General features: G+C 67.4%; 50 protein-coding genes and 2 pseudogenes (1 of these 52 only partly in view). 18 read left to right on the top strand and 34 right to left on the bottom strand.

Features of this window, described 5'->3' with window-relative positions:
* Nucleotides 1-62 precede the first annotated feature (62 nt).
* Entirely contained in the window at nucleotides 63-827 is a 765-nt protein-coding gene (locus OC373_RS00310; RefSeq protein ID WP_001389365.1) for an IS6-like element IS6100 family transposase, read from the top strand.
* A gap of 65 nt (nucleotides 828-892) precedes the next feature.
* Here OC373_RS00310 and OC373_RS00315 read toward each other — a convergent pair whose 3' ends face one another.
* Nucleotides 893-1378, bottom strand: a complete 486-nt coding sequence (locus OC373_RS00315) for a carboxymuconolactone decarboxylase family protein (RefSeq protein ID WP_046941321.1) — start codon at nucleotides 1376-1378, stop codon at nucleotides 893-895.
* Between the two features lie 238 nt (nucleotides 1379-1616).
* Between OC373_RS00315 and OC373_RS00320 the strand changes: the two genes are divergently transcribed.
* The gene (locus OC373_RS00320; protein ID WP_001389365.1) at nucleotides 1617-2381 is read left to right on the top strand and encodes an IS6-like element IS6100 family transposase; all 765 of its coding nucleotides are present in this window, start codon (nucleotides 1617-1619) and stop codon (nucleotides 2379-2381) included.
* An 18-nt stretch (nucleotides 2382-2399) separates the two neighbouring features.
* On the opposite strand, the gene OC373_RS00325 is transcribed toward OC373_RS00320, so the two are convergent.
* The 4 genes and pseudogenes from OC373_RS00325 to OC373_RS00340 form a co-directional block, all read right to left on the bottom strand.
* Nucleotides 2400-2522, bottom strand: a complete 123-nt coding sequence (locus OC373_RS00325) for a hypothetical protein (protein WP_261997340.1) — start codon at nucleotides 2520-2522, stop codon at nucleotides 2400-2402.
* A gap of 61 nt (nucleotides 2523-2583) precedes the next feature.
* Nucleotides 2584-2904 (bottom strand): annotated as a pseudogene (locus tag OC373_RS00330) (uracil-DNA glycosylase family protein); the annotation flags it as partial.
* A 28-nt stretch (nucleotides 2905-2932) separates the two neighbouring features.
* Entirely contained in the window at nucleotides 2933-3217 is a 285-nt protein-coding gene (locus OC373_RS00335) for a cytochrome P460 family protein (protein ID WP_229006821.1), read from the bottom strand.
* Between the two features lie 158 nt (nucleotides 3218-3375).
* Nucleotides 3376-3909 carry a carboxymuconolactone decarboxylase family protein gene (locus tag OC373_RS00340; protein ID WP_003830783.1) on the bottom strand — a complete coding sequence of 178 codons (534 nt, stop codon included), beginning with the start codon at nucleotides 3907-3909 and terminating at the stop codon, nucleotides 3376-3378.
* 117 nt (nucleotides 3910-4026) lie between these two features.
* Between OC373_RS00340 and OC373_RS00345 the strand changes: the two genes are divergently transcribed.
* The 4 genes from OC373_RS00345 to OC373_RS00360 all read left to right on the top strand — a co-directional run bounded on the left by OC373_RS00345 (nucleotide 4027) and on the right by OC373_RS00360 (nucleotide 9496).
* Nucleotides 4027-4869 carry an AraC family transcriptional regulator gene (locus tag OC373_RS00345; RefSeq protein ID WP_003830784.1) on the top strand — a complete coding sequence of 281 codons (843 nt, stop codon included), beginning with the start codon at nucleotides 4027-4029 and terminating at the stop codon, nucleotides 4867-4869.
* Nucleotides 4870-5354: 485 nt separating this feature from the next.
* Entirely contained in the window at nucleotides 5355-5963 is a 609-nt protein-coding gene (locus OC373_RS00350) for a hypothetical protein (protein WP_014003956.1), read from the top strand.
* Nucleotides 5964-5965: 2 nt separating this feature from the next.
* Nucleotides 5966-6526 carry a recombinase family protein gene (locus OC373_RS00355; RefSeq protein WP_014003957.1) on the top strand — a complete coding sequence of 187 codons (561 nt, stop codon included), beginning with the start codon at nucleotides 5966-5968 and terminating at the stop codon, nucleotides 6524-6526.
* Between the two features lie 3 nt (nucleotides 6527-6529).
* Nucleotides 6530-9496, top strand: coding sequence for a Tn3-like element TnAs1 family transposase (locus tag OC373_RS00360; protein WP_261996731.1), 2967 nt, complete (start codon nucleotides 6530-6532; stop codon nucleotides 9494-9496).
* Here OC373_RS00360 and OC373_RS00365 read toward each other — a convergent pair.
* The gene (locus tag OC373_RS00365) at nucleotides 9493-9720 is read right to left on the bottom strand and encodes an SDR family NAD(P)-dependent oxidoreductase (protein WP_261996732.1); all 228 of its coding nucleotides are present in this window, start codon (nucleotides 9718-9720) and stop codon (nucleotides 9493-9495) included. The genes OC373_RS00360 and OC373_RS00365 overlap by 4 nt on opposite strands.
* 104 nt (nucleotides 9721-9824) lie before the next feature.
* Here OC373_RS00365 and OC373_RS00370 point away from each other — a divergent pair, with 104 nt between their 5' ends.
* The gene (locus OC373_RS00370) at nucleotides 9825-10733 is read left to right on the top strand and encodes a LysR family transcriptional regulator (RefSeq protein WP_261996733.1); all 909 of its coding nucleotides are present in this window, start codon (nucleotides 9825-9827) and stop codon (nucleotides 10731-10733) included.
* A gap of 46 nt (nucleotides 10734-10779) precedes the next feature.
* Here the strand turns inward: OC373_RS00370 and glgX are convergent, their stop codons facing one another.
* Genes glgX through glgA form a run of 7 tightly spaced genes read right to left on the bottom strand, consistent with a single transcriptional unit; the run spans nucleotide 10780 to nucleotide 23053 of the window.
* Nucleotides 10780-12915, bottom strand: a complete 2136-nt coding sequence (gene glgX, locus OC373_RS00375; RefSeq protein WP_261996734.1) for a glycogen debranching protein GlgX — start codon at nucleotides 12913-12915, stop codon at nucleotides 10780-10782.
* Nucleotides 12912-13076, bottom strand: a complete 165-nt coding sequence (locus OC373_RS00380) for a DUF2934 domain-containing protein (RefSeq protein ID WP_019184616.1) — start codon at nucleotides 13074-13076, stop codon at nucleotides 12912-12914. Before OC373_RS00380 ends, glgX begins: the two co-directional genes overlap by 4 nt.
* A gap of 10 nt (nucleotides 13077-13086) precedes the next feature.
* The gene (gene treY / locus OC373_RS00385) at nucleotides 13087-15633 is read right to left on the bottom strand and encodes a malto-oligosyltrehalose synthase (protein ID WP_261996735.1); all 2547 of its coding nucleotides are present in this window, start codon (nucleotides 15631-15633) and stop codon (nucleotides 13087-13089) included.
* Between the two features lies 1 nt (nucleotide 15634).
* A complete protein-coding gene (locus tag OC373_RS00390) occupies nucleotides 15635-17527 on the bottom strand; it encodes a 4-alpha-glucanotransferase (protein WP_261996736.1) in 1893 nt (630 codons plus the stop codon).
* The gene (gene treZ, locus OC373_RS00395) at nucleotides 17524-19260 is read right to left on the bottom strand and encodes a malto-oligosyltrehalose trehalohydrolase (RefSeq protein WP_315985443.1); all 1737 of its coding nucleotides are present in this window, start codon (nucleotides 19258-19260) and stop codon (nucleotides 17524-17526) included. The genes OC373_RS00390 and treZ overlap by 4 nt, the downstream gene beginning before the upstream one ends.
* Nucleotides 19257-21497: a 1,4-alpha-glucan branching protein GlgB gene (gene glgB, locus OC373_RS00400; RefSeq protein ID WP_261996737.1), complete on the bottom strand. Its 2241-nt coding sequence runs from the start codon at nucleotides 21495-21497 to the stop codon at nucleotides 19257-19259. Before glgB ends, treZ begins: the two co-directional genes overlap by 4 nt.
* Nucleotides 21494-23053, bottom strand: coding sequence for a glycogen synthase GlgA (gene glgA, locus OC373_RS00405; RefSeq protein WP_261996738.1), 1560 nt, complete (start codon nucleotides 23051-23053; stop codon nucleotides 21494-21496). Before glgA ends, glgB begins: the two co-directional genes overlap by 4 nt.
* A gap of 607 nt (nucleotides 23054-23660) precedes the next feature.
* Here glgA and OC373_RS00410 point away from each other — a divergent pair.
* The 3 genes from OC373_RS00410 (at nucleotide 23661) to OC373_RS00420 (ending at nucleotide 26601) form a co-directional block, all read left to right on the top strand.
* A complete protein-coding gene (locus OC373_RS00410) occupies nucleotides 23661-24443 on the top strand; it encodes a DeoR/GlpR family DNA-binding transcription regulator (protein ID WP_261996739.1) in 783 nt (260 codons plus the stop codon).
* A 25-nt stretch (nucleotides 24444-24468) separates the two neighbouring features.
* A complete protein-coding gene (locus OC373_RS00415) occupies nucleotides 24469-25608 on the top strand; it encodes an MFS transporter (protein ID WP_261996740.1) in 1140 nt (379 codons plus the stop codon).
* A gap of 159 nt (nucleotides 25609-25767) precedes the next feature.
* The gene (locus tag OC373_RS00420; RefSeq protein WP_261996741.1) at nucleotides 25768-26601 is read left to right on the top strand and encodes an isocitrate lyase/phosphoenolpyruvate mutase family protein; all 834 of its coding nucleotides are present in this window, start codon (nucleotides 25768-25770) and stop codon (nucleotides 26599-26601) included.
* Nucleotides 26602-26607: 6 nt separating this feature from the next.
* On the opposite strand, the gene OC373_RS00425 is transcribed toward OC373_RS00420, so the two are convergent.
* Nucleotides 26608-26928: a multidrug efflux SMR transporter gene (locus OC373_RS00425; protein ID WP_019184628.1), complete on the bottom strand. Its 321-nt coding sequence runs from the start codon at nucleotides 26926-26928 to the stop codon at nucleotides 26608-26610.
* Nucleotides 26925-27296 (bottom strand): multidrug efflux SMR transporter, encoded by a 372-nt coding sequence (locus OC373_RS00430; protein WP_261996742.1) that lies wholly within the window; start codon nucleotides 27294-27296, stop codon nucleotides 26925-26927. Before OC373_RS00430 ends, OC373_RS00425 begins: the two co-directional genes overlap by 4 nt.
* Before the next feature lie 297 nt (nucleotides 27297-27593).
* On the opposite strand from OC373_RS00430, the gene OC373_RS00435 reads away from it, so the two are divergent.
* On the top strand, nucleotides 27594-28460 hold the full coding sequence (locus OC373_RS00435; protein WP_261996743.1) for a LysR family transcriptional regulator: 867 nt from the start codon (nucleotides 27594-27596) through the stop codon (nucleotides 28458-28460).
* On the opposite strand, the gene OC373_RS00440 is transcribed toward OC373_RS00435, so the two are convergent.
* The 3 genes and pseudogenes from OC373_RS00440 to OC373_RS00450 form a co-directional block, all read right to left on the bottom strand.
* Nucleotides 28433-29359, bottom strand: a complete 927-nt coding sequence (locus OC373_RS00440) for a M14 family metallocarboxypeptidase (protein ID WP_261996744.1) — start codon at nucleotides 29357-29359, stop codon at nucleotides 28433-28435. The genes OC373_RS00435 and OC373_RS00440 overlap by 28 nt on opposite strands.
* A 65-nt stretch (nucleotides 29360-29424) precedes the next feature.
* Nucleotides 29425-30081: an SDR family oxidoreductase gene (locus tag OC373_RS00445; protein WP_261996745.1), complete on the bottom strand. Its 657-nt coding sequence runs from the start codon at nucleotides 30079-30081 to the stop codon at nucleotides 29425-29427.
* Between the two features lie 78 nt (nucleotides 30082-30159).
* Nucleotides 30160-30622: pseudogene (locus tag OC373_RS00450) on the bottom strand (cupin domain-containing protein).
* Nucleotides 30623-30825: 203 nt separating this feature from the next.
* Between OC373_RS00450 and OC373_RS00455 the strand changes: the two are divergent.
* Nucleotides 30826-31719, top strand: coding sequence for a LysR family transcriptional regulator (locus OC373_RS00455; RefSeq protein ID WP_261996746.1), 894 nt, complete (start codon nucleotides 30826-30828; stop codon nucleotides 31717-31719).
* 159 nt (nucleotides 31720-31878) lie between these two features.
* On the opposite strand, the gene OC373_RS00460 is transcribed toward OC373_RS00455, so the two are convergent.
* Together OC373_RS00460 and OC373_RS00465 are read right to left on the bottom strand one after the other, a co-directional pair.
* Nucleotides 31879-32856 carry a zinc-binding dehydrogenase gene (locus OC373_RS00460; protein WP_261996747.1) on the bottom strand — a complete coding sequence of 326 codons (978 nt, stop codon included), beginning with the start codon at nucleotides 32854-32856 and terminating at the stop codon, nucleotides 31879-31881.
* A gap of 51 nt (nucleotides 32857-32907) precedes the next feature.
* On the bottom strand, nucleotides 32908-33678 hold the full coding sequence (locus OC373_RS00465) for a hypothetical protein (RefSeq protein WP_261996748.1): 771 nt from the start codon (nucleotides 33676-33678) through the stop codon (nucleotides 32908-32910).
* Nucleotides 33679-33794: 116 nt separating this feature from the next.
* Between OC373_RS00465 and OC373_RS00470 the strand changes: the two genes are divergently transcribed.
* Complete coding sequence (locus OC373_RS00470) at nucleotides 33795-35135, top strand: Nramp family divalent metal transporter (protein WP_261997323.1); 1341 nt, start codon at nucleotides 33795-33797, stop codon at nucleotides 35133-35135.
* Nucleotides 35136-35219: 84 nt separating this feature from the next.
* Entirely contained in the window at nucleotides 35220-36053 is an 834-nt protein-coding gene (locus tag OC373_RS00475) for a class I SAM-dependent methyltransferase (RefSeq protein ID WP_261996749.1), read from the top strand.
* A gap of 82 nt (nucleotides 36054-36135) precedes the next feature.
* Here the strand turns inward: OC373_RS00475 and OC373_RS00480 are convergent, their stop codons facing one another.
* Genes OC373_RS00480 through cyoA form a run of 6 tightly spaced genes read right to left on the bottom strand, consistent with a single transcriptional unit; the run spans nucleotide 36136 to nucleotide 41122 of the window.
* Nucleotides 36136-36705 carry an SCO family protein gene (locus tag OC373_RS00480; RefSeq protein WP_261996750.1) on the bottom strand — a complete coding sequence of 190 codons (570 nt, stop codon included), beginning with the start codon at nucleotides 36703-36705 and terminating at the stop codon, nucleotides 36136-36138.
* Nucleotides 36702-37184, bottom strand: coding sequence for a copper chaperone PCu(A)C (locus OC373_RS00485; protein WP_261996751.1), 483 nt, complete (start codon nucleotides 37182-37184; stop codon nucleotides 36702-36704). Before OC373_RS00485 ends, OC373_RS00480 begins: the two co-directional genes overlap by 4 nt.
* Nucleotides 37181-37534, bottom strand: coding sequence for a cytochrome o ubiquinol oxidase subunit IV (gene cyoD, locus OC373_RS00490; protein ID WP_019184641.1), 354 nt, complete (start codon nucleotides 37532-37534; stop codon nucleotides 37181-37183). Before cyoD ends, OC373_RS00485 begins: the two co-directional genes overlap by 4 nt.
* Nucleotides 37531-38169: a cytochrome o ubiquinol oxidase subunit III gene (cyoC, locus tag OC373_RS00495; protein WP_261996752.1), complete on the bottom strand. Its 639-nt coding sequence runs from the start codon at nucleotides 38167-38169 to the stop codon at nucleotides 37531-37533. The genes cyoD and cyoC overlap by 4 nt, the downstream gene beginning before the upstream one ends.
* Nucleotides 38166-40145, bottom strand: coding sequence for a cytochrome o ubiquinol oxidase subunit I (cyoB, locus tag OC373_RS00500; RefSeq protein WP_261996753.1), 1980 nt, complete (start codon nucleotides 40143-40145; stop codon nucleotides 38166-38168). Before cyoB ends, cyoC begins: the two co-directional genes overlap by 4 nt.
* Before the next feature lie 2 nt (nucleotides 40146-40147).
* Nucleotides 40148-41122 carry a ubiquinol oxidase subunit II gene (cyoA, locus tag OC373_RS00505; protein WP_261996754.1) on the bottom strand — a complete coding sequence of 325 codons (975 nt, stop codon included), beginning with the start codon at nucleotides 41120-41122 and terminating at the stop codon, nucleotides 40148-40150.
* A gap of 190 nt (nucleotides 41123-41312) precedes the next feature.
* Between cyoA and OC373_RS00510 the strand changes: the two genes are divergently transcribed.
* Complete coding sequence (locus tag OC373_RS00510; protein WP_261996755.1) at nucleotides 41313-42680, top strand: PLP-dependent aminotransferase family protein; 1368 nt, start codon at nucleotides 41313-41315, stop codon at nucleotides 42678-42680.
* Nucleotides 42681-42699: 19 nt separating this feature from the next.
* Here the strand turns inward: OC373_RS00510 and OC373_RS00515 are convergent, their stop codons facing one another.
* The gene (locus OC373_RS00515) at nucleotides 42700-42969 is read right to left on the bottom strand and encodes a hypothetical protein (RefSeq protein WP_261996756.1); all 270 of its coding nucleotides are present in this window, start codon (nucleotides 42967-42969) and stop codon (nucleotides 42700-42702) included.
* Between the two features lie 170 nt (nucleotides 42970-43139).
* Between OC373_RS00515 and OC373_RS00520 the strand changes: the two genes are divergently transcribed.
* Together OC373_RS00520 and OC373_RS00525 are read left to right on the top strand one after the other, a co-directional pair.
* The gene (locus tag OC373_RS00520) at nucleotides 43140-43751 is read left to right on the top strand and encodes a TetR/AcrR family transcriptional regulator (RefSeq protein WP_261996757.1); all 612 of its coding nucleotides are present in this window, start codon (nucleotides 43140-43142) and stop codon (nucleotides 43749-43751) included.
* Nucleotides 43752-43850: 99 nt separating this feature from the next.
* A complete protein-coding gene (locus OC373_RS00525; protein WP_261996758.1) occupies nucleotides 43851-44540 on the top strand; it encodes a type 1 glutamine amidotransferase domain-containing protein in 690 nt (229 codons plus the stop codon).
* Between the two features lie 16 nt (nucleotides 44541-44556).
* Here OC373_RS00525 and OC373_RS00530 read toward each other — a convergent pair whose 3' ends face one another.
* The 7 genes from OC373_RS00530 to OC373_RS00560 form a co-directional block, all read right to left on the bottom strand.
* The gene (locus OC373_RS00530) at nucleotides 44557-45963 is read right to left on the bottom strand and encodes a DUF1254 domain-containing protein (protein WP_261996759.1); all 1407 of its coding nucleotides are present in this window, start codon (nucleotides 45961-45963) and stop codon (nucleotides 44557-44559) included.
* A gap of 215 nt (nucleotides 45964-46178) precedes the next feature.
* A complete protein-coding gene (locus tag OC373_RS00535) occupies nucleotides 46179-46373 on the bottom strand; it encodes a heavy-metal-associated domain-containing protein (RefSeq protein WP_261997324.1) in 195 nt (64 codons plus the stop codon).
* A gap of 162 nt (nucleotides 46374-46535) precedes the next feature.
* A complete protein-coding gene (gene cueR, locus OC373_RS00540; protein ID WP_261996760.1) occupies nucleotides 46536-47036 on the bottom strand; it encodes a Cu(I)-responsive transcriptional regulator in 501 nt (166 codons plus the stop codon).
* Nucleotides 47033-49573, bottom strand: coding sequence for a heavy metal translocating P-type ATPase (locus OC373_RS00545; protein WP_261996761.1), 2541 nt, complete (start codon nucleotides 49571-49573; stop codon nucleotides 47033-47035). The genes cueR and OC373_RS00545 overlap by 4 nt, the downstream gene beginning before the upstream one ends.
* A 118-nt stretch (nucleotides 49574-49691) precedes the next feature.
* Nucleotides 49692-51008, bottom strand: coding sequence for a sorbosone dehydrogenase family protein (locus OC373_RS00550; RefSeq protein WP_261996762.1), 1317 nt, complete (start codon nucleotides 51006-51008; stop codon nucleotides 49692-49694).
* Nucleotides 51005-51421, bottom strand: a complete 417-nt coding sequence (locus OC373_RS00555) for a DUF2231 domain-containing protein (RefSeq protein ID WP_019184657.1) — start codon at nucleotides 51419-51421, stop codon at nucleotides 51005-51007. The genes OC373_RS00550 and OC373_RS00555 overlap by 4 nt, the downstream gene beginning before the upstream one ends.
* 248 nt (nucleotides 51422-51669) lie before the next feature.
* Nucleotides 51670-56418, bottom strand: coding sequence for an ATP-dependent helicase (locus OC373_RS00560; protein ID WP_261996763.1), 4749 nt, complete (start codon nucleotides 56416-56418; stop codon nucleotides 51670-51672).
* A 248-nt stretch (nucleotides 56419-56666) separates the two neighbouring features.
* Here OC373_RS00560 and OC373_RS00565 point away from each other — a divergent pair, with 248 nt between their 5' ends.
* On the top strand, nucleotides 56667-57032 hold the 5' portion of the coding sequence (locus tag OC373_RS00565; protein WP_261996764.1) for an FAD-binding protein. The gene runs 1422 nt beyond the window's last position; 366 of the gene's 1788 nt are visible here — the first part of the coding sequence; the start codon lies at nucleotides 56667-56669; its stop codon lies off the right edge, out of view.

A 57032-nucleotide genomic window follows, 5' to 3' on the forward strand; every position in this document is an offset into this window, starting at 1 on the left:
CGGCTCTGTTGCAAAAATCGTGAAGCTTGAGCATGCTTGGCGGAGATTGGACGGACGGAACGATGACGGATTTCAAGTGGCGCCATTTCCAGGGTGATGTGATCCTGTGGGCGGTGCGCTGGTATTGTCGCTATCCGATCAGCTATCGCGACCTTGAGGAAATGCTGGCGGAACGCGGCATTTCGGTCGACCATACGACGATCTATCGCTGGGTCCAGTGCTACGCCCCGGAGATGGAGAAGCGGCTGCGCTGGTTCTGGCGGCGTGGCTTTGATCCGAGCTGGCGCCTGGATGAAACCTACGTCAAGGTGCGGGGCAAGTGGACCTACCTGTACCGGGCAGTCGACAAGCGGGGCGACACGATCGATTTCTACCTGTCGCCGACCCGCAGCGCCAAGGCAGCGAAGCGGTTCCTGGGCAAGGCCCTGCGAGGCCTGAAGCACTGGGAAAAGCCTGCCACGCTCAATACCGACAAAGCGCCGAGCTATGGTGCAGCGATCACCGAATTGAAGCGCGAAGGAAAGCTGGACCGGGAGACGGCCCACCGGCAGGTGAAGTATCTCAATAACGTGATCGAGGCCGATCACGGAAAGCTCAAGATACTGATCAAGCCGGTGCGCGGTTTCAAATCGATCCCCACGGCCTATGCCACGATCAAGGGATTCGAAGTCATGCGAGCCCTGCGCAAAGGACAGGCTCGCCCCTGGTGCCTGCAGCCCGGCATCAGGGGCGAGGTGCGCCTTGTGGAGAGAGCTTTTGGCATTGGGCCCTCGGCGCTGACGGAGGCCATGGGCATGCTCAACCACCATTTCGCAGCAGCCGCCTGATCGGCGCAGAGCGACAGCCTACCTCTGACTGCCGCCAATCTTTGCAACAGAGCCCGCTGGCCGCCTCAGCCTGCCACCCCGTCCCGGATTAAGCCATCACGCAGCAGCCCGGTGAATAAGAGAGGATCAGCGACCTGAGAGTGTGGCTCCAAGACTTGTGCCGCCGCCGAAATTGCGGCGATTGCTGTGGGAACACCTGCAACAATCGCTACCTGGGTAAGAACGCCGAAAATCTGGTCTCGGGTTGCACCCGCGCGTACCGCAGTGGGGACATGAAATTTGATGACATCAATTCCCGTTGCGCCCAACGCCGCGCCGGCTGCGATGATAACGAGTTCCCGGGTTTTCAAATCCAAATCGGTGCGGCTGTATACATCGCCGAAGACCCACTCAATCACATAGCGACCAAAATCAGGCGAGCTATCCTTGAATCCATCAAGGTATGCCTCCGTGGGAATGCCGGTGACTGCGGCGAATGTAGCAGATCCCCTGGCGAAACGGTCCTTTGAGACCTCAGCAGGCAAAGCGACGCTGGAATTTACGACTGACATACCCTATCTCCTCGTTTGCACTGCACCGTGCAGTCTCCAAAACATACATTGCACAGTGCAGTGCAGTCAAGGAAGGTGATGATCATCGTGAACGAAATTAGCCCGTCTTATTCATGAGGGCGGTGGATCGAAGCTGGCGAGCGTAGCGTAAAGCATTGATCTGGCTTAGGGATTGGGGGCTCTGTTGCAAAAATCGTGAAGCTTGAGCATGCTTGGCGGAGATTGGACGGACGGAACGATGACGGATTTCAAGTGGCGCCATTTCCAGGGTGATGTGATCCTGTGGGCGGTGCGCTGGTATTGTCGCTATCCGATCAGCTATCGCGACCTTGAGGAAATGCTGGCGGAACGCGGCATTTCGGTCGACCATACGACGATCTATCGCTGGGTCCAGTGCTACGCCCCGGAGATGGAGAAGCGGCTGCGCTGGTTCTGGCGGCGTGGCTTTGATCCGAGCTGGCGCCTGGATGAAACCTACGTCAAGGTGCGGGGCAAGTGGACCTACCTGTACCGGGCAGTCGACAAGCGGGGCGACACGATCGATTTCTACCTGTCGCCGACCCGCAGCGCCAAGGCAGCGAAGCGGTTCCTGGGCAAGGCCCTGCGAGGCCTGAAGCACTGGGAAAAGCCTGCCACGCTCAATACCGACAAAGCGCCGAGCTATGGTGCAGCGATCACCGAATTGAAGCGCGAAGGAAAGCTGGACCGGGAGACGGCCCACCGGCAGGTGAAGTATCTCAATAACGTGATCGAGGCCGATCACGGAAAGCTCAAGATACTGATCAAGCCGGTGCGCGGTTTCAAATCGATCCCCACGGCCTATGCCACGATCAAGGGATTCGAAGTCATGCGAGCCCTGCGCAAAGGACAGGCTCGCCCCTGGTGCCTGCAGCCCGGCATCAGGGGCGAGGTGCGCCTTGTGGAGAGAGCTTTTGGCATTGGGCCCTCGGCGCTGACGGAGGCCATGGGCATGCTCAACCACCATTTCGCAGCAGCCGCCTGATCGGCGCAGAGCGACAGCCTACCTCTGACTGCCGCCAATCTTTGCAACAGAGCCGAGCGGCGTCTTGCCAGTACCGAGGTGGTAGTCCATGGCGTAGCTGCCCAGCACGATGACCAGCGACAGGCGCTCGAAACGCTGCATGAAGGCTTCGCGCCAGGCGGGGGGCGCACTCCGGGCGTAGCGGCAGGTCACCGCTTTTGCCGGTGCCCGGATAACAGAAGCCCATGGGCAGAATGGCGATGCGGGTAGGGTCGTAGAAGGTGTCGCGGTCCACGCCCAGCCAGGCGCGCAGACGCGCGCCGCTGGCGTCGTCGAAGGGCACGCCTGAGGCATGGACCCGGGCCCCCGGTGCTTGGCCGGCGATGAGGATGGGCGCACTCGGGTGAAACTGGAAGACCGGCTGCACGCCGTGTGGCAGATGCGGTGCGCAGCGCGTGCAGGCGCGGACGTCGGTCAGAAAGGCGTCGAGTGTCGGCATGGCGCGCTTCCGGAAAGGGTGGCTCGCGCAGGACGGAGGTGCCATCCTGCGCGAAGCGTAACCCGGCAGCAAGTCAGTGCTGGGTCAGTGTCGGATAGCCCTGGATGAATACGCGGTCGGTCTTGGCCGCCGGCACATGGCAGCCCATGCAGTCGGCTTCGTAGCTGACGGCGACATTCTTGGCGGGGGCGTCGGCCTTGAACAGCGCCCAGCCCCAGCCGTCGCCCCACAAGGGGTTGCTGGCGAAACGGCCTTTGGCGTCCTTGACCATCACGAACCACACGGCCGCATCGGAACCCCAGACCACAGGGTTGCCAGTGGTCATGGCGCTGGTTTCGAGCTTGCGGATCTCTTTCACCAGCGTGGCGCCGTCCAAGAACTTGCCGGTCTTGCGGTAGTGCTCGGCCGAGGCCTTTAGTCGCCGGCCGTGACGGCCAGTGGCAGGACGAGGGCGCTGGCGAGCAGAGCGCCGGTGAGTGCGATTTTCATCGTGTTCTCCTTATATGCCTATGGAGATCAGACGGCGACCACGGGGAAATCCACCGTGGGGTCGGCGATGTGGTTGGTGTAGTTGGTGAGCGTGTTCAGCGCGACGTTGGCGATCACTTCCAGTATCAGGCCGTCGTCGAGCCCCGCGCGGCGGTAGTTGGCCATGGCGTCGGCCGACACCACGCCGCGTTGCTCGACCAGCGCGCGGGCAAAGCCGGCGATTGCATCGTCAAGTGCGTTGGCCGCCTGGCCGGTGCGGGCCGCGGCGATGGCCTCTGCCGACAGTCCGGCACCTTTGCCGATCAGGGTGTGTGCGCTCAGGCAATACTGGCAGCGATTGGCTTGAGCGGCAGCGAGCGCAACGATCTCGCGCTGGGAGGCATTCAGGCGGCCGGTGCCCAGCGTTTCGGACAAGCCGAGGTAGCCATTGAGCGCCGCCGGCGCGTGGGCCAGCGTGGCGAACAGGTTCGGCACCATGCCAAGCTTGGCTTTGACGGCCTTGAGTGTGGCAGCGGTAGCGGCGTCAGCGGTGTCGATGGTCAGGGGGGCGATTTGGGTCATGTCTATCTCCGTAGTGGGTGAGGTGCAAGAGCACGTGGGCATGATCGCCCTTTGTTTGGTACGATATGGCACGTAAAGTATCAAATACGTAACCTATCGTCTTATATGGAGAGTGGAATGGCGGATCGACTGGCCGGCTTGCTCCGGCACTACTCGCTTTCGGCGCGCGTTTTTCACAGCGGCGCCTTCTGTGGGCAGCATCATTACGCGGCGCCGCATGGCTATATCCATCTGGTGCGGCGCGGCCCGATTACGGCGCGTTCGCCCGTGCATGAAGATCTGCTGGTTACCGAGCCGAGCCTGCTGTTTTATCCGCGCGTGGCGTCGCATCGTTTTGTCGCCGCCCCCGGCGATACCGCTGAGCAGTTGTGTGCGGAGGTCGACCTGGGCGCTTCGACGGGCAATCCGTTGGCCATGGCCTTGCCGTCGATGCTGCTGATTCCGTTGGCGGACTTGCCCGGCCTCGGGCCGACGCTAGAGTTGCTGTTTGCCGAAGCCGAGCGCGACCAGTGCGGTCGGCAGGCCGCCATCGACCGCTTGTGCGAGTTGCTACTGATCCAGTTGCTGCGTTATCTGATGGATGGGCGGCTTGGCGCCACCGGACTGCTGGCGGGCCTGGCCGACCCGAAACTCGCGCGCGCCATAACCGCCATGCACGATGCGCCGCAGACCGCGTGGTCGCTCGAGGCGCTGGCGGCGAAGGCGGGCATGTCACGCGCGCGCTTCGCCGCCGCGTTCAAGGACGCGGTGGGCGTCACGCCGGGCGACTATCTGGCCGACTGGCGGATGAACGTCAGTTGCACCCTGCTCAAGCAGGGGCGGCCGGTGGCGGTGGTGGCCGACCGCGTCGGCTACGGCAGCCCGAACGCTCTGGCGCGCGCCTTCCGCGTGCGCATGGGCTGCGCCCCGCGCGACTGGCTGGCGCAGCAGCGCGGTGACGCGGCGCTCAGCGGTTCGTGAGTTTGAGTTCGATTCGCCGGTTCTTGGCGTAGGCGGCGCCGGTGTTGCGCTCGTCGAGCGGGTGAAATTCGCATCACGCCGGAACAACTGGCGGAACTCCAGGTGGCGATCCGTCAACGGCTGGTCAGTCTGTTCGTGCGGCGCGGCCGGCTGGACAAGGCTGAGTCAGTGGCGCAGGTAGCTGGATGACGCTGTCCCGCCCTGAGCCGACGCTCACAGGCGGGGATTTCCAGTGTCGTCATTGTCGGCTATTGGCCGGCAGCAGCCCGTCGTTGCCTGATGGATCCAACCCCTCCGCTGCTATAGTGCAGTCGGCTTCTGACGTTCAGTGCAGCCGTCTTCTGAAAACGACATCTTCTTTCGCATTCTTTGACACATGCCCGCAAAGGTCATAGATTTCAGCCTGACAAAAGCAGGGCTTGAGGCGCAACGGAACAGAAAGTGCACTTAGCCCCCTTGCTCACCTTCAACGCGGAGTTGTTCTGATGACCTTTCTATGGGTTGGATTAGGGTTGGTAGTCGCCGGGCTGTGGTGGGGAACGGTTGTCTGGCGGCGGGAGCAGGCAGACCCTTGGATAAATCCACCAACTCCCGAGGCGCGGCGTTTGCTTCGAGCCGCGAGCCTGCATTTGCATTGCCACATTCTCGGCAGGCCTGCGGTAGACCAGGACGCGCCGTCGTTCGTTGGGGTAGATGCCCTCCAGGCACTTTATCTACGTGACGGGGTGATCTTTTTCGAGAAGGGGATCGCCACCTTGCCGGATGGAACCCAAGTCGAGCTGGGGGCACTCACTCATGAAGTGCTCGAAGTGCTTCGAGAAACCTACAGCGCCTTGGATGCCGCTTCAGCAGTGATCACTGACTATGCCACCACCTTCAATACTCCCGAAGAGTTAGAGAAGAGCGAGAATGAAATCCTGCGAAAGATCGCTGGCTACGGGAACATGTACCCGATGCAGAGCGCGATCGCTCGACTGGCATTGTTACTCAATCTCGATCCCGACAAGAACGATGTTGGGATTGGCGGCAAAGTGTTGTGGGAGCGCATCCGCCGTTGGCGTTGGCCCGAGCGCCATTTCTCGGCGGAGCAGTAGGCGTGCAGGGACATCGCATTGGCTACGTCCGGGTCAGCAGCTTCGACCAGAACCCGGAACGCCAGCTGGAGGAGACCGAGGTGAGCAAGGTGTTCACCGACAAGGCCTCGGGCAAGGACACTCAGCGCCCCCAGCTCGAAGCGCTGCTGAGCTTCGTCCGCGAAGGTGACACCGTGGTAGTGCACAGCATGGATCGCCTGGCGCGCAACCTCGATGACCTGCGCCGCCTTGTGCAGAAGCTGACCCAGCGCGGCGTGCGTATCGAATTCCTGAAAGAGGGCCTAGTCTTCACCGGCGAGGACTCGCCGATGGCCAACCTCATGCTGTCGGTGATGGGTGCCTTCGCCGAGTTCGAGCGCGCCCTGATCCGCGAGCGGCAGCGTGAGGGTATCGCCTTGGCCAAGCAGCGTGGCGCGTACCGAGGCCGCAAGAAAGCCCTGTCCGATGAGCAGGCTGCTACCCTGCGGCAGCGAGCGACGGCCGGCGAGCCCAAGGCGCAGCTTGCCCGCGAGTTCAACATCAGCCGGGAAACCCTCTACCAGTACCTCCGCACGGACGACTGATACATGCCGCGTCGCTTGATCCTCTCGGCCACGGAGCGGGACACCCTGCTTGCGTTGCCAGAAAGCCAGGATGACATGATCCGCTACTACACCTTCAACGACTCCGACCTGTCGCTGATCCGCCAGCGGCGCGGCGACGCCAACCGCCTAGGCTTCGCGGTGCAGCTCAGCCTGCTGCGCTACCCCGGCTATGCGTTGGGCACCGACAGCGAGCCGCCCGAGCCGGTCATCCTGTGGGTGGCCAAGCAGGTTCAGGCCGACCCGGCGAGTTGGACGAAGTACGGCGAGCGCGATGTGACCCGTCGCGAGCACGCCCAGGAACTGCGCACCTACCTTCAACTGGCCCCGTTCGGCCTGTCCGACTTCCGCGCCCTGGTGCGCGAGCTGACCGAACTGGCCCAGCAGACCGACAAGGGCTTGCTGCTGGCCGGCCAGGCGCTGGAGAGCCTGCGGCAGAAGCGACGCATCCTGCCGGCGTTGAGCGTGATCGACCGGGCTTGCTCGGAGGCCATTGCACGGGCCAATCGGCGGGTCTACCGCGCCCTGGTTGAACCGCTCACGGACTCGCATCGGGCCAAGCTGGACGAGCTGTTGAAGCTCAAGGCCGGCAGCAGCATCACCTGGTTGACCTGGCTGCGCCAGGCACCGCTGAAACCCAACTCTCGGCACATGCTTGAGCACATCGAGCGGCTGAAGACATTTCAGCTGGTGGACTTGCCCGAAGTCCTGGGCCGGCACATCCACCAGAACCGCCTGCTCAAGCTGGCCCGCGAGGGTGGGCAGATGACGCCCAAAGACCTCGGCAAGTTCGAGCCGCAGCGGCGCTATGCGACCCTGGCCGCCGTGGTGCTGGAGAGCACTGCAACCGTGATTGATGAGCTGGTGGATCTGCACGACCGCATCCTAGTCAAGCTGTTCAGCGGCGCGAAGCACAAGCATCAGCAGCAGTTCCAGAAGCAGGGCAAGGCGATCAACGACAAGGTGCGCCTGTACTCCAAGATCGGCCAGGCGCTGCTGGAGGCCAAGGAAGCCGGCAGCGACCCCTATGCCGCCATCGAGGCGGTGATCCCCTGGGACGAGTTCACCGAGAGCGTCAGCGAAGCCGAGCTGCTGGCCCGGCCGGAGGGCTTCGACCACCTGCACCTGGTCGGCGAGAACTTCGCCACCCTGCGCCGCTACACGCCGGCTCTGCTGGAGGTATTGGAGCTGCGCGCCGCCCCGGCCGCGCAGGGCGTGCTGGCAGCCGTGCAGACGCTGCGCGAGATGAACGCCGACAACCTGCGCAAGGTGCCGGCCGATGCTCCCACCGCCTTCATCAAGCCGCGCTGGAAGCCACTGGTGATCACCCCGGAAGGCCTCGACCGGCGCTTCTACGAAATCTGCGCCCTGTCCGAGCTGAAGAACGCCCTGCGCTCCGGCGACATCTGGGTCAAGGGCTCGCGGCAGTTCCGCGACTTCGACGACTACCTGCTGCCGGCCGAGAAGTTCGCCGCGCTCAAGCGGGAACAGGCCCTGCCGCTGGCGATCAACCCGAACAGCGACCAGTATCTGGAAGAGCGCTTGCAGCTGCTGGACGAGCAGTTGGCCACTGTCGCCCGCCTGGCCAAGGACAACGAGCTGCCCGATGCCATCCTCACCGAGTCCGGGTTGAAGATCACCCCGCTGGATGCGGCGGTGCCGGATCGGGCGCAGGCGCTGATCGACCAGACCAGTCAGTTACTGCCGCGCATCAAGATCACCGAACTGCTGATGGACGTGGACGACTGGACGGGCTTCAGCCGCCACTTCACCCACCTGAAGGACGGGGCCGAGGCCAAAGACCGGACGTTGCTGCTGTCCGCGATCCTCGGTGATGCGATCAACCTCGGGCTGACCAAGATGGCCGAGTCGAGCCCCGGTCTGACCTACGCCAAGCTGTCCTGGCTGCAAGCCTGGCACATCCGCGACGAGACCTATTCGGCGGCCCTGGCCGAGCTGGTCAACCACCAGTACCAGCATGCCTTCGCCGCCCACTGGGGCGACGGCACCACCTCATCCTCCGATGGCCAGCGTTTCCGGGCTGGCGGCCGGGGCGAGAGCACCAGACACGTCAACCCGAAGTACGGCAGTGAGCCGGGACGGCTGTTCTACACCCATATCTCCGACCAGTACGCGCCGTTCAGCACCCGCGTGGTGAATGTCGGCGTGCGCGATTCCACCTATGTGCTCGACGGCCTGCTGTACCACGAGTCCGACCTGCGGATCGAGGAGCACTACACCGACACGGCCGGCTTCACCGATCACGTCTTCGCCCTGATGCACCTGCTGGGCTTCCGTTTCGCGCCGCGCATCCGCGACCTCGGCGAAACCAAGCTGTACGTGCCGCAGGGCGTGCAGACCTACCCGACGCTGCGGCCGCTGATCGGCGGCACCCTGAACATCAAGCACGTCCGCGCCCATTGGGACGACATCCTGCGCCTGGCCAGCTCGATCAAACAGGGCACCGTCACTGCCTCGCTGATGCTGCGCAAGCTCGGCAGCTATCCGCGCCAGAACGGCCTGGCCGTGGCCCTGCGCGAGCTGGGCCGGATCGAACGCACGCTGTTCATCCTAGACTGGCTGCAAAGTGTTGAGCTGCGCCGCCGCGTGCATGCCGGCCTGAACAAAGGTGAGGCGCGCAACTCGCTGGCCAGGGCGGTGTTCTTCAACCGCCTTGGGGAAATCAGGGATCGGAGCTTCGAGCAGCAGCGCTACCGGGCCAGCGGCCTCAACCTGGTGACGGCGGCTATCGTGCTGTGGAACACGGTGTACCTGGAGCGCGCCACTCAGGGGTTGGTCGAGGTCGGCAAGCCGGTGAACGGTGAGTTGCTGCAATACCTGTCGCCGCTGGGCTGGGAACACATCAACCTGACCGGCGATTACGTCTGGCGGCAGAGCCGCAGGCTGGAGGACGGGAAGTTCAGGCCGCTACGGTTGCCCGGAAAACCTTAGCGTACGATTTTTTCCGAATTCTGCGGGCTCCCCATGTCCAAGGGAAGCGCGGCCGCGCGACGGCCGAGTGCTTCGATCTGCGCGACCACTTCCTGCGCGGCACCGGCCTGGCTGCGATAGGTGAGCACGATATCGGCGCCGTCGGCGGCCAGTGCGAGGGCGGCATTGCGGCCCAGGCCGCGGCTGCCGCCGGTGATCAGGACGACTCGGGTTGCGTTGCGCATGTCAGTACACCTGCGTTGTGGGAATGGTTGTCAGCCTATTGGTGTTGCGTGCGCGGATAAATCGGCGGATGCTGATTTGACTATCCAATAATCACGAACAATCCATGGATCGCCTCGATCACCTGCGCTGCTTCCTCCGGGTGGCCGAACTCGGCTCCTTCACCGGCGCCGCCGACAGCCTCGGTCTCCCCAAGGCCAGTGTGTCGCTGGCCGTGCAGCGGCTGGAAGCGGATGTGGGTGTGCAACTGCTGCATCGGACCACCCGCCGGGTGCAGCTGACCGCTGACGGTGCCCAATTCCAGGCGCGGGCACACGATCTGCTGCATGACATGGACGATCTGCAGGGCATGTTCCGGGTCGATACGGCGCAGCTGAAGGGGCGGCTGCGGGTGGATATGTCCAGCGGGCTGGCCCGGCAACTGGTAATACCGCAGCTGCCTGCCTTCCTGGCCCAGCACCCTGGCGTGGAGATGGAAGTGAGCGGTACCGACCGCCGGGTCGATCTGATCCGCGAAGGGTTCGACTGCGTGCTCCGGGTCGGTCCACTGGACGACAACACCCTGGTGGCCCGCCCGCTGGGCCAGCTGCCGATCATCAACTGCGCCAGCCCGTCCTACCTCGCCGCCCGGGGCACGCCGACCACGCTGGCCGACCTGGCCGGCCACGCGCTGGTGCATTACGTGAGCACCCTCGGTCAGCGTTCGCCCGGATTCGAGTATTACGACGGGCAGACCTATCAGAGCCTGCCCATGGCCGGTGCGGTGACGGTCAACAGTGGCGAGGGCTATACCGCCGCAGCCCTGGCCGGGCTGGGGATCATCCAGGTCCCGCTGCTCGGCGTGCGCCAGGCACTGGCCGCGGGCACCCTGGTGGAAATTCTGGCGGAAGTGAAAGCAGAGCCGATGCCGGTGACCCTGCTCTACGCGCAACGCCGTCATCTACCCCGAAGGGTGGCGGCATTCATGGACTGGGTGGCCGGCGTGGTCCGGCGCGAGCTGGACCAGGAGCGCTGACCTGGGACCTCCCGGCACGGCGTCGTGCCGGGAGGACTGGGACAACTCAGCCTTCCGTATCGGAATGGCGGTTGCGGCGACTGCTGAGCACCACGATCGCGCGGTCCGGCAGTGGCCAGTGGCCTTCCGCATCCGCCTGCAGCGGCGCACCGTCGATGGTGCTGATCAACACGCGCCAGTGTTCATCGTCGATCAAGGGCGGCACGAACGCCTGCGGCGCGTGCGAGGCATTGAACATCAACAGCAGGTGCGCATGCTCGGGGCCGCGCGGCGTGTCTTCCTGACGGGCGGCCCCCAGGTGCAGCGCCAGGCTGCGGGCCTCGCCATCGTGCCAGTCGCCCTCTTCCATGGGCTGGCCATCCGGGCGCAGCCAGCGCACGTCATAGCCTTCGCCCTGTTCGTCGCGGGCGTCCAGGAAGCGGCCGCGGCGCAGCTGCGGGTAGCGGCGGCGCAACGACAGCAGCCGGCGTACGAACAGCGACTGCTGGCGGCCTGCCGGGCTGGCGGCCTGCTGCCAATCGATCCACGTGAGCGGGTTGTCCTGGCAGTAGGCATTGTTGTTGCCGCCCTGGCTGCGCGCGAACTCGTCGCCGGCCAGCAGCATCGGCGTGCCCTGGGCGAGCAGCAGGCTGGCCAGCATGTTGCGCATCTGCCGCGCCCGGATCGTGTTGATGCCCTCGTCGTCGGTGGGGCCTTCGGCGCCGTGGTTGAAGGAGATGTTGTTGTCGCTGCCGTCGCGCCCGTCTTCGCCGTTGGCCTCGTTGTGCTTGTCGTTGTAGCTGACCAGGTCATTGAGGGTGAAGCCATCGTGGGCGGTGACGAAATTCACCGACGCGGCCGGCCGCCGTCCCTTGTGGTTGAACAGATCGGCCGAGCCCATCAGGCGGGTGGCGAATTCGGCCAGCTGGCCGCCATCGCCGCGCCACAGTGCCCGCACGTTGTCACGGAAACGGTCGTTCCATTCGGCCCAGCCCGGTGCGAACTGCCCCAGCTGGTAGCCACCCGGCCCGATGTCCCACGGCTCGGCGATCAGCTTGACCTGGCTCAGCACCGGGTCCTGGCGCACGGCATCCATGAAGCTGCCCGACGGATCGAAGCCGGCGCGTTCGCGGCCCAGGATGGTGGCCAGGTCGAAGCGGAAGCCATCCACGTGCATGTCCTGCACCCAGTAGCGCAGCGAGTCCATCACCATCCGCAGCGCACCGGCGTTGGTCAGGTCGAAGGTGTTGCCGGTGCCGGTATCGTTGATGTAGTAGCGCGGTTCATCGGCAAGCCGGTAGTAGCTGGCATTGTCGATGCCCTTGAACGACAGCGTCGGGCCGAGCTCATTGCCTTCGGCGGTGTGGTTGTAGACCACGTCCAGGATCACTTCCAGCCCGGCGTCATGCACGCAGGCCACCATCTGCTTGAACTCGGCGATGGTGGAGGTGGACATGAAGCGCGGTTCGGGCGCGAAAAAGGCCAGCGTGTTGTAGCCCCAGTAGTTGCGCAGGCCGCGCTCGAGCAGATGCTGGTCGTCCACGTGAGCATGGATCGGCAGCAGTTCCAGCGCGGTCACGCCGAGCTGGCGGAGGTGATCCAGCAGCGCGTCCTGCTTCAGCGCGGAGAAGGAGCCACGTGCCTGCTCGGGCACCTGTGGGTGCAGCATCGACAGGCCGCGCAGGTGGGCTTCGTAGATGACCGTGTCATCCCACGGCGTGGCCGGTGCGGTGTCGCGGCCCCAGGTGAAGGCCGGATCGACCACGGCGCAACGCGGCATGTACGGCGCGCTGTCGCGTTTGTCGAAGCTCAGGTCCTTGTCCTTGTGCCCGATCGTGTAGCCGAACAGCGCCGGCGCCCACTTGAGCTGGCCGACGATCTGCTTGGCATACGGGTCCAGCAGCAGTTTGTTGGGGTTGAACCGGTGCCCGGCTTCCGGTGCGTAGGGACCATGCACCCGGTAGCCGTAGCGCTGGCCGGGCCGTGCGTCCGGCAGGTAGCCGTGCCAGATTTCATCGGTGTACTCGGGCAGCACGATGCGCTCGACCTCACGGCCACGCTCGTTGAACAGGCACAGCTCGACCTTGGTCGCATGCCGGCTGTACAGCGCGAAGTTGACGCCCAGGCCATCCCAGGTGGCCCCCAACGGGAAGGGGCGTCCGCCCCGCAGGCGCGAGGACTGGGCAAACTGGCGGGCACTCATCGGCGCGTCTCGACGGTGTGGCCCGCGGCCTGCAGCTCGGCATCGAACAGTCGTTCGGCCATCAACCAATGCCGTTGGTCCTGCCCGTCCGGACGGCCTTCGGCTTCCCAGATCTGGCGGGCCAGGGCCCCGATGCGTTCACGTCGTTCGTTTTCGTCCATTGCGCTTGCTTCACTCGTTGATCAGCAGGGTCACGGGGCTGCCATCGGACAGCGCCCGCAGGGAAATATCGGGGTCGATGATTTCTACCGACGTGCCGGTGAGCAGATTGCGATAGCGCCCCTGCGGAATCGTCACGCGGCCCGTGCCCCAGAACCTGGCAGGCAACGCCGCCGTGGCTTCCTGCGCGGGACGCACGGTGGTGGCGATCGCGGCGACCACGATCAGCCGCTGCGTGCCGTGTTCGCGCGCGAAGGCCAGCACGCGATCGGGCAGCGTGGTCGGCAATGGCACATAGCCGCCGAGCGCGAACAGCTCCGGGGCGCTGCTCCGGGCCTGCAGCAGGGTCTGCACCAGGTGCGCCTTGGCCACGCCATCACACCACCCCTGCAGCAGTACTGGCCACGTACGCCCATCCTGGCGCCAGTGCGCACGCAACCCATAGTCCACCGGCCGCCGGTTGTCCGGGTCCACCAATGACAGATCCCAGCCTTCGGTGCCCTGGTACAGATCCGGCACGCCCGGCACGCTCAGCCGCAGCGCGGTCTGGCTCAGGCTGAAACGCGCCCCGGCCGGCGCGATGCGCGCCACGACGTCCTGCACGGCCGCGCGGAACGCCTGCCCGGCATCGCTGTCGATCAGTGCTTCCACCACCGCCGCCGCGCACGACTCGTAAGCCTCATCCGGATGGCCCCAACTGCTGCGCTGGCCACCCTCGCGCAGCGCCTTGGCCTGCCACTGCACCACGCGCGCAGCGAGATCAGCGCCTGATCCACCCTCGGCCGGCCAGGCCGAGACCAGTGTCTGCCACAGCATCTCGCGGTCCGCCGCATGCAGTGCACCGGCACCGAGTGACGCTGCGAGCCGTTCAAAGCGACGCACCTGGCGCAGCCACCATTCGGGCCACGCTGACACCACCGCCAATCGCATCCGGGCGTCTTCGCCGCGTTTATGGTCATGCGTGGCCGTGGCAAGCAGGCTGCGCGGGTGCTGGTCGTGGCGGGCGCGCATGAATCCATGGAAACGCGGTGCCGACACACTCAGTACCGTTGGATGGCTACCAACCTCGTTGCGGGACAACAGCGGCGCATGCCGATAGAAGCTGCTGTCTTCCACTGCCTTGGCGTTGAGCGGCGCGCTGAGCAGCTGGGCCCGCTGCCGCAGCGCCAGGCAGCGGCGATGCAGCGCCGGGTCATCCTCCTGCGATGGCGGCGCCAGCACCCACGCGGCGATCTGCTCGATCGCAGCTACCTGGTCCGGCGCGCTGCCGACGATGGCCGCCTCGATGGCCTGCTGCCACAGCCGACGATCCTCAGCGCCCGGAGCCGCGTGGGTGAGATAGCTGCGGTACACCGGGAAGTGACTCAACAGGGCCAACGCCGCGCGCGCCAGCAGGGGCCTGCCGAAATCGGCGGCGATGCCGCCGGTGAGGCGCGAAAGGTGGACGAGGCGGGCGACGAAGGCATCGAACTCGGCGCGCAGGCCGTGCTCCAGCACGTCGCGCCTGGCCTCCAGTTCCACCTCGCGGAAGCTGCGGGGGTCACCGGTGACCTGCTGCCAGTGCCGTGTCAGCGGGTTGCCGCCGGCACCGCTGTGCAGCAATGCACCGACCTGGTCCATGAAGTCGTAGCCGGTGGTGCCATCGCACGGCCAGTCCGCCCGCAAGGCTTCATCCGGCGCCAGGATCTTCTCCACCCACAGGCCCAGCGCGCCAGGCGACAGCCCACGGCGGGCGCCGGCAGCGTCCAGCGCTGCGCGCAGCCGGTGCAGGTAACCGGCCGGATCGCGGAGTCCATCCACGTGGTCCACGCGCAGGCCATCCACGCGTCCCTCCGCCACCAGGCGCAGCGGAAGTGCGTGCACGGTCTCGAAGACATCGCGACGGTGCATCTGCAGTGCGACCAGCGAGGCAATGGTGAAGAAGCGACGGTAGTTGATCCGGTCATCGCCACTGCGCCACCACGCCAGCCGGTAGGGCTGCGCCGCCAGCACGCCGGCCAGGGCCGGTGCCGTCAGCTCCGACCCGCCCGCGGCCCAGGTAGAGGGCGCCAGCGGATACACGGTGCCGTGGTGCGCGACGCCCGCCGATCCGTCGGCGGCGCGCTGCACGGTGAGCACGCCTTCGGCGATCGCGCTGGACAGCGGCCGATCCAGCACCGGCAGCCACAGCTTGCCGTCACGCCCCGGTGCGCGCCAGGCGATGTCGAACCAGCCGGCATGCGCGCTGGCCTTGCCGTGGGCCAGCACATCGGCCCAGTACGGATTGAGCGGGTGCGCCGCCATGTGGTTCGGCACGATATCCAGGATCAGGCCCATCCCGCGTGCGCGCACGGCGTCGGAAAGACGCTGCAATCCGGCCTCCCCGCCCAGCTCCGGATTGACCGTGGTGGGATCGATGACGTCGTAGCCATGCGTGGAACCGGGCACCGCGCTGGCGATCGGCGACAGGTACAGGTGACTGATGCCCAATGAAGCGTAGTAATCCACCTGCGCGCGGGCCGCATCGAAATCGAAGCCGGCGTGCAGCTGCAGGCGGGCGGTGGCGCGGAATGGAACCATCTCAATGCTCCTGGCGGCGGCGGGCCGCGGCGAACTGCTGCAGCGAACGGTCCAGCGTCCGCAACGGCAACGGGGATGGCAGGCGCTGGCGCCAGTTCGGGTGGACCGCGACCGTGCCCGGGAGATTGACCTGGCCACGCAGGCCCAGCGCGTCTTCCACCGGCAACAGCGCCAATGGCGCCCGGCTGGCGGCGACCTGCCGCAGCGCGGCCAGCCGGAGGGCATCCGGCGCAGCGCCATCGGTGCCGACCGCGCGGGCCAGCCGCGCCACGTCCTCGCGCCGCGCGGCCATGGGCTGCGCGGTATCGGCGGCCGGCGCTGCGCTCAAGCGCGCCCGCCAGCGCAGGTCATCGCCGTGTTGCCAGCCTTCCAGCGTTGGCAGATCGTGGGTGCCGGTCAGTGCGACGGCGTCACTCCGCCACTGCGCCGGCGGGAGGAAGTCGCCGTCCGGCGCGCGGGTGAAGGCGAGCACATCCATGCCGAGCACGCCGCGCGCGGCCAACGTGTCACGAATCCCGGGCGGCACAACCCCGAGATCTTCGCCGATGACAATGCAGCGGTTGCGCCAGGATTCCAGCGCAAGCAGATTGAGCAGATCGGCCAGCGGATAGCGCAGGTACACCCCCTGCCCCGAGCCCGCGCCGTGTGGCACCACCCATAGACGCTGCAGGCCGAGGATGTGGTCGATACGCACCCCGCCCCGGTCACGCATCACGGCGCGCAGCAGGGTGATGAACGGCGCAAAGCCGCTGCGGCGCAATCCATCCGGCGAGTAGCTGCTGATGCCCCAGACCTGTCCGTCAGGGGCGAAGGCGTCCGGCGGTGCACCCAGTACCAGCCCACGCAGGGCGGTGTCGGCAGCCGCGGCCGCCTCGGCGCCATCGGCGGTGAAGCCGACCGCCAGGTCGGCGATCAGGCCCAGCGCCATGCCGGCCTCCTGCGCGCGGCGTTGCGCCTGCTGCCAGCTGCGCGCAGCGCGCCATTGCGCATGCACCTGCAACGCTGGATCGCGCTGGCCCATCGCGGCGGCGTTGCATCGTGCGAACGCGGCCAGTGCAGCGCCGCCCTCCTGCTCGAAGCCACGCAGATCACGCTGCAGTGCCTCTGGTGCCTGGGTGAACCGCTGGTACGACTGCTGCAGGCGATGCCACTTGCGTGCCGCCGCGCCGGCCCAGTCGATCAGGCCATCCGCCGGCGTCGGATCCGGCGCATCGTCCTCGGCCATGTCCCACTCCTCCAGCGTGCCGGCATACACCGGCTCGAGAAAGCGACGGTCACTCGGCGAATAGGGACTGAAGGACGCATCGATCCGGCCCGCGGCGTGCAGCGGGCTCAGCGCCACCGCATCGCCACCGGCGGCGGCAATGCGCTCACACCACTGCTGTGCAGCACTGCTGTCGCCGATGCCGTCATCACCGGCACGGCGCGCGGCATATACCTGGAGCACCGCGCCCCAGCTGCGCGGCTCGGCGAGACCGGTGGCATCGGCCACGCTGAAGCAGCGCGTCGGCGCGACTGCCACGGCATGCTCATCCTGCCCGACGCGCAGGCGCCAGTAGCCGGGCTGCTCCGGCACTACCCAGACACCGGGTCGTGCCCGCGTCGCCGGCATGGTGTGACCGCGTTCATCGCACCACTCACCTGTGCCTTCCACGTCCAGCAGCAAGGGCTCACCGAGCTGCACGGTGCGCAGCGACGGGACGGCGCGCTCGTGCAGGCAATGCTGCAGGCTCTGCTGGCACTGCGCCGGTGTTTCCGCGCGCCAGCCCAATGCGTTCAGCACGCTCTGCAGTGTGTCCTGTTCGACGATGCGCGGCGTGCCGTGCACGTCCTCCCAGCGGATCAGCAGCCCGGCCGCCTCGGCCAGGCTGGCCAGCGCGGGCGTGGCGTTCATGCCGCCACGCGCCGCACCAGCAGCGCGGCCGGTGCCAGCAGCTGGCCGTGCCCGACCTCGCCCAGCTGCAGCACGGTTTCGCCATAAGGCAGATCGGCGAGCACGGCGGTCTGGCCAAGGTTGAAGGCCAGCCACCATTGGGCATCGCCCAGTTGCCAGCCTGCGCGTACCGCGCCGTTGCCGAGCACGCTCGCGCCGAGGCTGCGGGCGTGCCGCAATTGCGGCACCAGATATTGCCAGCGCAGGGTCAGCACGCTGCGGAAGGCCGCCAGCCACGGGTTCTGCTGACGTGCTTCGGCTGACGGCAGCGGCGCCTGCGATGCCTGGAAGGTCGCCAGTGTATTCGGGTCCGGGATCGAGGCCTGCGCCTGCGGATCGGCAAAGGCACTGAAGTGGCTGAACTCGGCACGGCGGCCATCGCGTACCGCCTGGTCAAGCGGCGCATCGAAATCGGTGAAGAACAGGAAAGGCTCGCGCGCGCCCCACGGCTCACCCATGAAGAACAAGGGAATCATGGGTGTCAGGGCGGTCAGCGCCAGCGCCACCTGCAGCCGCTCGGGCGACACCAGGGTCTGCAGGCGGTCGCCGAAGGCGCGATTGCCGATCTGGTCATGGTTCTGCGCGAAGATCACGAAGTGGGCCGGCGACAGCCCCGCACTGGGTTCGCCCCGCCGATGCCCCAGGCGGTTGACTTCCCCCTGCCAGGCAAATCCCTCGGCCAGCACCCGCGCCAGCTGTGCGGTCGGGTTGGCCGCGAAATCGGCGTAGTAGCCCTCGGTTTCGCCCGTCAGCAGCACGTGCAGCGCGTTGTGGAAGTCGTCGTTCCACTGCGCGGTGTAGCCATCGGCCAGCAGCGAGGCGGTGTTGTGCTCGTTCTCCAGGATCAGGTGCACCTGGTGCGACGGCCCGTGCGTCTGGATCGCCTCGCGCAGCTGGGCGAGGAACGACGGCGGCTGGATCGCGTGCACGGCGTCCAGGCGCAGGCCATCGAACCGGTACTCGCGCAGCCACATCAGCGCGTTGTCGATGAAAAAGCGCTGCACGTGCGGTTCGCGGAAGTCGATCGCCGCACCCCACGGGGTGGTAACGTCGTCACGGAAAAACGCGGGCGCATACTGCGGCAGATGATTGCCCTCCGGGCCGAAGTGGTTGTAGACCACGTCCAGCAGCACCATCAGGCCCAGCGCATGCGCGTGGTCGATCAGCGCCTTGAGCTCATCCGGGCTGCCATAGGCGGCGGCCGGCGCGTAGGGCAATGCGCCGTCGTAGCCCCAGTTGCGCGTCCCCGGAAAGGTGGCCAGGGGCATCAGTTCAAGGGCGGTGATGCCCATCGCTGCCAGTGCCGGAAGTTGCGCCTGCAGCGCGGCGTAGCCGCCCACAGCACCCACGTGCACTTCATAGAGGACGGCTTCCTCCCACGGCCTGCCCGCCCAATCGGCGTGTTGCCATGCATGGCCATCTTCGTCCAGCACGGCACTGGGGCCGTTGAGCCCTTCGGGTTGCCAGCGCGAGGCCGGATCGGGAACGCTGAGCGTCCCGTCGATGCGGTAGCGGTAGCGCGCCCCCGGTGCACACACCAGCCGGATCCAGTAGCTGCCGTCGTCGGCTGCCTGCATCGGCAGCGCCTCGCCGTCGAGCAGCAGCTCCACGGACTGCGCGGCCGGCGCCCAGAGACGGAAGACATGGTCACCTCCAGGCTGCCGCCAAGCGCCGAATCGCTCTCCCGCCGTCACCCCTCCACCTGCAGGAACACGGTGGACAGTGGCGGCAGGGTCAAGGCCAGTGACTGCGCGTGCCCGTGCATCGCGATCGGCAGGGTATCGACCTGCCCATGGTTGCCGATGTCACTGCCACCGTAGAAACGGCTGTCGCTGTTGAACACTTCCTGCCAGCGCCCGGCGTGCGGCACCCCTACGCGATAGCCGTGGCGCGCCATCGGGGTGAAATTGCTGACCGCCAGCAGCGGGCCGGCGCTCCCACGCGGATCGTGGCGGATGAAGGCGAGCACGCTGTTGACGTGATCGTCGCCCACGCTCCACTCGAATCCCTGCTCGGTGCGGTTGCCGTGCTGCAGCGCCGGCAGCTCGCGCAGCAGCCGGTTGAGGTCGCCGATCATCCGCGCCACGCCCGCGTGGGCCGGCTCGGACGCCTGTGCCCAGTCCAGCTGGGCATCGTGGTTCCATTCGGTGCATTGCGCGAATTCGCCGCCCATGAACAGCAGTTTGCTGCCCGGGTGGGCCCACATGAAACCGAGGTACGCCCTGAGGTTGGCCAGCTGCTGCCAGCGGTCGCCGGGCATCTTGCCCAGCAGCGATCCCTTTCCGTGCACCACTTCATCGTGGGAGAGCGGCAGGACGAACTGCTCGGAGAAGGCGTACATCGCGCTGAAGGTCATCTGGCTGTGATGGTGCGAGCGATGGATCGGGTCGCGACCCAGGTAGCTCAGCGTGTCGTGCATCCACCCCATGTTCCACTTGTGGGTGAAGCCCAACCCGCCCTCGCCGCTGGGGGCGGTCACGCCCGGCCACGCAGTGGATTCCTCGGCGATCACCAGCACGCCGCGTGCCTGCCGGGCGACGGCATCGTTGAGGTCGCGCAGGAAGGCGATCGCTTCCAGGTTTTCGCGGCCACCGTGCGCGTTGGGGATCCACTGCCCGTCCTCGCGGCTGTAGTCCCGATACAGCATCGAGGCGACGGCATCCACGCGCAGGCCATCGATATGGAACCGCTCGATCCACTCCAGTGCGCTGCCGATCAGGAAGCCGGTCACTTCGCTGCGGCCGAAGTTGTAGATCAGCGTGTCCCAGTCCGGGTGCAGGCCCTGGCGCGGGTCATCGTGCTCATACAGCGCGGTGCCGTCGAAGCGTTGCATGCCATGAGCATCGGACGGGAAATGCGCGCCGACCCAGTCCACGATCACCCCCAGTCCAGCCTGGTGGCAACGATCGACGAAGCGTGCGAAACGGTCCGGCCCGCCGTGCCGCGCGGTGGGGGCGTACAGGCCAAGCGGCTGATAGCCCCACGAACCGCCGAACGGATGCTCGCTGACCGGCAGCAGTTCGATATGGGTAAAGCCCAGGCCCGTCACATAGGGAATGAGCTGGTCGCCGAGCTGGTCCCAGTCGAGCACGTCGCCGTTGTCACTGCGCCGCCAGGAACCGGCGTGGACTTCATAGATGGAGATCGCGCGGTCGTCCATCGATGCGCGCGCCTGCATCCAGGCGTCGTCCTGCCATGCACGCTGCGCCCCATCGGCCACCACCGAGGCCGTGCCCGGCAGCAGCTCGGACTGGCGGGCCATCGGGTCGGCCTTGTGGGTCAGCCGGGTGCCGTCGGCTGCGGTGATCTCGAACTTGTAGCGCGCGCCGGCCTCCACGCGCGGCAGGAAGATCTCCCACACGCCAGCGCCATGGCGCAGCCGCATCGGGTGACGCCGCCCGTCCCAGCCATTGAAGTCGCCCACCACCGAAACACGGCGCGCGTTCGGGGCCCAGACGGCGAAACGCACGCCATCGATGCCCTGCTGCTGTGCCTGGTGCGCACCCAGCGCCACGCGGATGCTGTTCGGGTCGCCGGCGGCGATGCCGGCCAGCGCGTCCTCGTCCAGCACGGGGCCGAAGGCGTAAACGTCTTCGATCTCCTGTTGCACGCCACCCCAATCGACCCGCAGCAGGCTCACCACGGGCCCCTCGATGGGCGCCTCGAAGATGCCCTCGCCCATGGCGGCCATCGGCCGCCAGTGGCCGGCCGTGTCGCGGCGCAGGACCGCCAGTGCGGCCGGGAACAGCACGTGCAGGCGCCAGGCGCCGGTGGCATCACGGTGGGGGCCCAGCAGCGCGAAGGCATCGCCAGGCGCGCCGGCGGCAATCGACGCCCGCGCCGGCGACAACGCCGCCTCGGCCAAAGGCGCTGCGGACACGCTCTCACCGCCGGGCTCGATCCCGGCATCCAGTTCCCATTGCGTGCTCATGCGCGTGCTTCCGTGGTGCGTTGATAAAGATCCAGGTAATGCGTGCCGGCGATATCCCAGCCGCTCGGGCGCAGCATCGCCGCGCGGCGCATCGCCGCCATCAGCCCGGCCTGACGGAAGGTGCGGAATGCACGCTGCACGCAGCGGCGCAGCGCATCGGCTTCGGCGCCGTTGAACAGGAAGCCGGTGACGCCATCGTCCACGGTATCGATCAGGCCGCCGGTGGCGTGCGCGATCGGCAGGCAGCCGAAGCGTTGGGCGTACATCTGGCTCAGGCCGCACGGCTCGAACCGCGATGGCATCAGCAGGAAGTCGGCGCCGGCGAACATGCGGCGCGCAAGCGTTTCATCGAAACCGATGTAGGCCGAGACGCTACCCGGATAGCGGCGCGCGAGTTCACGCACCTGCGCTTCGATCTGAGGCTCGCCACCGCCGATGATGACCAGCTGGCCACCGGCGGCGACGATCTGCGGGGCGACGTCGCAGGTGAGGTCCAGGCCCTTCTGGTGGACCAGCCGCGAGACCACCGCGAACAGTGGACCCCGGCTTTCGGGCAGGCCGAACGCACGCCGGACATGGCGCGCGTTGTGGTCGCGCCCTTCGCAGGACTGCACGCTGAAATGCACCGGCAGGTGATGGTCGGTGCGCGGGTCCCAGCTGCTGTCGATGCCGTTGACGATGCCGCTCAGGTGCCCCAGCGCTGCACGGCGCGAGAGCAGCCGGTCCAGGCCACAGCCCTCCGCCGGCGCGGTGATCTGCGCGGCATAGCTGATGCTGACCGTATTGACCTGGTCGGCATGCACGATGCCGCCGCGCAGGAAGGACAGCTGCCCGTGGAAATCCAGCGCTTCACGCTGCGCCTCGGCGATGCCCAGGTCCGCGGCCAGGCTGGCCGGGAACAGGCCCTGGTAGGCCAGGTTGTGGATGGTAAGCAGGCACGAGGCCTTGCTGCCCGACCAGCGCACGTAGGCTGCGGCCAGCGCGCACGGCCAGTCATTGAGGTGCAGCAGCCCCGGCGTCCAGTCCATGCCGGCCTCACCTGCGGCGATCACCGCCGCCGCGCGCGACAGCGTGGCAAAGCGCACCGCGTTGTCGGCCCACGGCTCCCCGGCCGCGTCGACGTACGGCGAGCCGTCGCGTTCATACAGCTCCGGGCAGATCAGCACGTAGACCGGCAGTCCGTCGTCCAGCACGGTGTGTGCGATCACGCAGGCTGGCAACGCCGCGTGCGCCGGGGTCTGCCCGATCACCTGGATCGGGCCGGTGCGCTCGAGCACCTCGCGATAGCCGGGAATCAATACGCGCATGTCCGCGCGGTCGCGCAGCGCACGCGGGAGCGAGGCGGCGACATCACCCAGGCCGCCGGCCTTGATGTAGTCGGCCATCTCCGAGACGACAAACAGCACGCGATGGTCGCGGCCACTGGCACGTTCGATGTGGTCGCCAGGCACGACGGTCTGCGTGATGCGGCGCCGGCGCGCACGCAGGGCATCGGTTTTGACCAGGGCCTCGGCCTTGGCGGCGGAGACCTCACGGGTGCGATTGCGAGCGGACATTGGGGGAAGACTCAACGGGGGAGGCATGGCGCAGCCACTCGCCGTCCCGCGCGTGATACGCACAGGACGAAGCGTGATCTGCCTGGAAAAAGAATCGGTCGGAGAGACAACCTCGACCTGTGTATCGAATCTACACTCCCGCTGAATCAATGGACTGTGAACCCTCGGCGACGATTTGTTGACTGCGCGGGACGTCGCTGCCGAAAAAGGGTTTACAACGCCTTGCACGCCACGTGCATTGCACTCGATGAATCTTTCAGATTCGATGAAAACCGTGTGCGCACCTACCGTTGGCGAGTGCGGTGCGCAATGCATATCGACATGCCTTCTGGTTCTGGATCAAACCAGTGTCGTGGCCCATAACATTCTCCAGATCTCCGTGTCGTTGATGGCCGTGATGGCAGTGATGGCGGCGACGCCTCCGATGGCAGCGACGCCAGAGTCGACATAGACGGCAGCGACCCCAGCGACGCCATCGAAGGTCATGTTCGCCGGGCTTGCACGCGAGCAAGGCGGTTGAATGCGGCCGCTCCGGGCATTTGCACGTTCATGCGCACTTCAATAGAATACGCAACAACACGCAGACTCAGCACAGGCCGCTCTCGCCATGACACCCGCCCCGGACACGCTCCCCAGCGAACGCCAGCAGACCATCCTCGGCCTGCTCCAGCAACATGGCCGTGTTCTTTCGGCCCAGCTGGCAGTGGACCTTCAGGTTTCCGAGGACTCGATCCGCCGCGATCTGCGCGATCTCGCGCAGCAGGGCCTGTGCCGGAAGGTGTATGGCGGCGCCCTGCCCGCCACCCCGGACTTTCCGCCGCTGAGTGCCCGCCAAACCGTGCATAAAACGCAGAAACAGGCACTGGCACGCGAGGCCGCCGCACAGATCCGGGCGGGCGACACCGTCCTGCTCGATGCCGGTTCGACCAACAGCGCCATCGCCGCCTGCCTGCCAGCGCTGGAAGGGCTGCACATTCTGACCAATGCACCGGATATCGCGCTCACCCTGATGGCGCGCGGCGGCATCGAGGTCACGCTGATCGGCGGCCGCCTTGACCCTCGCATCGGCGCCACCGTGGGCGCGCAGGCCCTGGAGGCCATGGGCGGACTGCGCGTGGATCTGTTCTTCATCGGCACCTGCGCAGTGGATGCGCAGCAGGGGCTGTGGGCGGTCGATGGCGAAGAAGCCGCCCTCAAGCGGGCGATGCTGGCCGCCAGCAGCCGCTGCGTGGTGGTGGCCACCAACGACAAGCTCGGCGCCCAGGCGAGCCATCGCATCGGCACCGTCGATGACATCGATGTGCTGGTGCTCGAAGCCGATGCGCCTGCGCCGCAGATCGACGCATTCCTCCGTCGCGGCGTGGATATCCAGCTTGCCTCGCGCCGTTGACCCTTTCCCAGGAATTTCCAGACCAATGACCCCGCTCTCTTCCGTTGCTGCCCGCGGGCAGCAGCACGCCACCCGCGCCGCCTTTTTCCTGCCCGGCTTTGCCACCGCTGCCTGGGCGCCGCTGGTCCCGTTCGCCAAGCGCCGCACCGGGCTGGATGAAGGTTCGCTGGGCCTGGTGCTGCTGTGCCTGGGCGCCGGCTCGCTGCTGGCGATGCCGATCGCCGGCATGCTCGCCGCACGCCACGGCTGCCGCGCGGTCATGATCGCCACGCTGGTGATGGTGATTGCCACCCTTCCCCTGCTCGCCATCGCGCCCTCGCCGCTGACCCTGGGCCTGGTGCTGTTCGTGTTCGGTGCCGGCGTGGGCGCCTGCGATTGCGTGATGAACATGCAGGCGATCATGGTCGAGCGCGACAGCGGCCGGCCGATGATGTCCGGCTTCCACGCGTTCTACAGCATCGGCGGTGCCGTCGGTGCCGGCGCGATGACCGCCCTGCTCGCGTTCCACCTGCCGCCGTGGCTGGTCTGCCTGCTGGCGTCGGCGGTGATGGCCGCCCTGTTGGCCCTTTCGCTGCCGCACTGGCGGACCGACAAGGCCCCCAGTGATGCACCGATGTTCGCGGTGCCGCACGGCGTGGTGCTCGCGATCGGCGTGCTGTGTTTCGTGGCGTTCCTGGCCGAAGGCTCGGTACTGGACTGGAGCGCGGTGTTCCTGCATGAAGTGCAGCAGGTCGATCCCTCGCGCGCCGGCCTGGGCTACCTGGCCTTTGCCATCGCGATGACCGTGACCCGTCTCGTCGGCGATGGCGTGGTGGCCAGGCTCGGCCGCCATCGTTCGATCCTGATCGGCAGCCTGGTCGCGGCGTCGGGCTTCGCGCTGGCAACCTTCGCTGCCTGGATGCCGCTGGCCCTGTGCGGTTATGCCCTGGTCGGCCTGGGCTGCGCCAACATCGTGCCGGCCCTGTTCTCGATGGCCGGCAACCAGAAGGTCATGCCGGAAAGCCTGGCCATCCCGGCGATCACCACGCTCGGCTATGCCGGTGTGCTGGCAGGCCCGGCACTGATCGGTTTCGTGGCGCAGGCCAGCAGCCTGGTGTTCGCCTTCAGCGCGGTGGCGGTGACGCTGGTGCTGGTGGGGCTGTGCGCGCGGTGGGTGCGCGCCTGAGACTGCCCGGACTGTTCCTCGCTAACGCCCGTAGCGCGCGAGGATCACCAGCACCAACAGTGCGATCGCGGCCAGTACGAGCAGCATCAGGAAGATCATGCGATAGCGCAGCATGGGCGTGGCAGCGGCGGGCGTTACCATCAGGGCACTGCTTACCGGATGCGCACGATGACGGACCTGTCCTTCGATCCCCGCCCGCGCCGCGCGGCCTTCCGCGCGTTGCACGATGACGGCTGCTTCGTGCTGCCCAACCCGTGGGACGCCGGTAGCGCACGCTATCTGCACAGCCTCGGTTTCCAGGCATTGGCCTCCACCAGTTCCGGTTATGCGTGGAGCCAGGCCCAGGCCGATGGCACGTTGACGCTGGAGGAAACGCTCGCCCATCTCCACTCCCTCGCCGCCGCGACCCCGCTGCCGTTGAACGCCGATTTCGGCGATGGCTTCGGCACGCTGGAGGAGGTCGGCCGCAACGTCGCCCTTGCCATCGCCACGGGCGTGGCTGGCATCTCCATCGAAGACGCCAGCCCGGACCCGGACCATCCGCTGCGCACGCTGGACGATGCCGTGGCCCGGGTGCGCGCGGCGCGCCGTGCGATCGACGAGGCCGGTGAGGACGTGGTGCTGATCGGCCGTGCCGAGAATTTCTTCGTCGGCCGCCCGGACCTGGAGGATGCGATCACGCGGTTGCGCGCCTATGCCGAGGCAGGTGCGGACTGCCTCTACGCACCGGGCATCAGCACCCGCGAGCAGATCGAGGCGGTGGTGGCCGCAGTGGCGCCGCGACCGGTCAACCTGCTGGTGGGCAGCGCGTTGCCGTTCACCCTGCAGGACATTGCCGCCATGGGCGTGCGCCGGGTGAGCGTTGGCGGTGCGATGGCGCGTACTGCCTGGGGCGGGATGATGCGCGCCGCGCAGTTGCTCAAGGACGAAGGCCGCTTCGACGGCTTCGCGGACGCGGCCTCCGGCACGGTGTTGAACCAGTTGTTCCGCTGAGCGGGATCAGTGGCTGGACAGCACCACCACCGCCGCGGTGACCAGCGCGATGCCCACCCAGCCGATCGGGCGCAGACGATTGCCGAACAGCACGCGCCCGCACAGCGCGGTGCCGATCACACCGATCGCACCCCACATCGCATAGGCCGTGGCCAGGTCCAGGGTCTTGACCGCCTGGCCGAGCATCGCGAACGCGATCCAGACCAGCACGATCGCGGCGACGCCCCACGCTGGCTTACGGAAGCCATCGGACTTGGCGACCATCATGTTGGCTGCGATGTCGATCAGGGCCGAGCAGACCACGAACAGAAAGGCGGTGAGATTCATGACGTGTGCTCCTCGCCGAGCGTGACGCAGACGATGCCGACCGCCGCCATCACCAGGCCGATGATCTGCTGCACCGACAGGCTGTCCTTGAACACGAAAATACCGACCAGGGTCAGCAGGGTCAGGCCGAGGCCTTCCCATACCGCGTAGGCGACACCGACCGCGATGCCGCGCACCGACAGCGCAAGGAAGTAATACGAAATGGCCAGGGCCACGGCCATCACGGCATAGCCCACATAGCCGCCATGACGGGCGGCATCGGCCATGAACGAGGTACCGACCACTTCGGCGACGATCGCCACGGTCAGGCAGGCCCAGGCGATCAGGCCGCCGCGGGCACGGGGTTGCGAATGCACCTGTGTGTGCATGGAAAGCTCCTTGATGGCGGCCGGTGCGCGCCGGCGGAATGCCGGGCACCGGGGCATCGGCCGGGATGGCGGATGCGCATGCGTCGCTGCTGGCCGGGTGACATGGCTGCCGACACCGGGTCGGCACGTGGCCCGGTAAATCGGGCACGCAGTCCGGTAAATCCGGGCATGCAGTCCGGTAGGTACCGACCGTTGGTCGGTACGGCAGCCGGTCAATGGCACCCAAGCGACGCGCCCATTATCATCGTCTTTTCCATCAGTCCCAAGATGGAATCCATCGACAAAGGCGATACATCCATGCGTTATGGCCCTGAATCCCTGCACGCGTTCGTCGAGGCCGCGGCCCTCGGCTCGTTCTCCGCCGCCGCACGCCGTTTGAAGAAGACCCAATCCACCATCAGCACCGCGATCGCCACGCTGGAAGCGGATCTGGGCCTCACCCTGTTCGATCGCAGTGGTCGTTACCCGGTGCTGACCGAAGACGGCCGCAAAGTGCTCGGCCATGCGCAGGAAATCCTGGCCGCCGCCGACCGCCTCGAGCAGCTCAGCATCCGCCTGGCCGACGAGGTCGAACCGCGCCTGACCCTGGTGTTCTCGGACATCTACCAGCTCAATCCCGACCAGCATCTGCTGCGCCGGTTCGAGCAACGCTTCCCGGATATCGAACTTGAGTGGCTGGATGCCGAAGGCGGCGACGTGCTGGAGGTGGTGCAGCGCGGGCGCGCCCAGCTCGGGCTGATCCCGCATCAGCCGTCCTATCCTTCCGAACTGGCGGTACGCGCCCTGCCCCTGCGTGCGGAGATGGCGGTGTTCGTGGCCGCCGATCACCCGCTGGCCGCCGTGGCCGCGCCGGAGGAATCGCACCTGGCCGGTCATCGCCAGATCTGCCTGAGCGGCGACGCCTGCCGTGAGGGCCACGCACGCGGGCGGACGTGGTCCGCCTCGGACTACCTGATGGTGCTGGAGATGGCCGAGGACGGCTTCGGCTGGGCCGAACTGCCGCGCGCGCTGGTCACGCGCTACGGCCGGGGCATGCTGGTGGAGCTGCCCCTGCCGGGCTGGCCACGGCTGGTTTCCACCGATGCGGTGTGGCGCAAGGGCGCGCCGCTGGGGCCGGCCGCGCTGTGGTTGCTGGATCAGTTCCTGGGGGCGGCCAACGCGTAATCGATCGCCGCGCAGATCGCCGCCACCTGGGCATCGTTGCACTGCTGCGGGGTCGCGCGCGGGCTGTCCGGATACACCTCGGTGGTGGTGGTGAAGGTCGCACCGCTGACACTGGCGCACAGGCCCAGCTTTTCCAGCGGATATTCGATCACGCCGGGGGCGACCACCGGCGAGCCGATGATTTCGCCCTTGTCGTCAGCCGGGGCGATGTGGGTCACCCGTTCGACGGCCGCGTTGACGGCGGTCTGGAACGCAGGCTGCGGGTTCTCGCTGTCATCGACCAGATAGAAACCATCCGGGATCAGGCCCGGCTCGAACGGCTTGCCGTCGCGCGCGGCCAGGGCCGGGCGGAACTCGGTTTCATCGCTGTCCGTGGTTTCGTGCAGGTCGATATGCATCACGATACTGCCCTTCAGCGGCGCGACGAGAGCAATCAGCGCGGCCGCTTCGGCCGCCGGGCTGTTGACCATGAAGGAGCGGTTCGGATCGATCGCCTCGGCGTTCCAGCGCTGGATGCGCTCATAGCCCCACGGGCTGACGCAGGGCACCACCAGCAGATTGGCGCGCCCGGCGTACTCGGCCGCGCGGGTCTGCAGGAACTGAAGGGCACCCTGCACCCCACTGGTTTCATAGCCGTGGATGCCGCCGGTGACCAGCATCGTCGGCAGCGCGGGGTTCCAGTCGCGGCTGCGCACGGCGAACAGCGGGTACTGGTCCGGGGCGTAATCCAACGTGCCGTACTGGCTGACATCGAAGCGGCCGCGCAATGCCTCCAGCACCGGCAGCACGTCATCGGCATAGCGCCGCTGCGGCACCTGGCGGGCACGCCACTGCGCCTTCTCTTCAGCGCCCCAGGGCTGGCCGGGGGTGCCGATGGGATAGAAGGGGGCGTTGGTCATGGCGTGCTCGTCTGTGGTGCGGTGTGGAAGCGCGATTTTACCATTGCCGCACCAGGCAGCCCCGCTTACGAGTGGTCGAGCGCGGCGATCGCTGCATCGACAGGCTGGTCGCCTTCGGTCAGCTCGATGATGGTGCGCCGCAGCTGCGGCTGTTCCACCAGCGCGACCAGGGTGGCGGCCACATCGGCACGCGGGATGTCGCCATAGGCGATCGCCGGTCCCGCGGTGACGCGGCCAGTGCCTGCAGCATCTTTCAAGGTGCCCGGGCGCAGGATGACCCAGTCCAGATCGGTCGCGGCCAGATACACATCGGCGCGCTTCTTGACCGCCATGTAATTCTCGAAGCCCTCGCCCATGGCCTTGTTGCGGCCGGCTTCCGGGAATGCCGAGACCAGCAGGAAGCGGCGCACGCCGGCCTGCCGGGCGGCATCCACGGCCAGCTGCAGGCCGCAGCCATCGATGGCGTTGGTCACGTCCACGCCTGCGCCGCCCGCACCGGCGGTGAAGACCACCACATCGCTGCCCGCCATGCTGCGGGCGAGCGTGTCCATGTCGACGGCGGTGAGGTCGCCGGGGACCGGCGTGGCACCCAGCGCGCTGAGTTCATCGCCCTGCCCGGCACGGCGATGCAGCGCGAGCACGCGATGCTCTCTCTCAACCAGCTGCTTGACGAGATGACGACCCACCTTGCCGGCCGCGCCGACGATGAAGACAGTGCTCAAGACGGTTCTCCTGTTTCGATCCAGCGGCAAGCCTACGCAGTCGGATGTGACACGACCGTCCCCATCGCGCGCCGACGTTCAGCCGCCGCTGTACTGCGCGTCGCTGACCTGTTCCATCCACGTCACTGGCGAGCCGTCCACCGCTTCGGCAATCGCGATATGCGTCATTGCCGTGGTGGCCTGCGCGCCGTGCCAATGCTTGACGCCCGGTGGAATCCAGACGATGTCGCCCGGGCGGATCTCGCGCGCGGGCTTGCCCCACTCCTGCACGCTGCCCACGCCTGCGGTGACGATCAGGGTCTGGCCCAGCGGATGGGTATGCCATGCGGTGCGGGCACCGGGCTCGAAGGTGACCGTCGCTCCGCCGACCCGCGCCGGCGCATCGGCCTTGAAGGGCGCATCGATGCGGACGCGGCCGGTGAAGTAATCGGCCGGGCCGGCCGCCGAGGCGGTGCTGCCGGCGGGTGATGACGATGGGCGCCGCTTCGGCGGGCGCGGTGGCGGCCATCGAAAGCGACAGCGCGGCGGTGAACAGGTCCATGAAGCGATCTCCTGTGGTGAGCGACGGAGCACGCCGCCGGGACCCTCACTCTAGGCCTGGCCCCGCGCGGGAACTACCCATCGCAACCGGGATGCAGCCATGACTGATCCTCATCAATGGGCAAACAACGCTACTTGAGTTCATCAGTCGGGCCCGCGCATCATGGGCGCGCATGACTGCCATGCGCCCTCGGCCCCCGCTCCATGGCCCGCGAGAATTTCAACGATCTGCAGGTGTTCGTCACCGTCGCGCGCGAGCGCAGCTTCACCCGCGCGGCCGCCCAGCTCGGCGTCTCGCAGTCTGCGCTGAGCCACACCGTCCGCGGCCTGGAAGAGCGGCTGGGCGTGCGCCTGCTGACCCGGACCACGCGCAGCGTCTCGATGACCGAGGCTGGCGAGCGCCTGTACGACACCGTCGCGCCGCGCATGCAGGAGATCGAGGCCGAAGTGGCCGCGATCAGCGAGTACCGCGACCGCCCGGCCGGCACGATCCGCATCACCACCGCCGAACATGCGGCCAACACGATCGTCTGGCCGCGGCTGTCGGCCGTGCTCCCCGCCTACCCCGACCTGCGTGTGGAGCTCACCATCGACTACGGCCTGGCCGACATCGTCGCCCAGCGCTACGACATCGGCATCCGTCTGGGCGGGCGCGTGGCCAAGGACATGATCGCCGTGCCGATCAGCCCGCCGCAGCGCATGGCGATCGTGGCCAGCCCGGCCTACTTCGCCACGCATACCGCCCCGCAGGTGCCGGCCGATCTGGCCGCCCACAACTGCATCGGCATGCGCCTGCCCACCCACGGCGGGCTGATGGTGTGGGACCTGGAAAAGGACGGCGAGGAAGTGAACGTGCGCGTGGACGGCCAATGGACGTTCAACGGCAGCAGCGCGATCCGTCGCGCCGCCCTGGCCGGTGCCGGACTGGCCTATCTGCCCGAGGACATGGTGCTCGAGGGCATCGCCGCCGGTGCCTTGCGGCGTGTCATGCCGGACTGGTGCGATCCCTTCGACGGCTACTACGCCTACTACCCCAGCCGCCGGCAATCCTCCAGCGCGATGCGCGTGGTGATCGAAGCATTGCGCGCAGAACGGTAGAGCCGACCGTTGGTCGGCTGACGCGGCGCCACATCCCACGTAGAGCCGACCGTTGGTCGGCTCACGCGGCGCCACATCCCACGTAGAGCCGACCGTTGGTCGGCTGACGCAGTACCCGATCAAGGGCAGCCGACCAACGGTCGGCTCTACCGGTCCTTCTCAGGGGCGCAGCAGCACCTTGCCGTTACGGCCTGGCTCCAGGCTGGCCTTGGCGGCGTCGGCCACCTCGTCCAGACCGAACACACCGTCCACCGGCAGACTCAGCCCACCACGCGCAGCCAGCTGCAGCAGCTCCCCGACCAGGCGCCGTTTGTCTTCCGGCGCCATCGCCTGGCTCACCTTGCTGCCCCAGAAGCCCTTCACCGTGGCCTGTTTGAAGATCACATCGCCGGAGCTGAGCTGCATCGGCTCACCGGTCATCGAACCGAACGACACCAACGTGCCGCCATCACCCAGCAGGGTCATCAACTCGCTGCTGGCACGCCCGCCAACCGAGTCCACGGCGGCGGCGATCGATGCCTTGCCAACCGTGGCCTGCACCTGGGCCATCCAGTCGGACTGCGCGGTGGAGATGGTGTGGTCGATGCCAAGTCCGGCCATCTCGGTCACGCCCGCGTCGCGCCGCACCAGGTTGATGCAGTGCACGCCACGGGCCTTGGCCAGCATTGCCAGCGCCTTGCCGACCGCGCCGTTGGCCGCGTTCTGGAGAATCCACTGGCCTTGCTTCACCTGCAGGAACTCCAGCAGCATCAAGGCACTGAGCGGCATGGCGATCAGCTGTGCCGCCGCGTTGTCATCGATGCTGTCGGGCATGGGAATGACCATGCGCGCCGGCGCGATGAAGTACTCGGCCCAGGTGCCGTGCACCGACGCGGCGCTGACGCGCTGGCCGACCTTCAGGCCTTCGACGCCTTCGCCGAGCGCGTCGATCACGCCGGTGCCTTCGCTGCCACCGACCGCGGGCAGCTCGGGCTTGTAGCCGTACTGACCGCGCACGGTCCACAGGTCGTGGTTGTGGATGGGCGCCAGCACGGTGCGGACGCGCACCTCGCCGGCCGCGGGGGCCGGCTGCGGCACGTCGCCGCCGTGCAGGACCTGGGTCGGGTCACCGAAGGTGGTGTGGATGGCAGCGCGCATCAGTCGCGCGCCTTCATTGCGATGTTCATGGCATATCTCCTGCAGAAAGAATCAACGGCGATGACGATGGGCGGCGACAATGGCGCGCGGCTGGTGCCAGGCGCGCACGCGCAGCCAGATGGTCTGGATCACCACGATGATGATCAGCACCAGCGCCAGGATGGCGATGTTGTGGGCCCCCGGCAGATCCCAGCCGGACTGCTTGACGTACATCCCGGCCAGCGCCCAGATGACGGCCGCCGGATAGGCGAAGTGCCCGCGCAGCAGCTGGTTGACCACCAGCACCAGCAGCGTGGCCAGCACCAGCAGCACCAGGCTCCAGCCGAGCATGTTGTCGGTCGGCAGCCAGCCATGGGCGACGATCACCTGGGCGGTATTGAGGAAGGCCGCCAGCGACAACCAACCGGCATGCAGCGCCAACGGATAGGCAGCCCACGCACGCTGGCCACCCGGCGCGGTGACCGGCGAGGCACGGTAGGCGGCCACGATCACGCAGAGCAAGGCGGCCCAGATGACCGCCAGCGCCGGGAGGAACCACTGGTTGGAAAACACGGGCATCCAGGCGGCGGTCAACGCGAAACCGGCCGCCGCCCACGGGCGCACCCCGGTGATGTCCGGCTTGCGCAGGCGCAGCTGCCAGAACCCGAACAGCACGTCCCACAGGAAGATCAGGCCCCAGATCGCGAAGGCATAACCGGCCGCGACCAGCAGGGTCGGGTACTGGTCGGACACTGCACCGTTGGTCGGGCCGAACGCGCCGGTCTGTGAGAACCACGCCACCACGGGCATGGCCAATGCGGCCAACAACACGATCCAACGCATGCATCCACTCCAGCTGAAAAGAGCGGTGACGATACGCGGTTCAGGGTTAAGGCGTTGGGAGGCCACAGATTGCAAAGCCTTACTAACATAGCCTCTGCTATATTGCTGCCGTGGACATCCAACGCCGCCCAGAAAACGCCCCCGCCTGGCCGTCCTCGGCCGGGCATACGCCCAGCCTGGGCGAGATGAACGCGAGCGTCGCGGTCCCGAGTGGCGGTCACTGGTGGTTCCGGCTGCTGGCCTTCCTCGGCCCGGGCTACATGATCTCGGTCGGCTACATGGACCCGGGCAACTGGGCCACCGACATCGCCGGCGGTGCGCAGTTCGGTTACCTGCTGCTCTCGGTGATCCTGCTCTCCAACCTGATGGCCATCGTGCTGCAGGGGCTTTCGGCACGGCTGGGCATCGCCACCGGGCGCGATCTGGCGCAAGCGTGCCGCGACCACTACTCGAGGCCGGTCAACCTGGGCCTGTGGCTGCTGTGCGAGATCGCGATCATCGCCTGCGATCTGGCGGAAGTCATCGGCACGGCAATCGCGCTGAAGCTGTTGTTCGGGATCCCGCTGCTGGCCGGCGCGATCATCACCGCGGTGGACGTGGTGCTGGTGCTGCTGCTGATGAACCGTGGGTTCCGTGCCCTTGAGGCGTTCGTGATCGCGCTGCTGCTGGTGATCTTCGGTTGCTTTGCGATCCAGATCTTCATCGCCGCCCCGCCGCTGCAGGCGGTGCTGGCCGGGTTCATTCCGCACGCGCAGGTGGTGACCGATCCCAAGGCCCTGTACCTGGCGATCGGCATCATCGGTGCCACCGTGATGCCGCACAATCTCTACCTGCACTCCTCCATCGTGCAGACCCGCGCCTACCCGCGCACGGATGCCGGTCGCCGCAGCGCGCTGCGCTGGGCGGTGACCGACAGCACCATCGCGCTGATGTTGGCGTTGTTCATCAACGCCTCGATCCTGATCCTGGCGGCCGCGGTGTTCCATGCGCACGGCCGGACCGATGTGCAGGAGATCGAGCAGGCCTACGAACTGCTCGCGCCGATGCTGGGCGTCGGCCTGGCCTCGACGTTGTTCGCGGTCGCCCTGCTCGCTTCGGGCATCAACTCCACCGTGACCGCGACGCTGGCCGGCCAGATCGTGATGGAAGGTTTCCTGCGGCTGCTGATCGCCCCGTGGGCGCGGCGCCTGATCACCCGCGGCATCGCGATCGTGCCGGTGGTGGTGGTCACGGCCATCTATGGCGAGCAAGGCACCGCACGGTTGCTGGTGTTGAGCCAGGTGCTGCTCTCGATGCAGCTGCCGTTCGCGGTGGTGCCACTGGTGCGGTTCGTCTCGGACAAGGCCAAGATGGGCGCGCTGGTGGCGCCGAGGTGGTTGATCGCGCTGTCTTGGCTGATCGGCGGCCTGATCATCGTGTTGAACGTGAAGCTGCTGGTGGATGTGTGGCGGGGCTGAGCCGCGGCGCTTGACCTCAACGTTGGTTGAGATGGCACAGTACATTCTCCTCATCCCACTGGCACGCCCAGATCGAGCCACGCAATGACCGATACCTCGCAGCACGCGTTATGGAATGGCCCGGCCGGTGAGGCCTGGGTGCACGCGCAGCGCCTCCTCGACCAGATGTTCGCGCCGCTGGCCGACCACCTGCTGGCCGCGATCCCGCCGGGCGACGATCTGCGGGTGCTGGATGTGGGCTGCGGCACCGGCGCGGTGGCGCTGGGCATGGCCGGGCGCCTGGGACCGGAGGCGCACGTCACCGGGGTCGACATCTCCGCCCCGATGATCGCCCTGGCGCGCGAGCGCGCGCAGCGCGCCGGCCTGGCCGTGGAATTCATCGTCGCCGACGCGCAGCAGCACGCATTCGCCCCGGGGAGCCTGGACAGGATCGTGTCGCGCTTCGGCGTGATGTTCTTCGATGAGCCGGTGCAGGCCTTTGGCCAACTGCAGCGCGCCGCCAGACGCGGCGGGGTGCTGCAGGCGCTGGTCTGGCGTGGGGCGGACGAGAATGCCTTCATGACCACCGCCGAGCGCGCCGCGGCGCCTTGGCTGACGTTGCCACCGCGCCAGCCCGGCGCACCGGGTCAGTTTGCGTTTGCCGATCAGGCCCGGGTCGAGCAGATCCTGGGCGACGGCGGCTGGGAGGATATCGAGCTGCTGCCGCTGGATGTCGTGTGCCGGATCAACCGAGCGGATCTGGCGACGTACGTCTCGCTGCTGGGACCGGTCGGGAGCGCACTGCGCAACAACAACCTGGCTGCGGACGTACGAACGAAGGTGCTCGAGGAGGTGCTGCATGTCTTCGAGCCGTTCGTCGACGGCGAGTCCGTAACCTTCACCGCGGCCTGCTGGGACGTGCGCGCCCGCGCGTGGTGACCACCGGGCGGATCCATCCGCGCGGTGCGCGCCTGCACGGTCCATGGTCATGCGAAGGCGTGGGGAGTGGCCTGAAGCCCCCTCACGTGCCGGCCTCGGCCAGCCGAACGCGCAGCTTCTCGACGATATCCTGTTCGCTCATTGCATAGCCGTAGACATCCTGCAGCTGGCCGTCAGCACCGAGCAGGAACCACGAGGCCGTGTGCTCGAAGGTCACCCGGTCACCTTCGCCGACGCGTCGATAGCTCACGCCCAGGCTCTCGGCGATGGCACGGGTACCGGCCTCGTCGCCGGCCAGGCCGAGGAACGTCGTATCGAAGGCCGCCAGGTACTCGTGCAGGTGCTCCGGCGTATCGCGCTGGGGGTCGACGGTCACGAAGGCGACCTGCAGCTGCTCTGCCGCGGGGCCCAGCAGCCGCTTGATCTGCACTGCCTTGACCAGGCTCAGCGGGCACACTTCGGGGCAGTGGGTGAAGCCGAAGAACAGCAGCGTCGGCGTGCCCTGCAGGTCGCGGATCGCCAGCGTACGTCCGTCGCTGCTCTCCAGCTTGACCGCGCCGAGTGCCGCCTGGCCCATTACCGGTGCCTGGCCATCGGCGCAACCGGCCAGCAGCGCCACCGTCATGATGCCCGCGGCGACCCAGCGCCTCACTTCGCCGCTCCGTGCAGCACCAGGCCATCGCGCACGCTGAAGTCCACCACCTGCGGTGCACTCCGGGCAAACTGCAGCGTCACCCGCACCGTCTGCCCGGCCGACAACGGCCGCTTCGGCTTGAGCAGCATCAGATGGTAGCCACCTGGCTCCAGCGCGACGGTCTGCCCCCCCGGCAAGGCCAGGCCATCGGGCAGCGCCTGCATGCGCATCACTTCACCGTCCATGCGCATGGCATGGATCTGCACCTCGGCGAACATCGAGGACGCGGCCGACAGCAGCCGGTCATCACCGCCGCCGTTATGCAGCAGCACGTAACCGGCGGCGACATTCGCCGCCGGCGGTGGCAGGCGGACCCAGGGATCGCTGACCGACACCGTTGCCGCGGTGTGGGCCTGCGGGGCCGCAGCCACCACCGGCATCACGGGAGAGGAGAGCAGCAGCCCGGCCAGCAGGGTTGCGCAGGATGAGCGGCTCATGGCGTGCCCGACATCTGCATCGGCATCATGTTGAGGTTGGCGTTGTGCATGACCCACAGCGAACCGGCCACCACGATGGCGATCAGGAAGGCGGTGCACAGGAAGATGCCGGTGTTCTCGCGCTGGCTGCGCCCTGCCCCGATATGCAGGAACAGCACCAGCTGGGCGACCAGCTGCACCACGCACAGCACCACGATGGCGGTCAGCCGCAGCGGCTGCGGGACCAGATCGGTCATGACCACGCCGAACGAGGCGCCGGTCAGGACCAGGCACAGCAGCAGGCCGAGGATGTAGCCCGTCAGGGTGGCATGGCCGCCACCGTGATCGGCATCAGGCGCGTTCGCGCTCATACAAACTCCCTCAAGTAGACGAAGGTGAACACACAGATCCAGATCAGATCCAGGAAGTGCCAGAACAGGCTCAGGCAGGCCAAGCGGCGGCGCACGATGCCGTCCAGGCCGAACTTCAGCACCTGGTGGATCATGATCGCCAGCCACAGCAGGCCGAAGGTGACGTGCAGGCCGTGGGTGGCCACCAGCGTGAAGTACGCTGAGAGGTAGGCACTCACATCCGGCGTCGCGCCTTCATGGATCAGCTCGGCGAACTCATACAGCTCCATGCCGATGAAGACCGCACCGAGCAGCCCGGTCACGGCCAGCCAGCCCACCACCGGGTTGCGCTTGCCGGCCTGCATGCCGAGCATCGCCAGGCCGAAGGTGAAGCTGCTGAGCAGCAGCACCACCGTTTCGGAAAGCACGAAACCGAGCTTGAACAGTTCCTTGCCACTGGGGCCGTCGGCCGTTCCGTTGAGCAGCACGCCGAAGGTGGCGAACAGCACCGCGAAGATCAGGCAGTCGCCCATCAGGTACATCCAGAACCCGACGACGGTCTTGTTGCCATCGTCGTGATGCGCGTGGGCAGGGTCGTGATGACCGGCCGCGAGCTGCCCGCGCTGCGTGGCAGCGGTCAGGGTATCGCCGCTCATGCCTTGGCTCCTTCCATCTGCGCGAAGTGCGCGTCTTCGATGCGCTTCACCTCGGCGGCGGGCACGTAGTAGTCCACATCACGGTCGTACGAGCGCAGCACGAAGGTGGCGATCACACCGATCAGGCCGATGCCGGCCAGCACCCACATGTGCCAGACCAGGGCAAAGCACAGCACCAGGCTGAACACCGAAATCACCACGCCCGAGGCGGTATTGCGCGGCATGTGGATGTCCTCGTAGCGGTCCTGGCGCTGCCAGGCACGGCCGTGCTGCTTGTCGTCCCAGTGCTGTTCCAGCGAGGTGATCGCGGGCAGCCTGGCGAAGTTGTAGAACGGCGGCGGCGAGGACGTGGCCCACTCCAGGCTGCGCGCATTCCACGGGTCGCCGGTGAGGTCCATGTTGGCCTTGCGGTCACGCACGCTGACATAGAACTGGATGAACATCGCGGCGATGCCGGCTGCGATCACCAGTGCACCGATGGCGGCCACGATCAGCCACGGCTGGTAACCCTCCACGCCGTAGTGGTTCATGCGGCGGGTCATGCCCTTGAAGCCGAGCACGTACAGCGGCATGAAGGCCAGGTAGAAGCCGACCAGCCAGCACCAGAACGAAATCTTGCCCCAGCGCTCGTTGAGGGTGAAGCCAAAGGCCTTGGGGAACCAGAAGCTGATGCCGGCCAGGCAGCCGAACACCACGCCACCGATGATCACATTATGGAAGTGCGCGATCAGGAACAGGCTGTTGTGCAGCACGAAGTCCGCGCCCGGGATCGCCAGCATCACGCCGGTCATGCCGCCCAGGGCGAAGGTGACCATGAAGCCGATCGTCCACAGCGTCGAGGAGTGGTAGCGGATCCGCCCGCGGTACATGGTGAACAGCCAGTTGAACAGCTTCACCCCGGTGGGGATCGAGATGATCGAGGTCATGATGCCGAAGAAGGCATTGACGTTGGCGCCCGAGCCCATGGTGAAGAAGTGGTGCAGCCACACGAAGAACGACAGGATGCCGATCGACGAGGTGGCGTAGACCATCGAGCGGTAGCCGAACAGCGGCTTGCCCGAGAACGTGGCGATGATTTCCGAGAACGCGCCGAAGCACGGCAGGATCAGCACGTAGACTTCCGGGTGGCCCCAGATCCAGATCAGGTTGACGTACATCATGGCGTTGCCGCCAGCGTCATTGGTGAAGAAATGCATCCCGAAATAGCGATCCATGGTCAGCAGCGCCAGGGTCGCGGTCAGCACCGGGAAGATCGCCACGATCAGGATGTTGGTGATCAGTGCGGTCCAGGTGAACACCGGCATCTTCATCAGGTCCATGCCCGGCGCACGCATCTTGAGGATGGTGACGATGAAGTTCAGGCCGGTCAGCGTGGTGCCGATGCCGGAGACCTGCAATGACCAGATGTAGTAATCCACGCCTACCGTGGGGCTGTACTCGATCCCGGACAGCGGCGGATACGCCACCCAGCCGGTCGCGGCGAAATCGCCGACGAACATCGACAGCATCACCAGCACCGCGCCCACCGCCGACAACCAGAAGCTGAGCGAGTTGACGAACGGGAAGGCGACGTCGCGCGCGCCGATCTGCAGCGGCACCACGATGTTCATCAGGCCCACGATGAGCGGGGTCGCCACGAAGAAGATCATGATCACGCCATGCGCGGTGAAGATCTGGTCGTAGTGTTCCGGCGGCAGGTAGCCGGCGCTGTCATTGGCGGCGATGGCCTGCTGGGCCCGCATCATCAGCGCATCGGCGAAGCCGCGCACCAGCATGACCAGGGCCAGGATGATGTACATCACGCCGATTTTCTTGTGGTCCACCGAGGTGATCCACTCGGTCCAGAGGTAGCCCCACTTCTTGTAATACGTGATGGCCGCGACGATCGCCACGCCCAGCAGCAGCGAGCCCACCAGCGCCGACATGATGATCGGGTCGTGGTAGGGAATCGCTTCGAGGTTCAACTTTCCAAGCACAATCAGTTCTCCGCGGTACGGCTGGCAGACGCGGCCAGGCTCACGAGTTGGGATGTCGCGCCGGGTTCTTCACCGGGCAGGCAGATTTCGTCGTCGGGCATGCCGCCGTAGCGGCGCAGGATGCTGTCGAACAGACCGGTATCCACGCTGGCGAAGCGCTGCGTCGGCGCGCCGTGGGTCGGCTTCTCCAGTTCGGCCAGACGGGCCTGGCCCAGGTGCTGGGCAGTACCGCGCGACTGCGCCAGCCACTGCGCGAAGTCCGCCTCGGTCATCACCCGCGCATCGAACTTCATGTCCGAGAAGCCCGCGCCGCTGTAGGCCGAGGACATGCCCGCGTACGTGCCCGGCGTATGCCCGATCAGGTGCAGGCGGGTCTGCATTGCCGGCATGGTGTAGACCATGCTGCCCAGCTGCGGCACGAAGAAGGCATTCATCATCGACTCGGAGGTCAGCTTGAACGCCACCGGCGTATCGACCGGCATCACCAGCTCGTTGACCGTGGCCACGTTGTGGTCCGGATAGATGAACAGCCACTTCCAGTTGAGCGAGACCACTTCCACGCGCAGCGGCGCCTTGTCCGATTCGATCGGCCGGTACGGGTCCAGCGCGTGGGTGCTTTTCCAGATCAGCACGCCGAGCACGACCACGATCAGGCACGGGATCGTCCACACCACCACTTCGATGGCGGTGGAGTGCGACCAGGTGGGTGCGTAGGTGGCCTTCTTGTTCGACTCGCGGTAGTGCCACGCGAAGTACAGCGTGAGGATGATCACCGGGATCACCACCAGCAGCATCAGGCCGGTGCAGACCAGGATCAGCTGCATTTCCTGCTCGGCGATGCTGCCCATGGGATTGAACAGCTCCAGGTTCCTGCAACCTGACAGCAGCGGCAGCAGCGCTGCCAGGCCGAACCAGCGTCCGGCGCGGGCTCGACCGGCCAGCGCGGCGCGGCGAGCGGGGTGTGTAGCGGGGTTCATGCGTGACGGCCCTTCCAACGCAGTGCCGGGCCGGGCGGCCCGGATCATGAGAAGTGGCGAACACCCCCCTGCATGACCGATATGCATGGGGGGTGCCCGCCGCAGCCGCGTACGTTAGGCAACGACATGATCCATACATGATGCGACACACTGTCGCAGCCCTGCCCGGCCGCGCGCGTACCATGCCCGCATGGAGTGGAGCCCCCTCATTGCCGACGGCCACGGGCCGGTCTACCTGCGCATCGTGCAGGCGCTGGAACGTGCGGTCTGGTCCGGCGCACTGCGTCCCGGCGAGCGCCTGCCGGCGCAACGCGCCCTGGCCAATGAACTCGGCGTGGACCTGACCACGATCACCCGGGCCTTCACCGAGGCGCGCAAGCGCGGGCTGATCGATGCACGCGGCCCGCTGGGCTCGTTCGTGGCGCCGCCACAGGTGGAACTGACCCAGCTGATCGACCTGAGCATGAACCTGCCGCCCAGCCCTGGCGGGCAGCAGGTGGCCGAGGTGCTGCGGCGCGGCCTGTCATCGGTGCTGACCCGCAGCGATGTCGGCAACCTGATGACGTACCACGTCGGTGGCGGCAGCCGCGCGGATCATCAGGCCGCGCAACAATGGCTCAAGCCGATCCTCGGCAAGGTCGATGCAGGTACGGTGATCGTCACGGAAGGCGCGCAGGCCGCGCTGTCCGCCCTGCTGCTGGCCTTGACCAATGCCGGTGACACGATTCTGTGCGAGCCATTGGTCTACCCCGGCCTGCTGCATGCCACCCGGGTGTTGGAGCGACGGCTGCACGTGGTCGAGTGCGACGACGCGGGCATGCGACCGGATGCGCTGGCACGCGCTGCGAAGAAGCACGGCGCGCGCGTGGTCTATCTCAACCCGACCGCACAGAACCCCACGGCCCACACCATGCCGCCCGCACGCCGCGTAGCCCTGGCCGACGTGATCCGCGCGCAGCACCTGCAGCTGATTGAAGACGATCCGTACTGGCTGCTGGTTGACGACGCCCCTGCCCCGCTTGCGCTGCTGGCACCACGGCACACCTGTTACATCTCCACTCTCTCCAAGTGCCTGAGCCCGGGATTGCACACCGGTTTCGTGCGCCTGCCCGACGGCATGGACCGGCAACCGGTGCTCGATGCCCTGCGCGCGGTCAACCTGATGGCACCGCCGCTGATGAATGCCCTGGTGACGCAGCTGATCCTGGACGGCTCGGCCCAGGCCATGCTGAGACTGGTGCAGGAGGAAGCCGCCGAGCGCCGCTACCTCGCGCAGTCGGCGCTCTCGCCGCGCTTCCTGCAGCACTGCGCGGGGGTGCATGCGTGGTGCCGGCTGCCCGCACATTGGACCGATGCCAGCCTCACCCACGCCGCGCGCCTGCAGGGCCTGGGCATCGCACCATCATCGGCATTCACGCCGGATGGCGTGGCGATCAACGATGCGGTGCGCATCTCATTGGGTGCCGCGGCCAACCGGCAGGAACTGCATCGGGCGCTGCGGCAACTGGATCAGCTGATGCATGTGGCGGCCGCGGAAAGCGCCGGCTGGACGGTCTGAGCCCCGCCGGTGGGCCTCCTCAGCCGGAAACGGCCTTGGCCTGCTTCCAGACCGCTTCAAACTGGCTGGCGGTAATGGCGTCATCCGAATCCAGATCCAGCCAGGACAGCGGCTGATCGGACAGCGGGAAGCGCGCGTCGGCCTGACCGGACTTGTCGGCCCAGACCAGCACGCTGCGATAGCTTTCGACCTGGCGGACGATCACATCGCCCTGCGCCTCGAGGTAGATCGTGCCGTTGCCGATCTCGGATTCCGCAGGGTGTTTGTAGTGTTTCCGGGTCGTGCTCATGGCGGAGGCTGGATCTGGCGGTAAAAGGGGCCGGGGAATATACCCTGATCCTGCGCCGTCGGCCGACAGCGTGCCCCTCTACCCGGTGGTACCGGGCGTTGGCGGGATGCCCATGAGCCCAGCGCACCCGGCACTAGACGACCGGTCTAATTCGGCGTAGAGTGCATCCCATGAACTCCGCCACCGCCAGCGCTCCTGCCACTACCGACGTCCGCGACACGATCCTGGCCACCGGCCAGCGGATCATGGGCGCGAAGGGCTTTTCGGCGGTGGGCCTGAATGAGGTACTGACCGCTGCAGGCGTGCCCAAGGGCTCGTTCTATCACTACTTCGCCTCCAAGGAAGCCTTCGGCGAAGCGCTGCTGGCCGACTATTTCAGTGCCTACCTCGCCGATATGGACCGCCTCTTCCGCCAGCCCGGCCAGACCAAGGCGCAGCAGTTGGACGCCTACTTCGGCGCCTGGCAGGAGAGCCAGTCGTTCGAGGATTGCCAAGGGAAGTGCCTGGCGGTGAAGCTGGGCGCGGAAGTGGCCGACCTGTCCGCCAGCATGCGTGCCGCGTTGAAGCAGGGCACGGCCGGCATCATCGAGCGCATCGCGCGCGCCCTCGAAGACGGCGCCGAAGACGGCTCGCTGTCGTTCGCGGGCGGCGCGGAGCCGCTCGCCCAGAGTCTGTACCAGCTTTGGCTGGGCGCCAGCATCATGGTCAAGATCGTGCGCAATGCCCAGCCGTTCGAGACCGCCCTGCGCACCACCCACCAGTTGCTCCACCCTTCGCGCTGACGCGTAGAAGATCACCGGCGCGCCCGACCGGCGTGCTTTTTCACGCTCCATTTCTAGACGACCGGTCTACTCTTCACCTACTACCCTCTGGAGTCTCCCATGAAAGTCCTCATCGTTCTGACCTCCCACGACCAGCTCGGCAACACCGGCAAGAAGACCGGCTTCTGGCTGGAAGAGCTGGCCGCGCCCTATTACACCTTCAAGGATGCAGGCGCCGAGATCGTGCTGGCCTCGCCCAAGGGCGGCCAGCCGCCACTGGATCCCAAGAGCAACGAACCCGACTTCAAGACCGACGCCACCCGCCGTTTCGAGGCGGACGTGGATGCCAACGCGCAGCTGGCCAACACCGTACGCCTGGACAGCGTCTCGCAGGCGGACTTCGATACCGTGTTCTATCCCGGCGGCCACGGCCCGCTCTGGGACCTGGCCGAAGACCGCCATTCCGTTGCGCTGCTCGAAGCCTTCATCGCTGCCGGCAAGCCGGTGGCCCTGGTCTGCCATGCGCCGGGTGTACTGCGTGACGTCAAGACTGCCGAAGGTACCCCGCTGGTCCAGGGCAGGAAGGTCACCGGCTTCACCAACACCGAAGAAGCCGGCGTCGGCCTGACCGAGGTGGTGCCCTTCCTGGTGGAGGACATGCTCAAGGCAGCGGGCGGCCACTATTCCAAGGGACCGGACTGGGGCTCGTACGTGGTCACCGATGGCGTGCTGATCACCGGCCAGAATCCGGCCTCCTCGGCGGAGACGGCCGCGGTGCTGCTGCGGACGGTGGCTTCCAACAAGAACTGACCCGCTCCGGGCCGAGTCAACCCGCGACGCGTACCGGCGGTGGCGTCCAGCTGCCGTCGGTCACCGCGGGCTGCGGCCAATAGGCACGGATGTACAGCGAAAACGCTTCGCCTTCGGGTGCCGGCAGCCAGTTCGCCTGCTGCACCGGATCACTGGGTGCGTCGGCCTGCACGTAGATCGTCAGCGAGCCGTCGGGATTGGCGATCAGGGTCTTGTTCTTGGTGCCGACCGAATACCGCTCGATCGCGTTGGGCGAGAAGAAGTGATGCTGGTTGTAGAGCGTCAGCGACCAGAAACCCTGCACCGGCGGCAACTGCCCGGCCGGGAAGGTCACCGTGTAGCGGCTGGAACCGTCCAGCCGCTGGCCGGTATCGTCCAGGTCCTGATAGAAGTATTTCGTCTCGTTCGGCTTGTTGACGAAGATGTTGGATTTGGCCACGGCGGTGCGGGTGTAGTAATCCGTGCCGAACGCCGCGCCATTGCTCTGCGTGGTCCAGTGGTGCGGCAGCGGCAGACCGTAGTTGCGGAACTGCAGCAGCGGACCGACCAGGTCGTTCTCGGCCTTGCCCACTTCATCGGTCATCGCACGCTTGAGCTCGGGGTTCTGGCGTGCTGCCTCGACCACTGCCCGCAACTCGGCATACAGGGCCTGCTCACCCGGCAATGGGCTGGCATCGTCCAGCACCAGCGGAAGCTCATCAATGAAGCTGGCAGGGATGACCCATTGCGCTTCGCCGCCGCTATTGCCCTGGCTCTCGTCCGCCGGAAGCCTGGCTACCCGGGCCCAGTCGCGCTGCTTGGGCGCGCCGTCGAAGGCCGACAAGGGATACATGTCGATCTGGTTGATCAGCGGAAGGATCGCCTGCCGGTCCTGCGGGGTATCGTCCAGGAACACCCGCGGAATGACGAAACCGGTCTTGCTGCTGGAACGGAACACCCGGGTGATGCCGGCGGGAACGTCGCCGTGCCAGTCCGGGCCCACCAGCAGGTAGAAGCCGGGAGCCGTACCGTACATCTTGCCGATATCGGCGAAGCTGTCGCTGCGCAGATCCACCACCTGGTAGACCCAGAAGCGCTCGCCGAAATCGGGCACCTGCAGCACCACCGGCTCCACATCCAGGCCGATGCTGCCGGCACCGTAGACGACGTCCTGGTTGGGGCACGCCACCATCCGCTCCTGCGGACCGATGTAATCGCTGAGCATGCACACATGATTCAGTGGCGCCACCGGCACGAAGCCACCCATCAGGCCCGGCTCGGGCAGATCCTTGAACTTCAGCCGCCGGTTGTAGATGTTGAGCATCGGCCACGCCCAGAAATAGGCGTTGCGCGCGACCATCCGGACATACGCTTCAGTCAGCCGGGTACCCCTGACCGGACCCGCTATCTCGACCTGCGTGGACGTGTGCGCGACGTTGTGCATGATGTCAGCTCCGACTGGCCGGGGAGGCCTTGGGAGACTGATCCTCGCCGTGGCCGGTCCTGCGCACCAGCGAACATCTGCGTGGGCGGCCTCAGTAAAACTACTGCCGCTGCTGCGTGCGGTGCCGTCATCGCTGCCGCCAGCGACGGCAGAATCGTCAGAAGATGCTTGGTGCACATGGGTTGCCCTCCGGGCAGCTATGCAGGATCGCGTGCTCAACGCGTCGCGGGAAATCCGGCCTCGGCCAGTGCGGCAACAAACGCCTCCGGCCCGTGGGCGCTCTCGACACGCACCTCGCGTGCGGGCGGGTCGGTCTCGATACGCGCATCTGGATCGACACCCTGAAGGGCCTTGGTGACCGAACGGGCACAGCCGCCGCAGGTCATGGTGGGGATGATGAAACGATGCATGGCGACCTCGCCGTCGTGGGTGTGCGCCCACTGTCCGGGATGACAACGTGGCAAGGTCAAGCGATTGTCGTGGAGCATCGCCGGGCATTCATGCCCGCGTTATCCGCCGCGCGGGAGCAGATGCGTGCACGCCCGGTGCGGGCATGGACGCGGCCGGGTCGATCAGGAACGTGGCCTGCGGGACGCACGCCCGCGCGAAGACACCGGTGTATCGGCGCCGAACAGCGGCGTCTTGCGAGGCTTCCTGGCCGCTGCGGTCTCCACCGGCGCCGCAGCCGGCTGCGCCAGGTCGGCGATGATCGGGCAGTCCGGCCGATCATTGCCGTGGCAATGCGCGGCCAGGTGCTCCAGCGTCTGCACCATGGCCTGCAGCTCGGCGATCTTCGCCTTCAGCCCGTCCACATGGGACAGCGCCACCGCCTTGACGTCAGCGCTGGCACGCTCGCGGTCCTGCCACAGCACCAGCAGTTCGCCGATCTGCTCGACGGAAAAACCGAGGTCGCGCGCACGCCGGATGAAACGCAGGCTGTGCGCGTCCTGCGGGCTGTAATGCCGGTAGCCCGCCTCCGAGCGCGCGGCCGGGGGAATCAGGCCGATCTGTTCGTAGTAGCGGATCATTTTCGCCGAGACCCCCGAAAACGTCGCGGCTTCACCAATATTCATCGTACGGTCCTCATCGCGCCTTGCTCCACGCCGGCACCCAGCGTATCGGCCTGCATCGGTGCATGGAAGCGCTTGAGCCGCAGCGCGTTGCCGAGCACGAACACACTGGACAATGCCATCGCCGCGGCGGCGAAGACCGGCGAAAGCAGCGTGCCGTTCAGCGGGTACAGCAGGCCCGCCGCGACCGGAATCAGCACCGCGTTGTAGGCGAAGGCCCAGAACAGGTTCTGCTTGATGTTGCGGATCGTCGCCTGGCTCAGCGCGATCGCGTTGGGCACGCCGCGCAGGTCGCCGGACATCAGCACCACATCGGCGGCTTCGATCGCCACGTCCGTGCCGGTGCCGATCGCCAACCCGACATCGGCCTCGGCCAGCGCCGGTGCGTCGTTGATGCCGTCCCCGACGAACGCCACCTTCGCGCCGCCCGCGCGGAAGCGCTTGAGCGCAGCCACCTTGCCATCCGGCAGCACTTCAGCCGCCACTTCATCGATGCCGAGCTGGCGCGCGATCGCTGCCGCCGTGGCCGCGTTGTCACCGGTGATCATCGCCACCTTCAGGCCCAATGCGTGCAGCGCCTGGATCGCCGCAGGCGTGCTTTCCTTGATCGGGTCGGCCACCGCGATCACCGCCGCCAGGCGACCGTCGATGGCGGCATACAGCGGGCTCCTGCCCTGCTCGCCCAGCCGCTGCGCGGTGGGCTGGAAAGCGGTCACGTCCAGGCCGAGCCGGGTCATGTAGCGGTCCGCGCCCACGGCTACGGTGCGGCCACCGACACGCGCCGAGACGCCGAAACCGGGCACCGCTTCGAAGTACTCCAAGGTCGCCAGTGCGAGACCCCGCGCATTGGCGGCGGCCACGATGGCTTCGGCGATGGGATGCTCCGAGCGCGTTTCAACTGCGGCCACCAGCGCCAGCACTTCATCGGCCTGGAAACCGTCGGCGGGCTCCAGGTCGGTCAGTTCGGGACGGCCCCTGGTCAGCGTGCCGGTCTTGTCCAGCGCGATCACGCTCACATCGCGCAATGCCTGCAGCGCTTCGCCCTTGCGGAACAGGATCCCCAGCTCCGCCGCGCGGCCGGTGCCGACCATGATCGAGGTGGGCGTGGCCAGGCCCATCGCGCAGGGGCAGGCAATGATCAGCACCGCCACGGCGTTGACCAGTGCAAAGGTCAGCGCCGGCGTGGGGCCGAACACCAGCCAGATCAGGAAGGTGAGCGCGGCGGCGGCCATCACCGCCGGCACGAACCACATGGTGACCTTGTCGACCAGCGCCTGGATCGGCAGCTTGGAGCCCTGCGCCTGCTCGACCAGACGGATGATCTGCGCCAGCACCGTGTCCCCGCCCACCTTGGTGACGCGGAAACTAAAGGCACCGGTGGTGTTGAGCGTACCGCCCACCACCTCCGCGCCCACGGCCTTGGCCACCGGTACCGGCTCACCGGTGATCATGCTTTCGTCGACATAGGAGGCACCCTCCACCACCTCGCCATCGACCGGCACCTTCTCGCCCGGGCGGACCAGCACGATGTCGTCCAGCGTGACCTGTTCAAGCGGCACTTCGACGGTCTCCCCACCGCGCTGCACGCGCGCGGTCCGCGCCTGCAACCCGACCAGGCGCTTGATCGCCTGCGAGGTACGGCCCTTGGCCCGCGCCTCCAGCGTGCGGCCGAGCAGGATCAGGGTCACGATCACCACGGCCGCCTCGAAGTAGACATTCGCGGTTCCCGGCGGGAGTGCGCCCGGTGCGAAGGTCGCGACCACGGAATAGCCGTACGCCGCTGCCGTGCCCAGCGACACCAGCGAGTTCATGTCGGGGGCGCCGCGCAGCAGTGCCGGCACGCCCTTTCGGAAGAAGCGCAGGCCCGGCCCGAACAGCACCAGCGTGGCCAGCGCGAACTGCAGGTACCAGCTGGTCTGCAACCCTACGGTGTGCACTACCCAGTGATGCATGGCCGGGACGAGGTGCGAGCCCATTTCCAGGATGAAGACCGGCAGGGTCAGCACCGCCGCCAGCAGCAGGGAACGGCGCAGCGCGCGTGCTTCGCCTTCACGGCGTTGCTCGTCCTGGTCACCGGTTGCGGCCGTGCTCACACTGACCGGCCGCGCGGTGTAGCCGGCGTTCTCGACGGCGGCCTGAAGATCGGCCACGGACACCGTGCCGGCCAGATGCCGCACCTGCGCCCGCTCGGTGGCCAGGTTGACGCTGGCCGCGATCACGCCCGGCAGCTGCGCAAGACTGCGTTCCACGCGACCGACGCAGGACGCACAGGTCATCCCCTCGATGCTCAGCTCGGTGGTGTCTTCGCGGACGCTGTAGCCCGCGCGTTCGATGGCGCGCACCGCTGCCTGCGGGTCGGGCGCACCGATGAAGCTGAGATCGGCCCGCTCCGTGGCGAGGTTGACCGCGGCGGTCTGCACGCCGGGGACGGCGGTCAGCGCACGCTCCACCCGGCCCACGCAGGAGGCGCAGGTCATGCCCTCGATGGGCAGACTCAGGCGGCTGATCGGCGCGCCGGACCGGGAGATTACAGACGACATGGGCAGTCCTTGGGGTGAGGTTACGTGCCACCCTAAAGATTCCCATCATGGGAAGGTCAAGCCCCTCTTAACGGGGACGGAGGGAATTATTAATCCCCTCCGTCCCTGTTAAATAGCCTTACGGCTGTGCCGGGGTGCCGTCGGCGGTAACCCGCCAGATGGTGTTGGAGAGATCGTCGGCGACGATCAGCGCGCCGCGCGGATCGACGGTGACGCCCACCGGGCGGCCACGGGTCTTGCCGTCTTCGCCGAAGAAGCCGCTCACGAAATCGATCGGTTCGCCAGCCGGGCGGCCATTGCTGAAGGGCACGAACACGACCTTGTAGCCCACCGGCGGATTGCGGTTCCAGCTGCCATGCTCGCCGACGAAGACACCCTCGGCGAACTGCGTGCCCATCACCGGGGACGAGAAGGCCACGCCCAGCGCGGCCACGTGCGAACCGAGCGCATAGTCCGGTGCGATCGCCGAGGCGACCTTCTCCGGGTTCTGCGGCATCACCCGGCGGTCCACGTTCTTGCCCCAATAGCTGTAGGGCCACCCATAGAAGCCGCCCTCCCTCACCGAGGTGAGGTAATCGGGCACCAGGTTGGGGCCGATCTCGTCACGTTCGTTGACCACCGCCCACAAGGTGCCCGTGCCCGGCTGGATCGCCAACGCAGTGGGGTTGCGGATACCGGTGGCGTAATCCTTGTGCGCGCCGGTGACCGCATCGATCTGCCAGATCCGCGCGCGGTCGATCTCCACCGCCATGCCACGTTCGGTGATGTTGCTGTTGGAGCCGATGCCCACGTACAGATAACGGCCATCGGCGCTGGCGGTCATCGCCTTGGTCCAGTGATGGTTGATCGCCGCGGGCAGGTCGGTGAGCTTGACCGGTGCGCCACTGGCCTTGGTCTGCCCTTCCTGGTAATCAAAGCGCACCACCGCGTCCTGGTTGGCAACAAAGATCGCATTGCCGATCATCGCCAGGCCGTACGGCGCGTTGAGCTTGTCGGCGAACACCGTTTTCAATTCGTAGACGCCATCGCCATCGGCGTCGCGCAGCAGGGTCAGGCGGTTGCCGCTCTTGACCGCGGTATTGCCCTTGGCCTTGATCTTGCCGGCGATGACATCCTTCGGCTTGAGGTTCGGCGCGCTGCCGCCGCGGCCTTCGGCCACGAGAATGTCGCCGTTGGGCAGCACCAGGGTCTGCCGCGGAATGGCCAGATCGGTGGCGATCGCCGAGATGCGGTAGCCCTTGGGCACGGTGGGGAGCATGTCACCCCATTGCGCCGGCTTGGCGATGGTCATGTCCGGCATCAGCCCGCGATGCGGCTTGGGCATCTCCGGGTTGCCGCCATACTGTTCCAGCTCCGGCGCCTTGCCGCTGCAGGCAGCCAGGGCGACCGCAAGCGCGGAGAACGAGAGAATGCGGAGCGTCGTCTGGCGGCTCATCGCACACCTCCCACGCGCAGGCTGGACAGTCCCACCCAGGTGGCGATCAGCGCCAGCACGGTCAGGATCACCGAGAGCACCAGGCCCGCCGGCATCACCGCCCACGCGTCGCGCGCATGGTGCAGGCAGTTGATGAAGCCCACGCCCCAGATCACCGCGAGAATCACCACGTAAGCGAGGTTGCGACTGCCACGGACCAGCCCGACGATCCCGCACAGCAGCGCCAGCGTGGTCATCACCATTGCCCCGATCAGCAGCCAGGACGCGAAGTTGGCCCACTGGATCTCGTACGAACTCCAATATGCATAGTCCGCCAGCAGTGCGCCGAGGAACAACGGCAGCACGCCGCCCAGTACAGCGGCGTGGAACGGATGGATGACCCATGATCGGGTCAGGACAACGGTCGAAGCCATGGTGGTCTCCTGGTGAGGGGGCGAATCTCTCCCGATCCTGCCACCCCCGGCGTGATGGGGGTGCCGATGGCTTGAGAGCAGCTGCAGGTGCACGCCTTCGGACTGCGGGGAGAACTCCCACTCGCCGAGCAGCTTGACCATGCCCCCGCCCTTCAGGGTCTCCGCATTGAACAACCAGGTCGGGAACAGCACCACGCCGCGCCCGGCGATGGCCGCGGCAAGCCCGGCAGCAATGCCCGCTCTTCTGGTTACCCTTCCCAGCTCACGCCCTTGGGCGCACTGGAAAAACCCGCGGCACGCAGGGCATCCATCAAGGCGTCGCGCTTCACCACCGCGTCGTTGATCAGCTCCAGGGTGAAGGAACTGCGCCGGCCACGCCTGAGCGCACTGGCCAGTGCCTGCGAGGCCGCGCCAAGCGACGGATCATCCGCGTCGACATACACCTGCAGGTGGCGCCCCCCCTGGGCCAGATACATCAGCAGGCGCCCACCGCCGATCACCACGAACGCGCCAGCCCGCCGCACCGGACGCTGCCCCGTGCGAAGCGCTGGCCACGGCAGCACCGTACCGAACGGATTGGCCGGGTCCACCGCGGACAGGCCGACCGCGATGTCGGCAGCCCCCGGCCGCAGCGCCTCGGCAATCCCGCGCAGGCGGTCCACCAACAGGCGGTCAGCGAACTGCGCCCCGCCCAGCCCCTCCACGAAACGCCCGCGCAGCACGCGGCCGGTGTCCTCCATCCCACGATAGACCTGATGCAATGCCGGGAAGCCGCCGGCAATCCCTTCCGCGACGGCCGCGCCACGGGTCACGATGCCGTGGCGATCCAGCAGGCCCTCGGCCAGGGCCACCGCACGCACGGTGTCACTCACCGCCTCCCGTTGCAGCAGCGACCAGCGACCGGCCAGCGTCGGCGCCGCGAAGCTGGCGGTGCCCGGCGGCGAACCTTCACTGACGGCGGGCATGTCGTGCATCGGGAAGCCGCGGAAACCGCGGCTGCGCCGCGACGTCCTTGTCACGCGGGGGCGCGGCGGGCGCGTGCCGGACAGCGCGCGCAGCGGCGCCCACAGGTCGGTGGTCACCTGGCCCGACCAGGCCAGGTCCCACAGGGCGCTCTGCAGCTGGTCCGGGGTGATCTCCGGGCTGGCCGTGCCGGCCTGCTCCCACTGGCTGCGCACCGCCGCGGCCAATTGGCGGGCGAAGTACGCACCACCGTCGGCCAGCACCTGCAGGATGCCGGTCTGCAACGGGGAGAGCTCCGCGTTGGCCGGGAGTGCCGGCAGGGTCTCGGCGGCCAGTTCCTGCAGGTGCAGCGCGACCAGGCCGTCGTCCTCGCCGATGCGGCCATGGCCTGACCACAGCACCGTGCCGGTCGCGAGCAGTTCGTCCAGCAGTCCGGGCGCGTAGTCCACCACCCGCGCGGGCAATATCTGCTGCTCCCATACCGAGGCGGGCAGCGGCACGCCGGCCAGCAGTTCCACGACCCGTGCCACGCCGTCGATGCCCTCCAGCGCACTGCGGGCCGGGGTCTGCATGCCACGGGCGGCCTGGGCGGCATCGGCGATCAGGCCATGCCGTTCCAGCACCAGCAACGCGTAAGCCTCGCGGGGCACCGGCCGGGTGGCCTCGCGCGCGGCCTGCAGCGAGCGCACCCGCAACCGCCGGAACACGTCCTCGCTTACCCATTCGTGACGGGCCAATGGCACCGGCGCCGGCATCGCGCCGGCACCCTCCGACTGCCGCCGGACCACGCCGAACGTGCCCTTCAGCAGCTTGCCCTGCATTTCCAGCCGGGTCAGCGCGGCATCGGCCACGGCCACGCCCAGCCCGAACGCCGCTGCTGCGTCGGCGGTGGTGAACGGCGGATGGCTGCGGGCATAGCGCGCCAGCAACTCGCCCAACGGATCGGCAGCCGGCTGCAGGAATGCGTCGGGCAGGTCCGCCGCCACGGCGACACCGAGTGCGTCGCGCAGGCGTGCGGCATCTTCGATGGCGGCCCAGTGTTCGGCACCGGCGATCGGAATCCGGATCGCGCGGCGCTCCTGCTCCAATGCCTGGAGCAGCGGCAGCGGCTCGGCGTCGATGAGGCGCGCGGCCAGCGCAGCCGCCGTGAGCGGGCCCAGCTCGCGCAGCAGATCGGCAACGCCCTCCTTGCCCTTGGCGCGGCGATCCGGCGCGCGCCGCTGCAGCGCCTCGCCCATCGCGTCGACCACGGTGGGATCAAGCAGTTCGCCCAGATCGACCTGGCCGAGCAGATCCCCCAGCAGGCCGCTGTCGAGCGAGAGCACCGACGCGCGGCGCTCGGCCAGCGGCACGTCGGTGCCGTACATGAACTCGGCGACATAGCCGAACAGCAGGTTCGCCGCGAACGGTGATGGCACCTCGGTGGTGACCTCGGCCATCGCCACGCGCCCATCGGCCAGCCGCTGCATCAACCCATCCAGTGCGTCCAGATCGTAGACGTCCTGCAGGCATTCGCGCGCGGTTTCGATCAGGATCGGAAATTCGGGGTAGCCCTGCGCGATCCCGAGCAGCTCGCCCGCGCGCAGGCGCTGCTGCCACAGTGGGGAGCGGCGGCCCGGCGTGCGCCGCGGCAACAACAGCGCGCGCGCCGCGCATTCGCGGAAGCGGGCGGCGAACAAGGCCGAGCCGCCCACCGCGCGGCTCACCTCGCTGCGCAGCCGCTCCGGCTCGAACAGGAACAGCTCCGCCCCGGGCAGGCGGCCGGCAGCGTCGGGCAGCCGCGCGATGATGCCGTCATCACTGGCCACCACCGCCGGATCGATGCCCCAGCGCTCGCGGATGCGCGCGGCCATCGCCAGCGCCCACGGGTCATGCACGCGCCGGCCATACGGCGAATGCAGCATCAACCGCCAGTCGCCGGATTCGTCGCGGCAACGTTCCACCACCAGGGTGCGATCGGTGGGTAGCAGGCCGGTGGCCTCACGCTGTTCGCCCAGCAGGCCGACGATGTTGGCGACCGCGTTGTCGGCCAACCCATCGGCCTGCAGCCGCGCCCGCAGCGCGGGGGCAACGTCGCCCTCGCCGACCGCGCCTTCCAGCGCCCCGATGAAGGCACCGACCGCTTCGCCCAGCTCGGCCGGGCGCCCCACGCCGTCGCCCCGCCAGAACGGCAGCCGCGCCGAGCGGCCCGGTGCCGGGGTCACCACCACCTGGTCATGGGTGATCTGTTCGATGCGCCACGACGTCGCGCCGAGCGTGATCACGTCGTTGACGCGCGACTCATGGACCATTTCCTCGTCCAGCTCGCCGACCCGACGCGAGCCCGCGCGTTCCTCGCCCTCCGGCAGCATCACGCTGAACATGCCGCGGTCGGGAATGGTGCCGCCGCTGGTCACGGCGAGCTGCTTCGATCCGGGCCGCGCGCTCAGCTCACCGGTGTCACGGTTCCAGACCAGCCGTGGGCGGAACCCGGCGAAATCATCGGACGGGTAGCGCCCGGCCAGCATGTCCAGCGTGGCATCGAAAGCGCTGCGCGGCAGCGTCCGGTACGGCGCCGCGCGACGCACACAGGCAAACCACGCCTCCACCTGCAGCGTATCCATCGCCGCGGCGGCCACGGTCTGCTGGGCCAGCACGTCCAGCGGATTGCGCGGAGGGTCGATCGCCTCGATATCGCCGGCGAGCATGCGCTCCACCGCGACCGTCGCATCGATCAGATCGCGGCGGGTGCGTGGGTAGACCAGGCCGGTGGAGATGCCGCCCACCTGGTGGCTGGCGCGCCCGACCCGCTGCAGTGCGCTGGCCACCGAAGGCGGCGCGGCGACCTGGATGACCAGATCGACCAGACCCATGTCGATCCCCAGCTCCAGGCTGGAGGTGGCGACCACGCAGCGCAGCTCACCGGATTTGAGCGCCTGTTCGATCTCGCGGCGCTGCTCTTTGGACACCGAGCCATGGTGTGAACGTGCGATCAGCGGCTCTGCCCCGGCCGAGCGCGCGGCGGTGCCGCCAGTGAAGGAACCATGGTGCTCTGCCGCCGGAGCCTGCGTTGGCCGCTGCGCGAGGCGCTCGGCGTACAGCTCGTTGAGCCGCGCCGTCAGCTTCTCGGCCACCCCGCGCGCGTTGGCGAACACGATGGTGGAGCGCCGGGCCAGCACCTGATCGAGAATGCTGGCCTCCACGTGCGGCCAGATCGACCCCAGACGCCCGGACGACGGCGAAGCCTCCGAAGCGCCGGGATGGGGCGGCAGGTCGGCCATGTCCTCCACCGGCACGACGATGCGCACATCCAATGCCCGTTGCGACGGCGGATGGACCACCCTGACCGGACGGTCGCCCCCGAGGAACCGCGCAACCTCCTCGACCGGCCGCACCGTGGCAGAGAGCCCGATGCGCTGCGCCGGCACCGCCAGCAGCGCCTCCAGCCGTTCCAGGCTCAGCGCCAGATGGGTACCGCGCTTGCTGCCGGCCACCGCATGGATCTCATCGATGATCACGGTATGCACCTCGCGCAGTGTTTCGCGCGCCTGCGAGGTCAGCATCAGGAACAGCGACTCAGGCGTGGTGATCAGGATGTCGGGCGGGCGCCGGACCAGCCGCGCCCGCTCGGCGGCCGTGGTGTCGCCGCTGCGGATCGCCACGGACAGGTTGACCGCCGGATCGCCGCGCCGCTCACGTTCGGCGCTGACCCCCTGCAAGGGAATCTGCAGGTTGCGCTGCACGTCGGCACCGAGCGCCTTGATCGGCGAGAGGTACAGCACGCGGGTGCCGCGCTTTTTCGGCGGCGCTGGATGGGAGGGCGGAACGCTGGATGGCTCGCCGCTGCGGAACAACTGGTCGATCGCGTGCAGGAACGCCGCCAGCGTCTTGCCCGAACCGGTCGGCGCGATCACCAGCGTGTGCTCGCCGGCGCCGATCGCAGCCCAGGCATGCGCCTGCGCCGGCGTGGGCGCGGTGAACGCCGCGGTGAACCAGGCGCGCGTGGCCGGGGTGAAGGTGGCCAGCGAGCCGGGGAGATCGTTCGAGGTGCGCATGGATCCGGAGGTCGTGGGACGCTCGCCTGGCGTCGGCCGCGAACGAATGCAGGCACCCTAGGGTATGCCACGTCGGGCGAGCGTCAACCGCCCCGCCATCGCGGCGTCGGTACCCGGACCGGTCGCCCCTGGGTCACCGCCACTTGTCCCTTCCCCCCCGGAATCCAGCCCCAGGCCAATGCGGGCGGGCCTTCCCGGGATCACACTCGTCGGCATCACGCACGGCGCACACCGAAGGAACGACTTCCATGAAACGACGCGATTGCCTCAAGGCCGGGCTGACCCTGCCCCTGCTGCCCACGCTGCTCAAGGCCGGCCCCGCCTTCGCGGCGACCGGTGCGAGGGTGCGGCCGGGGAGCGCGGCCTGGCCGGCGGCGACCGAATGGGACCGGCTGTCGCGTGCGGTGGGCGGCCGGCTGTCGGTCCCGCAGTCGCCGTTCCTGGCCGACCCTGCCACCCGCGCGGCCGCCCTGGAGCAGTTGCAGAACCCCTTCTTCCTCGGTGACCAGCCCGCCCTGACCCAGACCAGTGGCTACTTCGGGGCGTGGCGCTCCGTACCGAGTGCCAAGGTGGTCTCGGCCGCCAACAGCGCCGACGTTGCCGCCGCGGTGAAC

The organism is Stenotrophomonas sp. Ste96 (assembly GCF_024519495.1).
GTDB classification, from domain to species: Bacteria; Pseudomonadota; Gammaproteobacteria; order Xanthomonadales; family Xanthomonadaceae; genus Stenotrophomonas; species Stenotrophomonas bentonitica_A.

Coding starts and splice junctions, on each gene's coding strand:
- OC373_RS00310 (WP_001389365.1), top strand. CDS start 63: ATGACGGATTTCAAGTGGCGCCATTTCCAGGGTGATGTGATCCTGTGG.
- OC373_RS00315 (WP_046941321.1), bottom strand. CDS start 1,378: ATGTCAGTCGTAAATTCCAGCGTCGCTTTGCCTGCTGAGGTCTCAAAG.
- OC373_RS00320 (WP_001389365.1), top strand. CDS start 1,617: ATGACGGATTTCAAGTGGCGCCATTTCCAGGGTGATGTGATCCTGTGG.
- OC373_RS00325 (WP_261997340.1), bottom strand. CDS start 2,522: ATGCAGCGTTTCGAGCGCCTGTCGCTGGTCATCGTGCTGGGCAGCTAC.
- OC373_RS00340 (WP_003830783.1), bottom strand. CDS start 3,909: ATGACCCAAATCGCCCCCCTGACCATCGACACCGCTGACGCCGCTACC.
- OC373_RS00345 (WP_003830784.1), top strand. CDS start 4,027: ATGGCGGATCGACTGGCCGGCTTGCTCCGGCACTACTCGCTTTCGGCG.
- OC373_RS00350 (WP_014003956.1), top strand. CDS start 5,355: ATGACCTTTCTATGGGTTGGATTAGGGTTGGTAGTCGCCGGGCTGTGG.
- OC373_RS00360 (WP_261996731.1), top strand. CDS start 6,530: ATGCCGCGTCGCTTGATCCTCTCGGCCACGGAGCGGGACACCCTGCTT.
- OC373_RS00365 (WP_261996732.1), bottom strand. CDS start 9,720: ATGCGCAACGCAACCCGAGTCGTCCTGATCACCGGCGGCAGCCGCGGC.
- OC373_RS00370 (WP_261996733.1), top strand. CDS start 9,825: ATGGATCGCCTCGATCACCTGCGCTGCTTCCTCCGGGTGGCCGAACTC.
- glgX (WP_261996734.1), bottom strand. CDS start 12,915: ATGAGTGCCCGCCAGTTTGCCCAGTCCTCGCGCCTGCGGGGCGGACGC.
- OC373_RS00380 (WP_019184616.1), bottom strand. CDS start 13,076: ATGGACGAAAACGAACGACGTGAACGCATCGGGGCCCTGGCCCGCCAG.
- treY (WP_261996735.1), bottom strand. CDS start 15,633: ATGGTTCCATTCCGCGCCACCGCCCGCCTGCAGCTGCACGCCGGCTTC.
- OC373_RS00390 (WP_261996736.1), bottom strand. CDS start 17,527: ATGAACGCCACGCCCGCGCTGGCCAGCCTGGCCGAGGCGGCCGGGCTG.
- glgB (WP_261996737.1), bottom strand. CDS start 21,497: ATGAGCACGCAATGGGAACTGGATGCCGGGATCGAGCCCGGCGGTGAG.
- glgA (WP_261996738.1), bottom strand. CDS start 23,053: ATGTCCGCTCGCAATCGCACCCGTGAGGTCTCCGCCGCCAAGGCCGAG.
- OC373_RS00410 (WP_261996739.1), top strand. CDS start 23,661: ATGACACCCGCCCCGGACACGCTCCCCAGCGAACGCCAGCAGACCATC.
- OC373_RS00415 (WP_261996740.1), top strand. CDS start 24,469: ATGACCCCGCTCTCTTCCGTTGCTGCCCGCGGGCAGCAGCACGCCACC.
- OC373_RS00420 (WP_261996741.1), top strand. CDS start 25,768: ATGCGCACGATGACGGACCTGTCCTTCGATCCCCGCCCGCGCCGCGCG.
- OC373_RS00425 (WP_019184628.1), bottom strand. CDS start 26,928: ATGAATCTCACCGCCTTTCTGTTCGTGGTCTGCTCGGCCCTGATCGAC.
- OC373_RS00430 (WP_261996742.1), bottom strand. CDS start 27,296: ATGCACACACAGGTGCATTCGCAACCCCGTGCCCGCGGCGGCCTGATC.
- OC373_RS00435 (WP_261996743.1), top strand. CDS start 27,594: ATGCGTTATGGCCCTGAATCCCTGCACGCGTTCGTCGAGGCCGCGGCC.
- OC373_RS00440 (WP_261996744.1), bottom strand. CDS start 29,359: ATGACCAACGCCCCCTTCTATCCCATCGGCACCCCCGGCCAGCCCTGG.
- OC373_RS00455 (WP_261996746.1), top strand. CDS start 30,826: ATGGCCCGCGAGAATTTCAACGATCTGCAGGTGTTCGTCACCGTCGCG.
- OC373_RS00460 (WP_261996747.1), bottom strand. CDS start 32,856: ATGCGCGCTGCCATCCACACCACCTTCGGTGACCCGACCCAGGTCCTG.
- OC373_RS00465 (WP_261996748.1), bottom strand. CDS start 33,678: ATGCGTTGGATCGTGTTGTTGGCCGCATTGGCCATGCCCGTGGTGGCG.
- OC373_RS00475 (WP_261996749.1), top strand. CDS start 35,220: ATGACCGATACCTCGCAGCACGCGTTATGGAATGGCCCGGCCGGTGAG.
- OC373_RS00485 (WP_261996751.1), bottom strand. CDS start 37,184: ATGAGCCGCTCATCCTGCGCAACCCTGCTGGCCGGGCTGCTGCTCTCC.
- cyoD (WP_019184641.1), bottom strand. CDS start 37,534: ATGAGCGCGAACGCGCCTGATGCCGATCACGGTGGCGGCCATGCCACC.
- cyoC (WP_261996752.1), bottom strand. CDS start 38,169: ATGAGCGGCGATACCCTGACCGCTGCCACGCAGCGCGGGCAGCTCGCG.
- cyoA (WP_261996754.1), bottom strand. CDS start 41,122: ATGAACCCCGCTACACACCCCGCTCGCCGCGCCGCGCTGGCCGGTCGA.
- OC373_RS00510 (WP_261996755.1), top strand. CDS start 41,313: ATGGAGTGGAGCCCCCTCATTGCCGACGGCCACGGGCCGGTCTACCTG.
- OC373_RS00515 (WP_261996756.1), bottom strand. CDS start 42,969: ATGAGCACGACCCGGAAACACTACAAACACCCTGCGGAATCCGAGATC.
- OC373_RS00520 (WP_261996757.1), top strand. CDS start 43,140: ATGAACTCCGCCACCGCCAGCGCTCCTGCCACTACCGACGTCCGCGAC.
- OC373_RS00525 (WP_261996758.1), top strand. CDS start 43,851: ATGAAAGTCCTCATCGTTCTGACCTCCCACGACCAGCTCGGCAACACC.
- OC373_RS00530 (WP_261996759.1), bottom strand. CDS start 45,963: ATGCACAACGTCGCGCACACGTCCACGCAGGTCGAGATAGCGGGTCCG.
- OC373_RS00535 (WP_261997324.1), bottom strand. CDS start 46,373: ATGCATCGTTTCATCATCCCCACCATGACCTGCGGCGGCTGTGCCCGT.
- cueR (WP_261996760.1), bottom strand. CDS start 47,036: ATGAATATTGGTGAAGCCGCGACGTTTTCGGGGGTCTCGGCGAAAATG.
- OC373_RS00545 (WP_261996761.1), bottom strand. CDS start 49,573: ATGTCGTCTGTAATCTCCCGGTCCGGCGCGCCGATCAGCCGCCTGAGT.
- OC373_RS00550 (WP_261996762.1), bottom strand. CDS start 51,008: ATGAGCCGCCAGACGACGCTCCGCATTCTCTCGTTCTCCGCGCTTGCG.
- OC373_RS00555 (WP_019184657.1), bottom strand. CDS start 51,421: ATGGCTTCGACCGTTGTCCTGACCCGATCATGGGTCATCCATCCGTTC.
- OC373_RS00560 (WP_261996763.1), bottom strand. CDS start 56,418: ATGCGCACCTCGAACGATCTCCCCGGCTCGCTGGCCACCTTCACCCCG.